51 protein-coding genes and 1 pseudogene (2 of these 52 only partly in view) are annotated in these 57285 nt (G+C 61.7%); 34 read left to right on the forward strand and 18 right to left on the reverse strand.

Annotated features, from left to right (window positions below; translation table 11 throughout):
- The 4 genes from tcyN to fumA form a co-directional block, all read left to right on the forward strand.
- Positions 1–111, forward strand: partial view of an L-cystine ABC transporter ATP-binding protein TcyN gene (tcyN, locus tag QY76_RS09645; protein ID WP_045424556.1) — the 3' end only. The gene continues 666 nt to the left of window position 1, outside the view; 111 of the gene's 777 nt are visible here — the last part of the coding sequence; the start codon falls outside the window, past its left edge; its stop codon occupies positions 109–111.
- Positions 112–576: 465 nt separating this feature from the next.
- Positions 577–753: a hypothetical protein gene (locus tag QY76_RS19060; RefSeq protein WP_181937493.1), complete on the forward strand. Its 177-nt coding sequence runs from the start codon at positions 577–579 to the stop codon at positions 751–753.
- A gap of 176 nt (positions 754–929) precedes the next feature.
- Positions 930–1259, forward strand: a complete 330-nt coding sequence (locus QY76_RS19270; RefSeq protein WP_034172579.1) for a hypothetical protein — start codon at positions 930–932, stop codon at positions 1257–1259.
- 697 nt (positions 1260–1956) lie between these two features.
- A complete protein-coding gene (fumA, locus tag QY76_RS09655) occupies positions 1957–3603 on the forward strand; it encodes a class I fumarate hydratase FumA (protein ID WP_034165978.1) in 1647 nt (548 codons plus the stop codon).
- Positions 3604–3681: 78 nt separating this feature from the next.
- On the opposite strand, the gene fetB is transcribed toward fumA, so the two are convergent.
- The 3 genes from fetB to pyrC form a co-directional block, all read right to left on the reverse strand.
- The gene (gene fetB / locus QY76_RS09660) at positions 3682–4440 is read right to left on the reverse strand and encodes an iron export ABC transporter permease subunit FetB (RefSeq protein WP_034165979.1); all 759 of its coding nucleotides are present in this window, start codon (positions 4438–4440) and stop codon (positions 3682–3684) included.
- The gene (fetA, locus tag QY76_RS09665; RefSeq protein WP_045424561.1) at positions 4433–5131 is read right to left on the reverse strand and encodes an iron ABC transporter ATP-binding protein FetA; all 699 of its coding nucleotides are present in this window, start codon (positions 5129–5131) and stop codon (positions 4433–4435) included. Before fetA ends, fetB begins: the two co-directional genes overlap by 8 nt.
- A 70-nt stretch (positions 5132–5201) precedes the next feature.
- Entirely contained in the window at positions 5202–6248 is a 1047-nt protein-coding gene (gene pyrC, locus QY76_RS09670; RefSeq protein WP_034165983.1) for a dihydroorotase, read from the reverse strand.
- Positions 6249–6599: 351 nt separating this feature from the next.
- Between pyrC and QY76_RS09675 the strand changes: the two genes are divergently transcribed.
- Positions 6600–6890, forward strand: a complete 291-nt coding sequence (locus QY76_RS09675) for a putative quinol monooxygenase (RefSeq protein WP_034172578.1) — start codon at positions 6600–6602, stop codon at positions 6888–6890.
- 52 nt (positions 6891–6942) lie between these two features.
- Here the strand turns inward: QY76_RS09675 and rne are convergent, their stop codons facing one another.
- Positions 6943–10122: a ribonuclease E gene (gene rne, locus QY76_RS09680; protein ID WP_049648792.1), complete on the reverse strand. Its 3180-nt coding sequence runs from the start codon at positions 10120–10122 to the stop codon at positions 6943–6945.
- Between the two features lie 577 nt (positions 10123–10699).
- On the opposite strand from rne, the gene rluC reads away from it, so the two are divergent.
- Complete coding sequence (rluC, locus tag QY76_RS09690; protein WP_034165760.1) at positions 10700–11662, forward strand: 23S rRNA pseudouridine(955/2504/2580) synthase RluC; 963 nt, start codon at positions 10700–10702, stop codon at positions 11660–11662.
- A 67-nt stretch (positions 11663–11729) separates the two neighbouring features.
- On the opposite strand, the pseudogene QY76_RS19700 reads toward rluC, so the two are convergent.
- The 3 genes and pseudogenes from QY76_RS19700 to QY76_RS09700 all read right to left on the reverse strand — a co-directional run.
- Positions 11730–11810 (reverse strand): annotated as a pseudogene (locus QY76_RS19700) (hypothetical protein); the annotation flags it as partial.
- Between the two features lie 962 nt (positions 11811–12772).
- Positions 12773–12985 (reverse strand): hypothetical protein, encoded by a 213-nt coding sequence (locus tag QY76_RS19705; protein ID WP_238552369.1) that lies wholly within the window; start codon positions 12983–12985, stop codon positions 12773–12775.
- A gap of 522 nt (positions 12986–13507) precedes the next feature.
- The gene (locus QY76_RS09700) at positions 13508–14098 is read right to left on the reverse strand and encodes a nucleoside triphosphate pyrophosphatase (protein WP_034165761.1); all 591 of its coding nucleotides are present in this window, start codon (positions 14096–14098) and stop codon (positions 13508–13510) included.
- 141 nt (positions 14099–14239) lie between these two features.
- Here QY76_RS09700 and yceD point away from each other — a divergent pair, with 141 nt between their 5' ends.
- The 15 genes from yceD to QY76_RS18480 all read left to right on the forward strand — a co-directional run bounded on the left by yceD (position 14240) and on the right by QY76_RS18480 (position 34625).
- Positions 14240–14761: a 23S rRNA accumulation protein YceD gene (gene yceD, locus QY76_RS09705; RefSeq protein WP_015461778.1), complete on the forward strand. Its 522-nt coding sequence runs from the start codon at positions 14240–14242 to the stop codon at positions 14759–14761.
- A gap of 16 nt (positions 14762–14777) precedes the next feature.
- A complete protein-coding gene (rpmF, locus tag QY76_RS09710; protein ID WP_005287307.1) occupies positions 14778–14948 on the forward strand; it encodes a 50S ribosomal protein L32 in 171 nt (56 codons plus the stop codon).
- Positions 14949–14976: 28 nt separating this feature from the next.
- Complete coding sequence (plsX, locus tag QY76_RS09715) at positions 14977–16011, forward strand: phosphate acyltransferase PlsX (RefSeq protein WP_071844154.1); 1035 nt, start codon at positions 14977–14979, stop codon at positions 16009–16011.
- Between the two features lie 6 nt (positions 16012–16017).
- Complete coding sequence (locus tag QY76_RS09720) at positions 16018–16971, forward strand: beta-ketoacyl-ACP synthase III (protein WP_034165763.1); 954 nt, start codon at positions 16018–16020, stop codon at positions 16969–16971.
- Positions 16972–16995: 24 nt separating this feature from the next.
- On the forward strand, positions 16996–17925 hold the full coding sequence (fabD, locus tag QY76_RS09725; RefSeq protein WP_034165764.1) for an ACP S-malonyltransferase: 930 nt from the start codon (positions 16996–16998) through the stop codon (positions 17923–17925).
- Positions 17926–17937: 12 nt separating this feature from the next.
- Positions 17938–18672, forward strand: a complete 735-nt coding sequence (fabG, locus tag QY76_RS09730; RefSeq protein ID WP_034165765.1) for a 3-oxoacyl-ACP reductase FabG — start codon at positions 17938–17940, stop codon at positions 18670–18672.
- Positions 18673–18826: 154 nt separating this feature from the next.
- Complete coding sequence (gene acpP / locus QY76_RS09735) at positions 18827–19063, forward strand: acyl carrier protein (RefSeq protein ID WP_005293837.1); 237 nt, start codon at positions 18827–18829, stop codon at positions 19061–19063.
- 82 nt (positions 19064–19145) lie between these two features.
- A complete protein-coding gene (fabF, locus tag QY76_RS09740; protein WP_034165766.1) occupies positions 19146–20387 on the forward strand; it encodes a beta-ketoacyl-ACP synthase II in 1242 nt (413 codons plus the stop codon).
- Positions 20388–20480: 93 nt separating this feature from the next.
- On the forward strand, positions 20481–21293 hold the full coding sequence (gene pabC / locus QY76_RS09745) for an aminodeoxychorismate lyase (RefSeq protein ID WP_045424572.1): 813 nt from the start codon (positions 20481–20483) through the stop codon (positions 21291–21293).
- An 18-nt stretch (positions 21294–21311) separates the two neighbouring features.
- Entirely contained in the window at positions 21312–22340 is a 1029-nt protein-coding gene (gene mltG / locus QY76_RS09750) for an endolytic transglycosylase MltG (protein WP_045424575.1), read from the forward strand.
- Entirely contained in the window at positions 22330–22971 is a 642-nt protein-coding gene (tmk, locus tag QY76_RS09755; protein WP_045424578.1) for a dTMP kinase, read from the forward strand. The genes mltG and tmk overlap by 11 nt, the downstream gene beginning before the upstream one ends.
- A complete protein-coding gene (gene holB, locus QY76_RS09760; RefSeq protein ID WP_045424581.1) occupies positions 22968–23954 on the forward strand; it encodes a DNA polymerase III subunit delta' in 987 nt (328 codons plus the stop codon). Before tmk ends, holB begins: the two co-directional genes overlap by 4 nt.
- A gap of 29 nt (positions 23955–23983) precedes the next feature.
- Positions 23984–24772, forward strand: coding sequence for a metal-dependent hydrolase (locus QY76_RS09765; protein WP_045424584.1), 789 nt, complete (start codon positions 23984–23986; stop codon positions 24770–24772).
- Positions 24773–25079: 307 nt separating this feature from the next.
- Positions 25080–26513: a PTS glucose transporter subunit IIBC gene (ptsG, locus tag QY76_RS09770; RefSeq protein WP_034165772.1), complete on the forward strand. Its 1434-nt coding sequence runs from the start codon at positions 25080–25082 to the stop codon at positions 26511–26513.
- 723 nt (positions 26514–27236) lie between these two features.
- Positions 27237–34625, forward strand: a complete 7389-nt coding sequence (locus QY76_RS18480) for a S6 family peptidase (protein WP_053111563.1) — start codon at positions 27237–27239, stop codon at positions 34623–34625.
- 81 nt (positions 34626–34706) lie between these two features.
- Here the strand turns inward: QY76_RS18480 and ribA are convergent, their stop codons facing one another.
- Positions 34707–35297 carry a GTP cyclohydrolase II gene (gene ribA / locus QY76_RS09785; RefSeq protein WP_034165506.1) on the reverse strand — a complete coding sequence of 197 codons (591 nt, stop codon included), beginning with the start codon at positions 35295–35297 and terminating at the stop codon, positions 34707–34709.
- 304 nt (positions 35298–35601) lie between these two features.
- Between ribA and QY76_RS09790 the strand changes: the two genes are divergently transcribed.
- From QY76_RS09790 to yciH, 5 genes are all read left to right on the forward strand, one after another.
- Positions 35602–36321 carry a phosphatase PAP2 family protein gene (locus QY76_RS09790; protein ID WP_049648793.1) on the forward strand — a complete coding sequence of 240 codons (720 nt, stop codon included), beginning with the start codon at positions 35602–35604 and terminating at the stop codon, positions 36319–36321.
- A gap of 166 nt (positions 36322–36487) precedes the next feature.
- Positions 36488–36796 (forward strand): LapA family protein, encoded by a 309-nt coding sequence (locus QY76_RS09795; protein ID WP_034165504.1) that lies wholly within the window; start codon positions 36488–36490, stop codon positions 36794–36796.
- 5 nt (positions 36797–36801) lie between these two features.
- Positions 36802–37971 (forward strand): lipopolysaccharide assembly protein LapB, encoded by a 1170-nt coding sequence (gene lapB, locus QY76_RS09800; RefSeq protein WP_034165503.1) that lies wholly within the window; start codon positions 36802–36804, stop codon positions 37969–37971.
- A 113-nt stretch (positions 37972–38084) separates the two neighbouring features.
- Positions 38085–38807, forward strand: coding sequence for an orotidine-5'-phosphate decarboxylase (gene pyrF / locus QY76_RS09805; RefSeq protein WP_045428068.1), 723 nt, complete (start codon positions 38085–38087; stop codon positions 38805–38807).
- A 22-nt stretch (positions 38808–38829) separates the two neighbouring features.
- On the forward strand, positions 38830–39156 hold the full coding sequence (gene yciH / locus QY76_RS09810; protein WP_034165500.1) for a stress response translation initiation inhibitor YciH: 327 nt from the start codon (positions 38830–38832) through the stop codon (positions 39154–39156).
- Between the two features lie 64 nt (positions 39157–39220).
- On the opposite strand, the gene osmB is transcribed toward yciH, so the two are convergent.
- Together osmB and QY76_RS09820 are read right to left on the reverse strand one after the other, a co-directional pair.
- Positions 39221–39439 carry an osmotically-inducible lipoprotein OsmB gene (gene osmB / locus QY76_RS09815; RefSeq protein ID WP_045428065.1) on the reverse strand — a complete coding sequence of 73 codons (219 nt, stop codon included), beginning with the start codon at positions 39437–39439 and terminating at the stop codon, positions 39221–39223.
- 174 nt (positions 39440–39613) lie between these two features.
- Positions 39614–40276, reverse strand: coding sequence for a DedA family protein (locus QY76_RS09820; protein ID WP_034165498.1), 663 nt, complete (start codon positions 40274–40276; stop codon positions 39614–39616).
- 426 nt (positions 40277–40702) lie between these two features.
- Between QY76_RS09820 and QY76_RS09825 the strand changes: the two genes are divergently transcribed.
- A complete protein-coding gene (locus tag QY76_RS09825; RefSeq protein WP_034165495.1) occupies positions 40703–41215 on the forward strand; it encodes a hypothetical protein in 513 nt (170 codons plus the stop codon).
- An 8-nt stretch (positions 41216–41223) separates the two neighbouring features.
- Here the strand turns inward: QY76_RS09825 and QY76_RS09830 are convergent, their stop codons facing one another.
- From QY76_RS09830 to QY76_RS09855, 7 genes are all read right to left on the reverse strand, one after another.
- Entirely contained in the window at positions 41224–42681 is a 1458-nt protein-coding gene (locus QY76_RS09830) for a PLP-dependent aminotransferase family protein (RefSeq protein ID WP_034165493.1), read from the reverse strand.
- A gap of 132 nt (positions 42682–42813) precedes the next feature.
- The gene (locus tag QY76_RS17940; RefSeq protein WP_071844155.1) at positions 42814–42930 is read right to left on the reverse strand and encodes a YceO family protein; all 117 of its coding nucleotides are present in this window, start codon (positions 42928–42930) and stop codon (positions 42814–42816) included.
- A 105-nt stretch (positions 42931–43035) separates the two neighbouring features.
- The gene (locus QY76_RS09835; RefSeq protein ID WP_034165492.1) at positions 43036–43635 is read right to left on the reverse strand and encodes a helix-turn-helix transcriptional regulator; all 600 of its coding nucleotides are present in this window, start codon (positions 43633–43635) and stop codon (positions 43036–43038) included.
- A gap of 290 nt (positions 43636–43925) precedes the next feature.
- A complete protein-coding gene (solA, locus tag QY76_RS09840) occupies positions 43926–45053 on the reverse strand; it encodes an N-methyl-L-tryptophan oxidase (RefSeq protein WP_034165491.1) in 1128 nt (375 codons plus the stop codon).
- A 222-nt stretch (positions 45054–45275) separates the two neighbouring features.
- Positions 45276–45530, reverse strand: a complete 255-nt coding sequence (bssS, locus tag QY76_RS09845; RefSeq protein WP_012848908.1) for a biofilm formation regulator BssS — start codon at positions 45528–45530, stop codon at positions 45276–45278.
- A 129-nt stretch (positions 45531–45659) separates the two neighbouring features.
- The gene (gene dinI, locus QY76_RS09850) at positions 45660–45908 is read right to left on the reverse strand and encodes a DNA damage-inducible protein I (RefSeq protein WP_034165490.1); all 249 of its coding nucleotides are present in this window, start codon (positions 45906–45908) and stop codon (positions 45660–45662) included.
- A 91-nt stretch (positions 45909–45999) separates the two neighbouring features.
- On the reverse strand, positions 46000–46758 hold the full coding sequence (locus tag QY76_RS09855) for a DNA-binding transcriptional regulator YciT (protein ID WP_045428061.1): 759 nt from the start codon (positions 46756–46758) through the stop codon (positions 46000–46002).
- Positions 46759–47148: 390 nt separating this feature from the next.
- Between QY76_RS09855 and QY76_RS09860 the strand changes: the two genes are divergently transcribed.
- The 3 genes from QY76_RS09860 (at position 47149) to QY76_RS09870 (ending at position 50181) form a co-directional block, all read left to right on the forward strand.
- A complete protein-coding gene (locus QY76_RS09860) occupies positions 47149–48453 on the forward strand; it encodes an NAD(P)/FAD-dependent oxidoreductase (protein WP_045428059.1) in 1305 nt (434 codons plus the stop codon).
- 115 nt (positions 48454–48568) lie between these two features.
- A complete protein-coding gene (locus QY76_RS09865) occupies positions 48569–49477 on the forward strand; it encodes a DMT family transporter (RefSeq protein ID WP_034165486.1) in 909 nt (302 codons plus the stop codon).
- Between the two features lie 155 nt (positions 49478–49632).
- Complete coding sequence (locus QY76_RS09870) at positions 49633–50181, forward strand: glycine zipper 2TM domain-containing protein (RefSeq protein WP_049648794.1); 549 nt, start codon at positions 49633–49635, stop codon at positions 50179–50181.
- Positions 50182–50241: 60 nt separating this feature from the next.
- Here the strand turns inward: QY76_RS09870 and mfd are convergent, their stop codons facing one another.
- Positions 50242–53703: a transcription-repair coupling factor gene (gene mfd, locus QY76_RS09875; protein WP_034165485.1), complete on the reverse strand. Its 3462-nt coding sequence runs from the start codon at positions 53701–53703 to the stop codon at positions 50242–50244.
- Between the two features lie 219 nt (positions 53704–53922).
- Here mfd and lolC point away from each other — a divergent pair, with 219 nt between their 5' ends.
- The 4 genes in view from lolC to nagK are tightly spaced (at most 11 nt apart) and all read left to right on the forward strand, a layout consistent with a single transcriptional unit that may run on beyond the window.
- Positions 53923–55125: a lipoprotein-releasing ABC transporter permease subunit LolC gene (gene lolC, locus QY76_RS09880; RefSeq protein WP_034165484.1), complete on the forward strand. Its 1203-nt coding sequence runs from the start codon at positions 53923–53925 to the stop codon at positions 55123–55125.
- Complete coding sequence (gene lolD, locus QY76_RS09885) at positions 55118–55837, forward strand: lipoprotein-releasing ABC transporter ATP-binding protein LolD (protein WP_034165483.1); 720 nt, start codon at positions 55118–55120, stop codon at positions 55835–55837. The genes lolC and lolD overlap by 8 nt, the downstream gene beginning before the upstream one ends.
- On the forward strand, positions 55837–57084 hold the full coding sequence (gene lolE / locus QY76_RS09890; protein WP_034165481.1) for a lipoprotein-releasing ABC transporter permease subunit LolE: 1248 nt from the start codon (positions 55837–55839) through the stop codon (positions 57082–57084). Before lolD ends, lolE begins: the two co-directional genes overlap by 1 nt.
- Before the next feature lie 11 nt (positions 57085–57095).
- Positions 57096–57285: the 5' end (the start) of an N-acetylglucosamine kinase gene (gene nagK / locus QY76_RS09895; protein ID WP_034165480.1), read on the forward strand. 767 nt of this gene lie beyond the right edge of the window; the window shows 190 of its 957 coding nt (coding positions 1–190); it begins with the start codon at positions 57096–57098; the stop codon falls past the right edge of the window.

A 57285-nucleotide genomic window follows, 5' to 3' on the forward strand; every position in this document is an offset into this window, starting at 1 on the left:
GTCGAGCAGGGGCCGGCCGAGACCCTGTTCAGCCGTCCCCGTCACCCGCGCACTCGCCAGTTTCTCGCCCAGTATCTGGAGGAGATAATGGCGCCCGAGTTTGAAATCTAGAGCGTACGCCGCTGCGGGGCTGCACTCTGCCTGCTCAGCACAAGGGGTGGTTTCCTTTCCGCGCCGCGGTCGGCATTGCGCGCGTCTCAGAGTCGCGTGAGGCGCCATCCCGTCCCCCATCAGCCTGCTTCCCAAGGGCGACTCCCTACCTTTCCCGCACAGAAAGTACCGTCCGCGTATCGGCAGCGTATTGATGATCCCTCTTAATTAACAGCGGGTTGTCCGGGTCGGTGGCTTGCATCTTTACCTAAGGCTGGCTAGGCTTGAGGTGTGAGTGTTAACAGAGAAACGCGTTCGGCACCTCCATGTAGCGCGTGTCTTTTCTGTGTCGGGGGCGTTTCATCTGTTGGCATTTGGTCTCTTTTCCCGCGCGCGGCGGGTGGTAATCGGTAGCTGTAGAGCCGTAGTTTAGCCTGGTGGGTATACACTGGTGCCATCAGAGATAGGTGACACGGAATGGACCGAATGAAAATCAAACGATGGATGTTACTGGCTAGCCTGTTAGGCGGGGCGCTGTTTGCCTATGCGGTGCTGTACAGCGCAGATAAAGTATGTGAGCATCAGGCGCTGTTTTCTGACTTTTGCCGTCGGGTTGATATTTCCCCCCCTACATACCTAAATAAGCATTTTATTTCTAATTAGTAATCGGACATGTCTTGATTCTATTTTTATTAAGGCAGTCCTTTCGTTTTGCTAGAAAAATCCCATCTATTTTTTCTTGTGCCGCTTTCGGTTTATGTAGAATATTACCCCGTAGTTTAACGAAGTATTGATATTTTGTGTTACATATGTCGCATAAGATAGTGCGTCTGTTTTAAATGATGCATGAAAAAAGCGCCCACTTCGCCGCCTTTCTGCAGGCGATAGAAGGGCGGTGCGCCAGCGTTGAGATCAAACGGCTGCGGCAGATAGCCTATTTACCTGTTTTTGCCTGCATTGCTTCGGGCAAGGCGTCTTATTCTTTTTTCGGTAACCCACCTGGTTTTCAGCGCATCGCGCGGGGCGTCGGGCATACCGCTGGCGCGGATCATTCATTATTTCTGCTGCGGTGGTTGATGTTTAATAAATTGGCGGCGGAGTTTTGGGGTTCCTTCTGGCTGGTCTTCGGCGGCGGCATTTCCCCAGCTGAGCATCGACTTTCTGGGTGATGCCTCTGGTCGGCGGCGCGCTGGGCGGCCTGATATACCCCTAGCTGCTGGCGGCGAGTAACCGTCTTGATGAGTCCCGTAGCGGCCCGCGCAGGGGCACGTATCGTCCGTTACGGGGCCGATTCTGGCCCCGCCGCGTGGGGCGTCCCCCTGAGGCTCAGTTAAGTCGCTCGACAATCATGGCCATCCCCTGGCTGCCGCCGCGCCCGTCAGCAGGCCATGGCGGATACGCTTTGTGAGTATGCTCAGGCGGGGGAGGGAGACCTGAGGTAATGAGGGGTGGGCAATATGATCCGGTTTGGGTACACCGATTTTAGCCATTTTGTTCATTTTCTTTTTAAATCAAGGTGATTAACCTCTCCTTTCCCCAAACATACGACAATTAATCCCCGATAGTTTGATTTTGATCCTGTTACCTCGCTTGGGTTATTTGGCAGGATGGATTCACCTGATGATTAGGACGTGTCCCGTAACTGTGCGCGCCAGCGATGCTCATGGCCAGTTACGGGACACGCCCTAGGCGAAGTCCCGTTACATGCCGATACTGAGCGCGGTCGCACAACGCTTATTGTAAATAACATGTTAACATCGGGCGGTAAAGTTAACAGGCCGCGCGGTTTTTCTTATCGGGCATCACGCCGATGGCGCTGCGCGGCTCGGTAAATTTATACAAGCTGACGTTGTAAGCGAGAGAAAAATGTCAAATAAACCCTTCCATTATCAAGATCCGTTTCCGCTGCAAGGCGATGATACCGACTATTATCTGCTGAGTAAGGAGCATGTCTCCGTAGTCAGCTTTGAAGGCCAGGACATGCTGAAGGTCGAGCCGCAGGCGCTGACGCTGTTGGCCCAGCAGGCGTTCCACGATGCTTCGTTTATGCTGCGTCCGGCTCACCAGCGTCAGGTCGCCGCGATCCTTGACGACCCGCAGGCTAGCGAAAACGATAAATACGTCGCGCTGCAGTTCCTGCGCAACTCCGAGATCGCCGCCAAGGGGGTACTGCCGACCTGTCAAGACACCGGGACGGCGATTATCGTGGGTAAAAAAGGCCAGCGCGTGTGGACCGGCGGCGGCGATGCCGAGGCGCTGTCGCGCGGGGTTTATAACACCTATATTGAAGATAACCTGCGCTACTCCCAGAACGCCGCGCTGGATATGTACAATGAGGTCAATACCGGAACCAACCTGCCGGCGCAGATCGATCTGTACGCTACCGAGGGCGAGGAGTACAAATTCCTGTGCGTCGCCAAAGGCGGCGGTTCAGCCAATAAAACCTACCTGTATCAGGAGACCAAGGCGCTGCTGACGCCGGAGAAGCTGAAGGCTTTCCTGATCGAGAAGATGCGTACCCTGGGCACCGCGGCTTGCCCGCCGTACCACGTGGCCTTCGTTATCGGCGGCACGTCGGCGGAGTCTACCCTGAAGACGGTGAAGCTGGCATCGACCAAGTACTATGATGCGCTGCCGACCGAGGGCAACGAGCACGGTCAGGCGTTCCGTGACGTGGCGCTGGAGCAGGAGCTGCTGCTGGCAGCCCAGGAGCTGGGGCTAGGCGCGCAGTTCGGCGGCAAATACTTTGCCCACGATGTGCGGGTGATTCGCCTGCCGCGTCACGGCGCCTCCTGTCCGGTCGGCATGGGGGTTTCCTGCTCGGCGGATCGTAATATCAAGGCCAAGATTAACCGCGAGGGGATCTGGATCGAGAAGCTGGAGCATAACCCAGGCAAATATATTCCTGAGCATCTGCGCCAGGCCGGCGAGGGAGAGGCCATCAAAGTGGATCTCAACCGCCCGATGAAGGAGATTCTGGCACAGCTCTCCCAGTATCCGGTCTCCACCCGCCTGTCGCTCTCCGGCACCATTATCGTCGGGCGCGATATCGCCCACGCCAAGCTGAAGGCGCTGCTGGATGAAGGCAAGCCGCTGCCGCAGTATGTGAAGGATCACCCGATCTACTACGCCGGCCCGGCCAAGACACCGGCGGGCCATGCCTCTGGCTCACTGGGGCCAACCACGGCAGGCCGTATGGACTCCTATGTTGACCTACTGCAGGCCAACGGCGGCAGCATGATCATGCTGGCCAAAGGGAACCGCAGCCAGCAGGTCACCGACGCCTGCCATAAACACGGTGGCTTCTATCTGGGCAGCATCGGCGGCCCGGCGGCGGTACTGGCGCAGCAGAGCATTAAGAGCCTGACCTGCGTGGCCTATCCTGAGCTGGGAATGGAGGCTATCTGGAAGATTGAGGTAGAGGACTTCCCGGCCTTCATCCTGGTGGATGACAAGGGGAATGACTTCTTCCAGCAGATTTTGAGCAGCCGCTGTAGTGGCTGCATGAAGTAAGCGGCTAATCCCGGCAGCGATAGCGGCCGGGTTATCCCGTTGATCCCCACGCCATGGCGTGGGGATTTTTGTATGGGCTTAGCGCAGCTGATCGCGGGCCGTGTAGAACCTGACATAGGCGAGGTAGCCCGCGATGATGGTGGAGAGGCTGGCGGTGGAGATCAGCATAAAGGTCACCATAATCTGATAGCGGATGGCCTTGACCGGATCGATACCGGCGAAGATCAGGCCCGACATCATGCCCGGCAGGCTGACCAGTCCGACGGTTTTGGCGGAGTCGACGGTGGGGATCATCGCCGCCTTGATGCTGGCGCGGATGATCCTTGCCGATGCCTGCTTCGGAGTCGCGCCCAGGCTGAGCATCTCCTGCACCCGCTGGCGTTCGTCGTGGAAGCGCTGACGCAGGTTGTTATAGCACAGGCCGACGGCCACCATGGCGTTACCGGCGATCATCCCGGCGATGGGGATCACCTGCATCGGGGTGAATTCGATGGAGCCGCTGACGATCAGGATCGCCAGGGTCAGCGCGGTGCCGGTGACGATGGCGATCAGCGACATGGCGAAGGCATTGCTGAGGTTCTTACTGCGCTTCTTCGCGTTCCAGGCCGCGTTGACGCAGATAAACAGCACCATCAATAGGGTCAGCAGGGCGCTGTCCAGATGAAAGATATACTTTAAGACGTAGCCCACCAGGATCAGCTGGACGATGGCGCGGCTGACGCTCCACAGAATGTCCTTGCCGAGTCCCAGCTTTTCCCGCCCGCTGATGACCAGCGCAATGGCGACCAGCGCCAGGGCCATGACCAGAGACTGATCGGTAATGTTGTGGCTATTCATGGCGCGGCTCTCCGTTTGGCTGGGTCTCGTCTTCCTCTGCGTCGTCGCTGTCGGCCAGGCGCGGCAGGGTTATCACATTGTCGCATTGGGTAATCTCATCGCTGCTGTGAGTGACCCAGATAATGGCGATCCCCTGCTGCTGATTGAGGTGCGTGATGACCTCATGCACGATGGTTCGATTGTGCTCATCCAGCGCGCTGGTGATTTCGTCCAGCAGCAACACCTGCGGCATATATTGAATGTTACGCAGCAGCGCCACGCGCTGACGCTCGCCGCCGGAGAGATCTTCGATGCGCTGATCTAGCGTGTGCAGCGGCAGGCCAAACTGCATCAGACCGCGGCGGATGCGATCCATATCCGGCGCGTCACTGCGGATCTGATAGGGAAACAGTAGGTTGTCGCGCACCGTATCGCTGAACAGCACCGGCGTTTGGAAGCTGTAGGAGACCTGTTTGCGATACGCCTCCGGAGGATAGGCGCTCAGGGGTTTCCCCTGCAGCAGGATCTCGCCGCGCTGGGGATCCAGCAGCGAGGCCGCAATTTTGAGCAGGGTGCTCTTGCCGCAGCCCGAAGGGCCCGTGATTACTTTGAATTCGCCGGGCTGTAGCGTCAGCGAGACGTCGTGCAGAATGGGGCGTCCATTAGCGCTGAAGTCGATGTGATTGAGCGCCAGTAGCGGTGTTGCGGTCATATTCTCCCTCACGGGTGCCAACAAAAAGGCCTGTCCTAAGGGACAGGCCGGAGTAAATAACGTCCTGAGCCTACGCGCGTACCGACCATCGCAGCGTTTCCCCTGCCAGGAAGGGGATCAGGGTTTCATCGCCGCTGGCGATGCTGTCGACGACAGACGTAGGCTCCTGTACCAGCTCAATATACGCCTCATTGGCCGGGAGTCCATAAAAAGCCGGTCCGTTCAGCGAACAGAAGGCCTCCAGATGCTGCAGCGCCTGCTCCTCTTCAAAGACCGTTGCGTAGGCCTGTAGCGCCGTCGGCGCGTTGAATACCCCGGCGCAGCCGCAGGCCGACTCTTTGCGCCCGCGCAGGTGCGGCGCAGAGTCGGTGCCGAGGAAGAAGCAGGCTTTCCCGCTGGTGGCCGCCTTGCGTAGCGCCTGCTGGTGCACGCTGCGCTTGAGGATCGGCAGGCAGTACAGGTGCGGGCGAATCCCGCCGACCAGCATGTGGTTGCGGTTGAACATCAGGTGCTGCGGGGTAATGGTCGCCGCCAGATAGCGATCGCCTTCGGCGACAAACTGGGCCGCCTCGCGGGTGGTGATGTGTTCAAAGACGATGCGCAGCTCGGGGAAGTCGCGGCGCAGCGGCAGCATCACCTGCTCGATAAAGCGCGCTTCGCGATCGAAGATGTCGATATCCGCCTGGGTGACCTCACCGTGGATCAACAGCGGCATCCCGCTCTGCTGCATCGCCTCAAACAGCGGGTATAGTCCGGGAATGGAGGTGACGCCGCAGGCAGAGTTGGTGGTGGCGTTGGCAGGATACAGTTTGGCGGCGGTGAACACGCCTTCCCGCTGGCCGTGCATCAGCGTATCGACCGAGAGGGCGTCGGTCAGATAGCAGGTCATCAGCGGGGTGAACGCATGTCCCTGCGGCACGGCGTCGATAATGCGCTGGCGATAGGCGATGCACTGCTCTACGGAGGTGATCGGCGGAGCCAGATTGGGCATCACCACGGCCCGGGAAAAGTGGCGGCTGGTGTAGGGTAACACGCTGTGCAGCATCTCATCATCGCGCAGATGGAGGTGCCAATCGTCAGGGCGGCGGATCTTCAGGGTGTGCTGCATTACGGTCATTACGGGCTCCGGCTGGTGGATATGTCTGATGGACTGCGCAGGTTTCTGGCCGCTGCAAGAGCAGGACGCCAGAACGCAGTGAACATTTCTGTGCCGGGCGATAAGGATAACGGGAAATGGGCCTGGATGCATCCGATTGTTGTATGGCGTCATCAATTTGTGCGCTTGAGCAAGAGGATGGGAGGACAGGGGGCTAATGACTCATGCCGCGGGCGGCAAAAACGGGTAAGGTGATCGCGTAGGCATCCGTCGCGTATCACGACGGATGTATTCCAGGCGGTGTCCGTCGCGGTTCGATACGTTAGCGCCGTACCGCAGGGCGAGACGCCCCGGCCTAAAGAGGAGTGTACTATGAGTGAAGTTCGCATTGTCGCGACGCTGGTCGCATCCGCGGGGCAGCAAGAGGCGGTACGCCATGCCGCGCTGCAGCTGGTTGAGCCCAGTCGCGCCGAGGCGGGGAACGTGCGTTATGACCTCCATCAGGAAGAGGGTCAGGCTGCAACGCTGGTGTTCTTTGAGATCTGGCAATCGCCGCAGGCGCTGGCGCAGCATGAAAAAAGCGCCCACTTCGCCGCCTTTCTGCAGGCGATAGAAGGGCGGTGCGCCAGCGTTGAGATCAAACGGCTGCGGCAGATAGCCTAGCGTCGATATAAAAAAACCCGCCTTTCGGCGGGTTTTTTGGGCTGATCGCCTCTTACTCCTGCGGCATAACCGGTTTCGTGGCTGGCGCTGCGGCCTGATTGGACGCAGCGTCTGCACCGGCGGCACCGCGGCCGTGGAAGTCATACTCCGGGCGAACCCAGGTGCTGACTACCGCTGCCGGTGCGACATAGGCCGGCGCCGGTGCCGTGGTCATCGGCGCGCTGGCGCGACCGTGTTCGTGCGTATCGCTCGGGGCCATTGCCGACGGCGGTACCAGGGGGGCGGCTACGCTGGCTTCGGCTTCGGCTTCGGCTTCGGCTTCGGCTTTGAGTTCCGCTTCAGCAGCCTGCGCTTCGGCCTGGGCCAATGCAGGCAGTGCCTCTTCCTGCGTCGGTGCGGCGGCGGCACAGACGGCGTGAGTGGCGCTCTCGTCAGTGACTACCGGCGACGGCTGCTGCGCGATCGCGTCGCAGGCCTGCGTCTCAACGGCAGCGGCCGGGGCGAGGATCGCCGGCGCCTGCACCACCGGTTCGTCGGCCGCGGCGTCGTTGACGACGGCCTCGGCGATGACCTCCGGACGCGCGGTTTCAGCCGGTACGGCGGCGGGCATCTCTATCGCTAGCGCGGCGGTGCTCTCCTCCATGACGTGCGGCGTTTCGAGCGCGCTGGTCTCGGCGGCCGCCGGGGCGGCGACAGGATAGCTGATCCATACCTTGCCAGAGGCCATCTCCGGAGAGTATACCGCCAGCGTCAGCGGCATCGGTGACTGCTGCGGATAACGCTCGTCGCGATAGCGGCGACGGCGCTGCCCGCTGACGCGCAGGTGACGCGGTGACCGACGGGAGCGGCGCGGCATGCCATTCTCATGGCGCGGCGCGTTATCCTCTTCCGCTGCGGCGCTCTCCTGAGGCTGTGCGTTGACCGCAGGCAGAGCCGGAACGCTCGCGTCGGCAATCGGCGCCACGGCGGCTTCTGGGTCGGCGCTGACGACCGCCGGCGTGCTATCGCCGATGCGGATCTTCTGGCTCAGCTGACGGCGTTGACGGCGCTGGGCCGGTACGCTCTCCTCTGCGATCTCCTCATCAGGCTGTGCGGCGGCGTCCAGCGCCTTGACCTCTTGCTGGGCCTGGCGCTTATCTTCCTGACGACGACGCTGACGCTCGTTGCGCTGTTCGCGGCGCTGCTGCTGCTCTTCGCGCTGCTGGGCATTCTCATCTGCGCCGCCCTCTGTCGCCGGCGTCGGCTGAGCCTGACGGCGGCCACGGCGCTGTTCGTCGCGGTTTTCACGGCCGTCGCGGTTCGCACGCTCTGGGCGCTCGCCGCGCTCCGGACGCTCACTGCGCTCCGGACGATCGCCGCGCTCACCGCGTTCACGGCGCGGGTTCTGGCGACGACCGCGGCGCTCCTGCGAGGAACGGCTCTCTTCACGCGGGCGCTCAGCGCTGACGGCAGGCGTCTCTTCCTGCACCGGCGCCGGTGCGGCGTCGTCGGCGAAGATCCCTTTCAGGGAGGCGACCAGGCGACCAAACAGTCCCGGACGGGCGTCGGCTACCGGCTGCGGGCGCTCGGTCGGCGCGACGTCGGCAGCGACAGGCTTATCCTGTGCGGCGTCGATCGGCGGTGCGGCGACATCCAGGCTAAAGGCGGCCAGCGCCGGCTGCTCCGGACGCTTGCGCTCTGCCGGTACTTCTTCCTCACCGCAGGCTTCCGCTTCGTGCAACTGCGGCAGCTTGTAGCTCAGGGTATGGGTCTCTTCGCCTTTACGCACCCGCATAACGGCGTAGTGCGGGGTCTGCATTTGCTCGTTAGGCACCACGATGACGCGCACGTCCGGCTGGCGTTTCTCAATGGCGCTTACGGCGTCACGCTTCTCGTTCAGCAGATAGGAGGCGACCGGTACCGGCACGATGGCGTGCACTTCACGGGTGTTCTCTTTCAGCGCCTCCTCTTCGATCAGGCGCAGGATGGACAGCGCCAGCGATTCGTTGTCACGCACGGTACCGGTGCCATTACAGCGCGGGCAGACATGGTGGCTGGATTCGCCCAGAGAGGGGCTGAGACGCTGGCGGGACATCTCCAGCAGGCCAAAGCGGGAGATTCGACCGATCTGAATACGGGCGCGATCCTGACGCACGGCGTCGCGCAGGCGGTTTTCGACCTCGCGCTGGTGGCGCACCGGGGTCATATCGATAAAGTCGATCACGATCAGACCGCCCAGGTCGCGCAGACGCAGCTGGCGGGCGATTTCATCGGCGGCTTCCAGGTTGGTGTTGAACGCGGTCTCTTCGATATCGCCGCCGCGGGTAGCGCGGGCGGAGTTGATATCGATGGCGGTCAGCGCCTCGGTGCTGTCGATAACGATAGAGCCGCCGGAGGGCAGGCGGACTTCACGCTGGAAGGCAGACTCGATCTGTGACTCGATCTGATAGTGGCTGAACAGCGGGATCTCCCCGGTGTACAGCTTGATTTTGCTGCTGAAGTCCGGACGACCCAGGGCGGCGATATGCTGCTTGGCCAGGTCGAGGATCTTCGGATTGTCGATCAGGATTTCGCCGATGTCCGGGCGCAGATAGTCACGGAAGGCGCGGACGATGACGTTGCTTTCCTGATGGATCAGGAACGGGGCAGGGCGGCCTTCGGCGGCTTTCTTGATGGCATCCCAGTGCTTCAGGCGGAAGGAGAGATCCCACTGCAGGGCTTCGGCGGATTTGCCGACGCCGGCGGTGCGGACGATCAGCCCCATGCCGTCGGGGATCTGCAGAGAGGAGAGCGCTTCCTTCAGCTCGGTGCGGTCATCACCCTCGATACGGCGGGAGATACCGCCGGCGCGCGGGTTGTTGGGCATCAGCACCAGATAGCTGCCCGCCAGGCTGATAAAGGTGGTCAGCGCAGCCCCTTTGTTGCCGCGCTCTTCCTTATCGACCTGAACAATGACCTCCTGCCCTTCACGCAGCACGTCCTTAATGTTGGGACGACCGTGGGCGGAGTAGTTGCTGGGAAAATATTCGCGGGCGATCTCTTTAAGGGGCAGGAAACCGTGTCGTTCGGCGCCGTAGTCAACAAAGGCGGCTTCCAGACTGGGTTCAATTCGGGTGATTTTACCCTTGTAAATGTTTGCTTTCTTCTGTTCGTGACCCGGGCTTTCAATATCCAGATCGTACAGTCGCTGGCCATCCACAAGGGCGACACGCAACTCCTCCTGCTGAGTTGCGTTGATTAACATTCTTTTCATCGTTAACGTACTCGTTTTTTTTGCATTGGCAACTTAAGCTGCGGGCGAAAAGACCTTTCTGACCGGGAGGAAGACCGATGACCCCGAGTCTTATCGCAAAGTCGTCAACCTCACGGTTGTCGCCTGCATAGGGGCGCAATATTCGGTAAGCCTGCATTTCTTTGTGAAAGGCAGCGCTGTTTATCAGGATGACGCCGCAGAAAAAGGATGCGGCCAACTGACTCCATGTTGTTGGTCAGACTGCGACCCGCAGCCCGCTAATTACTTGATTTCGCACTACGTCTTACGCCATTGCTGCATTTCTGCGCTATCAGGTAAACGTTGAATCCCGCCTCTTTTTTCACTTTGATGGAAAAAAGCGCGGAAAACTACTCCATTATTTCACTGCAATGACAAATATAGCAAGACGCCATTGCGGGTTGTTCGCAGAAAATTGCCCTATGACGACATGTCACACCATAAACTCTGCTGATAGGTATGTCCGTGCGCCGTCGTGGTGCACGCCATCGCTGAATTATTGCACAGCGGCTGAAAATAGCAGTAGCGCGGCGCCGCGGCGCTCTTTAAAATCGCGCCCATGAATACACAAAACATCTCCGTCAAGTTAGTCACGATCGCCGCCGATGAGGCGGGGCAGCGAATCGATAATTTTTTGCGCAACCAGCTAAAGGGTGTGCCGAAGAGTATGATTTATCGCATCGTGCGTAAGGGTGAGGTGCGGGTCAATAAGAAACGTATCAAGCCGGAATATAAGCTGGAGGCCGGGGATCAGGTCCGCATCCCGCCGGTGCGGGTGGCCGAGCGCGATGAGGCGCCGGTGTCAGCCCGTCTGGATAAGGTCGCCGCGCTCAATGACTGTATCCTGTATGAGGATGACTACCTGCTGGTGCTGAACAAGCCCTCTGGCACCGCGGTACACGGCGGCAGCGGTCTCAGCTTTGGCGTGATTGAAGGGCTGCGCGCTCTGCGTCCGGAGGCCCGTTTCCTGGAGCTGGTGCACCGGTTGGATCGCGAGACCTCCGGGGTGCTCCTGGTGGCGAAGAAGCGCTCGGCGCTGCGCTCGCTGCATGAGCAGCTGCGCGAGAAGGGAATGCAGAAGGATTATCTGGCGCTGGTGCGCGGTCACTGGCAGTCGCACTGTAAAGTGGTGCAGGCGCCGCTGCTGAAAAATACCCTGCAAAGCGGTGAACGCGTCGTACGGGTGAGCGCCGAGGGCAAGCCGTCGGAAACCCGCTTTAAGGTGGAGGAGCGCTTTGCCAACGCCACGCTGGTTAAGGCCAGTCCGGTGACCGGGCGAACCCATCAGATCCGCGTCCATACCCTGCACGCCGGCCACCCGATCGCCTTTGACGATCGCTACGGCGATCGCGACTTCGATCGCGAGCTGGCGGATACTGGCTTAAACCGCCTGTTCCTGCACGCGGCGGCGCTGCGCTTTGTGCATCCGCACAGCGGCGAGACCCTGCGCGTCGAGGCGCCGTTGGACGCCGCGCTGCGCCACTGCCTGAGCGTGCTGCGTGCGCGCAGCGCGCTGAGCTGAGGCGGCGCGGGCGCGACAAAAAAGTAGGCCCCGCGTTAGCGGGGCCTACTACGTTGGGCGCTATGGCTTAAAACTCCAGATTGACCCCGGCGTTGTAAGCGGCAGAGCCGCTGCCAAAGGCGATACCCGCCTTGGCGGCGAAGGTTTCGTTGACTCGGTAGCCGACGCCGACGGCGGCGGCCTGCTCATCCTTATATCCCCCATGGCCGCCGTCACGTTGACGTTCCCGACCCCATAGGGTTGGATCAGGCCGGAGAGCGCCGCAGTTTTCGCGGCGGTCTGGCGTAGCTCTTTACGGTTATTGTCTACCTCGCGGTAGAGATCGTTGATCTGTCGCTGGGCGGCGTCCTGCCAGGCCTGGGTCAGCCCCTGGCGGAAGTCGGTATAGCCAACCGCCGCATTGAGCGCCCGCTCGGCCTGCGCGTTGGCGATTGCACCGGTATAGCTTTTTAGCCCCTCGCTCAGCCCGCTCTCCAGTGCCGTAATGCGCTGATCTAGCGGGGCCGCCTCCGTGGGGGCAATCGTATCAAGCCGCGCATTTATCGCGTCGGCCAGCGTCTGTAGCTTCCTATCGTTCATCGCCTGCGTTACCTGTAGCTTGGCATCGGTTGCCTCCTGCCCGGCGTCGTGTACACCCTGTAGGACGCGGGATAGGCCAGAGTCTGTCGGCGCGCCCTCTTCGGACGACGCCAGGGTGAAGTCGCGCTGCAGCTGGGTGATCAGCCGCTGCAGATTGGCGGCATTCCCCTCATCGATGGCCTGCCTCAGATCGGCGATATAGGTGGTGAATGACGAGGGGGTTACCGCGCTGTCATCCGCTGCGCTATCGATAAATGCGGCCTGCAGCGCCGTTTTTAGCGCGCCGATCTCAGCCTTGGTCTCAATGTCGCTGCGGTATCTGCGCTGGCGATCTGCGCGTTTAATTCCGGCGCCCGCATAACCCGCATAACATAGCTCTCCATCTCGGTTGGGGAGATAGTACCGTCATCGTTGAAGGTGTGGAGGTGGAAGGCATCGTAGAGGTTGATAAAGATCCTGCCCACCGTGGTCCGCATCGCGAGGATCGTGTCCGCATTCGCCGTGGCTTTAGTATCCGCTTCGCTGGCCTTATTATATGCATCCGTTATTTTCGGGATAACGTGCTGCTCCAGCGTGCGTATTCAGCGACTCTGAAATAGTGATGGGATCACTCCAGTCTTTACCATCTATACCCTCAACGCCCTCAATGACGATGGGGCCAGTCTCCGGCGCTGCCGCAAAAGCCGGGCTTATCATGATAAATAGGCTGGCGCTAATAGCAGAGGTAATAATATTTCTCTTCATATTATCAATCCTTGCTTATGTATCCTATTGCTGAATTAATAAATAATTGGCGTTATGGTGCGCCGCGTTTTCCCTTCGGTGTTTATTGATTTAAATGGTTTAAAATCAATTTGTTGTATATTTATCTCCGCGTGTTTTAATCTGTGCTGGACTGTGATGTATCTCGTTGTTTTCCATCGGCCTAGCTTGTCATGCTATGCCGCTGGCGTTAGGCTGGATCTCTGCGTTTTCCGCGCATTTGGACAAGGACTATTTATTCTGCGCTGTAAACGTTACTCCGAAAAACATACCGATTTTAATATGTGTCTTTTATTGTCTTTCGCGCGAATGAAATATTGGGAAATATATTTATTAAGAATGTATTAGCATGGGTGAATATGGCACGTAGGTATTATTCCACGCATCCGGGAGGGAGAGAATAAAGGCGGTAATCAAGGGGGCGAGGCGGTCACGGCTGATGGATGTATGAGGGCAAGGGCGCCTTAGCGGATTCGCAGCAGGCGCTCTCCCGTCGTGGCTCGACTATCTGGCGACCAGCAGCGGATTCACGCCGTGGCGCAGCAGCAACGTATTCAGCGCGATCAGCGGCAGTCCGATCAGGGCATTGGGGTCCCGCCCCTCCAAACGCTCGAACAGCAGAATGCCGGCGCCTTCGCACATAAAGCTGCCGGCGCAGTGGAGTGGCTGCTCCAGCGTCACATAGGCGTCGATCTCGGCATCGCTCAGTTGCCGAAAGTGAACATGAAACGGTTCACACAGAGTATGGCAGGCGCCGCTGGCGCTGTTGAGCACGCTCAGGCCGCTATAAAACGTGATGCGTTGTCCGCTGGCGGCGCGCAACTGGGCGCAGGCGCGCTCATGGCTCAGGGGTTTCCCGGTGATCTGTCCGTTGAGTACGCAGACCTGATCGCTGCCGATGATCAGGTGCGCCGGATAGTCGGCGACCAGCGCGCGCGCCTTGGCCTCTGCCAGGCGACAGACCAGCGCCTGGGCGCTTTCATTGGGCAGCGGCGTTTCGTCCGTGTGTGGCGCTGCGCAGATAAAAGGCAGCGCCAGCTTCTCCAGCAGTGCGCGGCGGTAGGGCGAGGTCGAGGCGAGCAGCAGGGGTAACATATTTTTTCCCGAAAGCATGGCGTTAATGATGGCATCATTCTAAACTGTCCGCCGCTCAGGAAGCGAATATTGGGGGAAAGGGGTGCGAGAGTGGCCTTTTCCTTTGACTCTATGGCTTTACAAAGTTAATATGCGCGCCCTATGCAAAAGGTAAAATTACCCTTGACCCTTGATCCGGTACGCGCTGCGCAGAAGCGTTTAGACTATGTTGGTGTCTATGCTTCCGAGCAGTTAACGCGCTTAGCTGAATCTGTGGTCAGCGTGGACAGCGATGTCTCCGCTGAAATGTCCTTTTCAATCGACAATCAGCGGTTGGCTGTGATCCGCGGGCATGCCGACGTTAGCGTAACGTTGCAGTGCCAGCGCTGTAATCAGCCATTCCAGCATCACCTCCACGTAACGTATTGTTTCAGTCCGGTCGCCAATGACGAGCAGGCTGAAGCATTGCCGGAAATTTACGAGCCGATCGACGTCAATGAATACGGCGAAGTCGATCTGCTGGCGATGGTCGAAGATGAAATCATCCTCGCCTTGCCGGTGGTTCCGGTGCATGAATCTGAACACTGTGAAGTGTCCGACGCGGACATGGTGTTCGGTAAGCTGCCTCCCGAGGCGGAAAAACCGAATCCATTTGCCGCACTAGCCAGTTTAAAGCGAAAGTAATCAAGGAGTAAGGTCCATGGCCGTACAGCAGAACAAAAAAACCCGCTCTTGCCGTGGTATGCGTCGTTCCCACGATGCGCTGACCACTGCAACCGTCTCTGTTGACAAGGTTTCCGGTGAAACTCACCTGCGTCACCACGTCACTGCGGACGGTTTCTACCGCGGTCGCAAGGTCATCGCTAAGTAATACAGCTCTGTATTAACAAGGCGATACCTTGACTCGTCTAACCCTTGCGTTAGATGCGATGAGCGGGGACTTTGGTCCCTGCATCACAGTGCCTGCCGCGCTGCAGGCACTGACTTCAATTTCGTCACTGTCCCTTTTGTTGGTCGGCCAGCCCGACGCCATCGCGCCTTACCTTTCCGCCGCAGACGCTTCACTGCGCTCCCGGCTACGGGTGGTGGCAGCCGAAACCGTGATCCCTAACGACGCCAAGCCGTCACACGCCATCCGCAACAGTCGCGGCAGCTCAATGCGCATTGCGCTGGAGCTGGTGAAGCGCGGCGAAGCCCAGGCGGTGGTCAGTGCGGGAAACACCGGCGCACTGATGGGGCTGGCGACGCTGTTGCTAAAACCGCTGGAGGGCATCGACCGTCCGGCGCTGGTGACGGTGCTGCCCAATCAGCGCAAGAGTAAGACCGTGGTGCTGGATCTCGGGGCCAACGTGGCTTGCAGCAGTGCCATGCTGGTACAGTTCGCCGTGATGGGTGCCGTGCTGGCAGAAGAGATTGTCGGTATCCCGGCGCCGCGCGTCGCGTTACTGAATATCGGGGAAGAAGAGTGTAAAGGACTGGACAATATCCGCGAAGCCGCCGCTGTGCTGAAGACGACGCCGGCCATCGACTATATTGGTTATCTGGAAGGCAATGACTTGCTGAGCGGAAAAACCGATGTATTGGTCTGTGACGGCTTCGTGGGTAATGTTACGCTGAAAACCATGGAGGGAGTGGTGCGCATGTTCCTCTCCCTACTGAAGCCGGCGGGCGATAAACCGCGCAGCGCCTGGTGGCTGCGCTGGCTGGGTCGCTGGATACAAAAAAGAGTGGCAAAGCGTTTCGGGCATTTGAACCCCGACCAGTATAATGGCGCTTGTCTGTTAGGATTACGTGGCACCGTAATCAAGAGCCATGGGGCGGCAAACCAACGGGCGTTCGCCGTCGCCATACAACAGGCTGTGCAGGCGGTGCAACGGCAGATCCCCGAGCGGATCGCGCTGCGCCTTAAGGCTGTATTACCCAAGAGTGACTAATCGTACATGCATACAAGAATTCTCGGTACGGGGAGCTACCTGCCCGTACAAGTACGCACCAATGCTGATTTAGAGAAAATGGTGGAGACCTCTGACGAGTGGATCGTCAGCCGTACCGGCATCCGTGAGCGGCGCATTGCCGCGGCGGACGAGTCCGTCGCCAGCATGGCATTTGAAGCTGCCAAACACGCTCTGGAAATGGCACAGATCGACAAGGATGACATCGGCCTGATCATCGTGGCGACCACCTCGGCCAATAACGCGTTTCCCAGCGCGGCCTGCGAAGTCCAGAACATGCTGGAGATCCGTAACGGCTCTCCGGCCTTCGACGTCGGTGCAGCCTGTGCCGGGTTCACCTACGCGCTGAGTATCGCCGATCAGTACATTAAGGGCGGCGCGGTACGCTACGCGCTGGTGATCGGTTCGGATGTACTGGCACGCACCGTGGATCAGCGGGATCGCGGCACGGTGATCCTGTTTGGCGATGGCGCCGGCGCCGTGGTGCTGGGCGCCGCCGAGCAGCCGGGCATCCTGTCGACCCATATTCATGCCGATGGCCGCTACGGCGAGCTGCTGACGCTGCCTAACCGCCCGCGTCATACCGAGGATCAGGCGTACCTGACCATGGCAGGGAACGAGGTATTTAAAGTGGCTGTGACCGAGCTGGCGCATATCGTGGATGAGACGCTGCAGGCTAACCAGCTGTCCCGCGACGATCTGGACTGGCTGGTGCCGCATCAGGCCAACCTGCGCATCATCAGCGCGACCGCGAAGAAGCTGGGCATGAGCCTGGACAGCGTGGTGGTGACGCTGGATCGCCACGGTAATACCTCCGCGGCCTCGGTGCCGGCGGCGCTGGACGAGGCGGTACGCGACGGCCGTATCCAGCGTGGCCAGCTGATTTTGCTGGAGGCCTTCGGTGGCGGTTTCACCTGGGGCTCCGCGCTGGTTCGTTTTTGATTTTTTTTGTTCAGGAAAACACTCATGTCTACATTTGCAATGGTATTCCCCGGGCAGGGGTCACAGACCGTGGGTATGCTGGCCGATTTAGCCGCACAGTATCCGGTGGTCGAGCAGACCTTCGCCGAGGCCTCCGAGGCGCTGGGTTATGATTTGTGGAGCCTGGTGCAACAAGGGCCGGCCGAAGAGCTGAACAAGACCTGGCAGACCCAGCCGGCGCTGCTGACGGCCTCCGTCGCGATTTACCGCGTCTGGCAGCAGAACCATGGCAAACAGCCGGCGATGATGGCGGGACACAGCCTGGGTGAATACTCTGCGCTGGTCTGCGCCGGCGTACTCGACTTTACGCAGGCGGTACGCCTGGTCGAACTGCGCGGTAAGCTGATGCAGCAGGCGGTGCCGGCAGGTACCGGTGCGATGTACGCCATCATCGGTCTGGACAACGACGCCATCGCCGCCGCCTGCGCCGAGGCGGCGCAGGGGCAGGTGGTCGCGCCGGTCAACTTTAACTCGCCGGGGCAGGTCGTAATCGCCGGTGAAAAAGAGGCCGTTGAGCGCGCCGGGGCTGCCTGTAAGGCCGCCGGTGCCAAGCGTGCGCTGCCGCTGCCGGTCAGCGTGCCGTCGCACTGTGCGCTGATGAAGCCGGCGGCTGACCAGCTGGCCGAGGCGCTGAAGGCGATCGCCTTCCATGCGCCGTCCTGCCCGGTGATCAATAACGTCGATGTGACGGCGGCGACCGACGCCGATGCGATCCGCGATGCGCTGGTGCGCCAGCTCTACAGCCCGGTTCGCTGGACGGAGACCGTGCAGCTGATGGCCGCCGAAGGCGTTGATCATCTGCTGGAGATGGGCCCGGGCAAAGTGCTGACCGGCCTGACCAAGCGTATCGTCGATACCATGACCGCCGCGGCGGTGAATGACTGCGCATCCCTGACCGCCGCTCTCGAACAGTAAGACGAGGAAAACATGAGCTTAGAAGGTAAAATTGCACTGGTAACCGGCGCGAGCCGTGGCATTGGCCGCGCCATCGCCGAGACACTGGTCGCCCGCGGCGCTCGCGTCATCGGTACGGCCACCAGCGACAAGGGCGCAGAGGCGATTAGCGCTTATCTGGGCGATAACGGTATGGGAATGGCGCTGAATGTGACCGACTCTGCCTCTATCGACAGCATGCTGGAGCGCGTGCGCGCTGAGTTTGGCGAGATCGACATTCTGGTCAATAACGCCGGGATCACCCGCGATAATCTGCTGATGCGGATGAAAGATGATGAGTGGCAGGATATCCTGGACACCAACCTGACGTCGGTGTTCCGCCTGTCAAAAGCCGTCATGCGCGCTATGATGAAGAAGCGCTGTGGGCGTATTATTACTATCGGCTCCGTGGTGGGCACCATGGGGAACGCGGGGCAGGCGAACTATGCCGCGGCCAAAGCGGGCCTGATCGGCTTCAGCAAGTCGCTGGCGCGTGAAGTCGCCTCCCGCGGCATCACCGTTAACGTGGTGGCGCCTGGGTTTATCGAGACCGATATGACGCGAGCGCTCTCCGATGAGCAGCGCAGCGGTATTCTGGCCGCGGTGCCGGCCGGCCGTCTGGGGGATGCCAAAGAGATCGCCTATGCCGCTGCCTTTTTGGCCTCTGATGAGGCGGCCTACATCACCGGCGAGACGCTACATGTCAACGGCGGCATGTACATGATCTAAAAATCACGAAAACTATTTGCCTTTATTGAGCAAAACACCGCAAAATAGAGCAAAATCGTGGTTTGACCAGCCGGGATTTGGTTGCATCTTTTTCAACTTTCAATACACTACGAAAACCATCGCGCAAGCGAGTTTTGATAGGAAATTTAAGAGTATGAGCACTATCGAAGAACGCGTTAAGAAAATCATTGTTGAACAGCTGGGTGTTAAAGAAGACGAAGTTGTGAATTCAGCTTCTTTCGTTGACGATCTGGGTGCTGATTCTCTTGACACCGTTGAACTGGTTATGGCTCTGGAAGAAGAGTTTGATACTGAGATTCCGGACGAAGAAGCAGAGAAGATCACCACTGTTCAGGCCGCTATCGACTACATCGAAGCTGCAAACAAGTAAGTGAACTCATCTAGGCGGTCATTCGACCGCCTACGTTTTTCCTGCATTCATCAAGTATCACTTCCCTCCCTGGAGGACAAACGTGTCTAAGCGTCGAGTTGTTGTGACCGGACTGGGCATGTTGTCTCCTGTCGGCAATACCGTAGATTCCACATGGAATGCGATTCTTGCCGGTCAGAGTGGCATCAGCCTGATCGACCATTTCGATACTAGCGCCTATGCAACGCGTTTTGCGGGCTTAGTAAAGGATTTTAATTGCGAAGAGCATATTTCGCGCAAAGACGCGCGTAAGATGGATCTCTTCATTCAGTACGGGATCATGGCCGGGATTCAGGCCTTTCAGGACTCTGGACTGGAAATTACGGAAGAAAATGCCCCGCGTATTGGCGCCGCTATCGGCTCCGGGATCGGCGGCCTCGGCCTGATCGAAGAAAACCACGGTGCGCTGATGCACGGTGGCCCGCGCAAGATCAGCCCGTTTTTCGTTCCGTCAACCATCGTCAACATGGTGGCTGGGCATCTGTCCATCATGCTGGGGCTGCGTGGACCGAGCATCTCCATTGCGACGGCCTGCACCTCTGGCGTGCATAACATTGGCCACGCGGCGCGAATGATCGCGTATGGCGACGCCGATGCCATGCTGGCCGGCGGCGCAGAGAAGGCGAGTACGCAGCTGGGCGTCGGCGGATTTGGCGCCGCACGCGCGCTCTCGACCCGCAATGATAACCCGCAGGCGGCGAGCCGTCCGTGGGACAAAGATCGCGACGGCTTCGTGCTGGGCGACGGCGCCGGTATTCTGGTGCTGGAAGAGTATGAACACGCCAAGGCGCGCGGTGCCAAGATCTATGCCGAGCTGGTTGGCTTTGGCATGAGCAGCGACGCCTACCATATGACGTCACCACCGGCCGATGGCGCCGGTGCCGCGTTGGCGATGGAAAATGCGCTGCGCGATGCGGGGCTTACCCCGGGGCAGGTCGGCTATATCAACGCCCACGGCACCTCTACGGCGGCCGGCGATAAGGCGGAGACCCAGGCGGTCAAGAATGTCTACGGCGCCGATGCGGCCCGTGTGATGGTCAGCTCGACCAAGTCGATGACCGGCCACCTGCTGGGCGCCGCCGGCGCGGTAGAGTCCATCTTTACCATTCTGGCGCTGCGCGATCAGGTGATCCCGCCGACCATTAACCTGGACAACCCGGATGAGGGTTGCGATCTGGACTTCGTGCCGCACGAAGCCCGTCAGGTCAGCGGTCTGGAGTATGCGCTGTGCAACTCCTTTGGCTTCGGCGGTACCAATGGCTCCATTATTTTCCGCAAGGTGTAATGGCGTATCGCTGGGAAATGGCTCCTTCGGGGGCCATTTTTTTTGTCCCGGCGGTTAGAATAGGGCGATGCGCTGGGATGAAGGGAGATGCGAATGTATTGGCTTGACGGAGAGGCGCGCCAGCAGATCGACCTGTGCGATCGCGGGCTGCAGTATGGCGACGGCTGTTTCAGCACGGCCCGCATCGCCAACGGCCGGATCGACGGGCTACGGGCGCACCTGGCCCGGATGCAGCACGCCTGCGAACGCCTGATGATCCACGGCGTGGACTGGTCGCGCTGGCAGGCCGAGGCCGAGCAGTATGCGGCGACTCGCGATGAGGGGGTCCTGAAGGCGATCGTCACCCGCGGCTGCGGTGGACGAGGCTATGATCCCGCCGGGAGCTATGCTCCGCGGCGGATCTTTAGCACGGCGCCGTTCCCTGCGCACTATTCGGCGCTGCGCGAGCGTGGGATAAGCCTGGTCGTGAGCCCGGTCAGGCTGGCACACCAGCCGCTGTTGGCGGGGATCAAGCACCTGAATCGATTAGAGCAGGTGCTGATCCGGGCCAGCCTGGCGCAGACGCAGGCGGATGAGGCGCTGGTGCTTGACACCCGGGATAACCTGGTGGAATGCTGTGCGGCCAATTTGTTCTGGCGCAGCGGCCAGCGGGTGTTTACCCCGCGCCTGACCCGCTGCGGCGTGGATGGGCTGATGCGCCAGCGCATCTGCCGGGTGCTGGCGCACAGCGAGTATCGCCTGGCCGAGGTCGATGCCGGCCTGCCGGCGCTGCTGGCGGCCGATGAAGTCGTGGTGTGCAATGCGCTGATGCCGCTGCTGCCGGTGCGCCGGGCAGCGACGCAGGTGTTTAGCGATCGCACGCTGTATCAATTTTTATTGCCGCACTGCCTGCGGGTTGAGGCATAGCGGTGTAACGGCGGTTGAATGAAGAGAAAACGGATAGCCTTGATTGCAGCGTTGGCGCTGCTGTTGCTGGGCGGTTTAGGCGTGATGGGGTATCACCAGGTGGAGCGCTTCGCCCGCACCCCTTTGCCCTTGAGTCAGCCGACCCTGTTTAAGCTGCCCGCCGGCAGCGGACGGGAGATGCTACAGGCGCTGTTGGTGCGCGATCGCCTGATCCGCTCCGGACGCTACCTTCCCTGGTTGCTGCAGTTGGACCCGGCGTTGGCCAAGTTTAAGGCGGGGACCTACCGGCTGACGCCCGGGATGACGGTGCGCGACATGCTGGCGCTGTTCAGCAGTGGGCGCGAGGCACAGTTTGATCTGCGCTTTATCGAGGGAACCCGGTTCAGCGACTGGTTGAAGGTGCTGGCCGAGGCGCCGCAGCTGAAGCATACCCTACAGCGTGAGAGTGAGGCGCAGATCGCCCAGCGGCTGGGAATCGCGCCGGGGCAGTCGCTGGAGGGGTGGCTCTATCCCGATACCTATCGTTATACCGCCGGTACCACGGATCTGATGCTGCTGAAGCGCGCACATGCCCGGATGGAGCAAGAGGTGGCGCAGCAGTGGGCGCAGCGTGACGTTGCGCTGCCCTATAAGAGTCCACAGCAGATGGTCACCATGGCCTCGATCGTAGAGAAAGAGACCGGGCTGAGCGAGGAGCGCCCCAAGGTGGCCTCGGTATTCATCAATCGTCTGCGCATCGGGATGCGCCTGCAAACCGATCCGACGGTGATCTATGGCCTGGGAAATGCCTATAATGGCAACTTGACGCGGCGCGATCTTCAGCAGCCGACCCCTTATAACACCTATGTCATCGCCGGTCTGCCGCCGACGCCCATCGCCATGCCGAGCAAGGCCTCGTTGGTCGCCGCGGCGCACCCGGCCAAGACGCCCTATCTCTACTTCGTGGCGGATGGGCAGGGGGGGCATGTATTTAGCACTAATCTGCAAAGCCACAATCAGGCGGTGCGCGCCTATCTGCAGGTATTAAGGGATAAGAATGAAAAGTAAGTTCATCGTGATCGAGGGGCTGGAGGGCGCCGGCAAGACGACGGCGCGCGACGTGGTGGTAGATGAGCTGCGCCGCCACGGCATTCAGGAGGTGGTCTTCACCCGTGAGCCGGGCGGAACGCCGCTGGCCGAGCATCTGCGTACCCTGGTGAAAGAGGGAGTCGATGGCGAAACGCTGACCGACCGCGCCGAGGTGCTGATGCTGTATGCCGCCCGGGTTCAGCTGGTTGAAAATGTGATCAAACCGGCGCTGGCGCGCGGCGCCTGGGTGGTGGGCGATCGCCACGATCTGTCGTCCCAAGCCTATCAGGGCGGGGGGCGCGGCATCGATACCCACCTGATGCAGACCCTGCGCGATACGGTACTGGGCGACTTTAAACCCGATTTGACGCTGTATTTGGATATCCCGCCGCAGCAGGGGCTGGCGCGGGCGCGCAGCCGCGGTGAGCTGGATCGCATTGAGCGGGAGTCTCTGGCCTTCTTTGAGCGCACCCGTGCCCGTTATCTGGCGCTGGCCGCCGCGGATGAGACGATCGTGACCCTGGATGCCGCGCAGCCGCTGGCGCAGGTCAGTGCGGCGATCCGTCGTGCGCTGCGGGCCTGGCTGGCGTCTCAGGAGGCGCAGGCGTGAACTGGTATCCCTGGCTCAACGGGCCGTATCGCCAGCTGCTGGTGCAGCATCAGGAGGGGCGCGGTCACCATGCGCTGCTGCTGCATGCCATCGACGGCATGGGCGAGGCGTCGCTGGTGTACGCTCTGGCCCGCTGGCTGCTCTGTCAGCGCCCGCAGGGGGAGAAGAGCTGTGGCGAATGCCATGCCTGCCGCCTGATGATGGCGGGCACCCATCCCGACTGGCACGTGCTGCAGCCGGAGAAGGGCAAGTCGACGCTGGGCATTGAACCGGTGCGTCAGGTCATTGAGCAGCTGCAGAGCCATGCCCAGCAGGGGGGCGCCAAGCTGGTGTGGATCGCCCGCTGCGAGCAGCTCAGCGAAGCCGCGGCCAACGCCCTGCTGAAGACGCTGGAAGAGCCACCCGCGCAGACCTATTTCCTGCTGGGAACCCGCGAGCCGGCGCAGCTGCTGCCGACGCTACGCAGCCGCTGTTTTTATCTCTATCTCGCTCCGCCGGCCGAGGACGCCAGCCTGCGCTGGCTGGCACAGCAGATGCAGGGGGATGCGCAGGCCCAGCGCAGCGCCCTGCGCCTGAGCGCGGGGGCGCCGGTGGCGGCGCTGGCGCTGCTGCAGCCGCCGCGCTGGGCCCAGCGCGAGTCGCTGTGTCTGGCGCTGTGTCTGGCGCTGGAGAGCCGCCAGTGGCTGACGCTGCTAGGCGCGTTGAACCATGAGGACGGCACCGAGCGGCTGGGTTGGCTGTGCGCCCTGCTGCTGGATGCCTTGAAGCTGTGCCACGGTGCCGCGGCCAGCGTGGCGAACTGCGACCGCCTCCCGTTAATCCAGCGGCTGGCGGTCGGCTTCGGCGAGGCCGATCTGCGGCGCCTGCTGCAGGCGTGGATCGCTTGCCGCCACCAGCTGCTGGCGACGCCGGGCGTAAACCGTGAATTGATGCTTATGCGCCAGCTTTGCGCATGGGACGCACCCGCACCGGCCCACCCGTGAGCCGGTCATAGACAGACTGTAGGTTTCTTATGTATCTAGTGGATTCGCATTGCCATCTTGATGGCTTGAACTATGAGACGCTGCACGACGGCGTCGACAGCGTGCTGGCCGATGCCCGTGCGTGCGGCGTAGGTTTTGTGCTAGCGGTCGCGACGACGCTACCGGGCTACCGCAGCATGCGTGAGCGGATCGGCGAGCGACGCGATGTGGCATTCTCCTGCGGAGTTCATCCGCTGAATTTGGACGGTGGCTATGACTACGAGGCGCTGCGCAGCCTGGCGGCGCAGCCGGGCGTAGTGGCGCTGGGGGAGACCGGACTCGACTACTACTATCAGCAGGATAATATCGCCCTGCAGCAGGATTCGTTTCGCCAGCATATCCGCATCGGCCGCGCGCTGGGCAAACCGGTGATCGTGCATACCCGCGATGCGCGGGACGACACGCTGGCTATTCTGCGCGAGGAGGGGGCGGAGGCGTGCGGCGGTGTGCTGCACTGCTTCACCGAAGATCGCGCGACGGCGGCGGCGCTGCTGGATCTCGGGTTTTACATCTCCTTCTCCGGCATCGTGACGTTCCGCACCGCGGACGCCCTGCGTGAGGTGGCCCGCTATGTGCCGCTGGATCGCCTGCTGGTGGAGACCGACTCGCCTTATCTGGCGCCGGTGCCGCACCGCGGAAAGGAGAACCAGCCGGCCTATGTGCGCGATGTCGCTGAGTACCTGGCTGTGCTGAAGGGCGTCGATCCACGACAGCTGGCCGCACAGACCAGCGCGAATTTTAGTCGTTTGTTTGGTGTGACCCTGCCTGAGGCGGATTAATATATTTTATGCTGTGTAAAAATGCCCGCTGTTGGGTATTTTTTATGCTGCGCGCCGCGCCTCCAAGGGGATAATAATTCAGCAAAACCGCCTATAAAGGCGCTTTTTTTTTCTGCAAATGTTAAATAGATCGCTGTAATGTGTGAAACGTGACAGCCATCAAACACAATACAGCCTATTTATTTTACTCTGCGTAAAAAATACGAGGGTGCATAGACACCCGACGTCCGGGGCTCTCTTCCCTGCGGCGGCGCGCTGTTTCCGGCGCGGATGAAAAGAGCATTTTTACTCAGGAGCACACTCAACTATGTTTAAAAACGCATTTGCCAACCTGCAAAAGGTCGGTAAGTCACTGATGCTGCCGGTATCCGTCTTACCTATTGCCGGTATCCTTCTCGGCGTCGGCTCGGCAAACTTTAGCTGGCTGCCCGCGGTGGTTTCCCATGTAATGGCGGAGGCAGGTGGTTCGGTATTTGCCAATATGCCGCTGATCTTCGCTATCGGCGTGGCGCTGGGGTTTACCAATAATGACGGGGTATCAGCCCTGGCCGCCGTGGTCGCCTATGGCATCATGGTGAAAACCATGGCCGTGGTGGCGCCGTTAGTGCTGCATTTACCGGCGGAAGAGATTGCCGCGAAGCATCTGGCGGATACCGGGGTGCTCGGCGGGATCATCGCCGGCGCTATCGCTGCCTATATGTTTAATCGCTTTTATCGCATCAAGCTGCCGGAGTATCTGGGCTTTTTTGCCGGTAAACGCTTTGTGCCGATCATCTCCGGCCTGGCCGCCATCGCCCTGGGCGTGGCGCTCTCCTTCATTTGGCCGCCGATTGGCACCGCGATTCAGCACTTTTCCCAGTGGGCCGCCTATCAGAACCCGGTGGTCGCCTTCGGTATCTATGGTCTGGTCGAGCGCGCGCTGGTGCCGTTTGGCCTGCACCATATCTGGAACGTACCGTTCCAGATGCAGATCGGTGAGTATGTGAATGCGGCGGGTCAGGTATTCCACGGCGATATTCCGCGCTATATGGCCGGCGATCCGACGGCGGGTAAACTCTCCGGCGGCTTCCTGTTCAAAATGTACGGCCTGCCGGCGGCGGCGATCGCCATCTGGCATTCGGCGAAGCCGGAAAACCGCGCTAAGGTGGCCGGTATCATGATCTCCGCGGCGCTGACCTCATTCCTGACCGGGATCACCGAGCCGATCGAGTTTGCCTTTATGTTCGTGGCGCCGATCCTGTATGTGATCCATGCGATTCTGGCCGGTCTGGCGTTCCCGATCTGTATCCTGCTGGGGATGCGCGACGGAACCAGCTTCTCACATGGCCTGATCGACTTTATCGTTCTGAGCGGCAACGGCAGCAAGCTGTGGCTGTTCCCGATCGTCGGCCTGTGCTACGCGCTGCTGTACTACGTGATCTTCCGCGTGCTGATCGTCAAGCTGAACTTGAAGACGCCGGGCCGTGAGGAGAGCAGCAGCGAGCAGAGCGCGCAGAGCGGCAACGACATGGCTGCGTCGCTGGTACAGGCATTTGGCGGTAAAGAGAACATTACAAACCTGGACGCCTGTATTACCCGTTTGCGCGTCAGCGTCGCCGACGTCGCTAAGGTGGATCAGGCCGGGCTGAAGAAGTTGGGGGCTGCCGGTGTGGTGGTGGCGGGCTCTGGGGTTCAGGCCATCTTCGGTACCAAGTCCGATAACCTGAAGACCGAAATGGACGACTATATTCGTAGCCATTGATGCAAGTACGTGATGCGCCTTTGACAGGGTGATTACGTTCGTTCGCCCCCGCTGTGACGGGGGCTTTTTTTTGCCCGTCCCACCGTGATAGACTCCCTCCCGTTTTTGCTACGCGATCTTCTCTTTCACACCTGCAGCGGATTGGTAAATAAATTCAGTTAATCAATTAAGTCGAACACAATTTAATATTGAATTCGTGTGGCATTGACTCTGATTTTAATATCAAAAAATTATTCTAATGTTATTCTTTGACTGGATTTATCCTTTTCGCCTTCCTATCGCGCGGGACTGAGCCAGAATAGTCGCTTTTTTGCCATGGGGCTGCGAATTGAATATTTATTAAAAGAAATACATTAGGTTTTATTTATTATATATGGAGTATATATCGGCCCGGGCCGACAGTACGACAGCGTTAACGTAGGCGCCCCCCTATTTTCACACCATGGTCGCTAGGCGGAGTATCGAACTGGGCGTGAGGGTGCGCTCCCTATTCATTCTGTTGTATGGATAAATAAAGCAAAGAGGATTTTTCAAGGGAGTGCGCCGGAGATAGCACGTGGCACTTTGGAGAGGACCGTCGGGTCCGACAAGGAACCCGGTAGGTGGCAGATCGTCTTGGTGAATACCCTGTGGGTGTTAACATTAAATTCTCCGCGCTTATTTCATTATCTCTGAATCGTTTTGTTATCAATGGCGACGCTGTGTTCATCATAAGGATTTGATATGAACAAAATTTATTCATTAAAATACAGTAATATTTCTGGTGGTTATATCGCGGTGGCCGAATACTGTCGCGGTGCGAAAAAAACAGGGCGCCAAAAAATCAATCCGGGGATATCGCCACTGCTGTTTTTTGGCGCCTTGCTGAGTGCGTCGCCGGGCATTGCCAGCGTGGTCAGCGACGAGATCCCTTATTCGGTGTTTCGCGACTTCGCGGAAAATAAGGGTGTATTTCAGCCCGGCGCTGAAAACATAGAAATTTATAATAAAGCGGGCGAGCTGGTTGGCGTCCTTGATAAGGCGCCGTTTCCCGATTTCAGCTCGGCCTCCGCCTCCTCTGGCATCGCAGCGCTGGTGGCACCGCAGTACATTGCCGGCGTCGCCCATAACGGCGGCTACTCTTCGGTCTCCTTCGGCGATAGCAGCAATAACTATCGTCTGGTAGATCGCAATGAGTATGGCGTGCAGGATTTCCATCTTCCCCGATTAAATAAAATCGTTACCGAGGTGGTGCCCATCCCGATGACGACGGCGGGCATCGCTCGGGATACCTATAAAAACACCGCCCGTTTCCCGATCTTTTACCGCGTAGGCAGTGGTAATCAGTACACGAAGACGCGAGATGGGAGATTACGGCACCTGCAGGGTGCCTACGGCTATTTGACCGGGGGCACCATCGGGGTGCCGGGGATTTCAGATCACACCATTGTCGCCAACCCAGGCAATACCTTTGATCCGATCAATGGGCCGCTGGCCAGCTACGGCGCACCGGGAGACAGCGGTTCGCCGCTGTATACCTATGATGCCCAGGAGGGGCGCTGGGTGCTGGTGGCGGTGCTGCGGAGCTACAACGGCGACTCCGGCCGTACCAACTGGTGGGTGGTGCTGCCGACCGATTTTATCCATGCGGAGATGGCGAAGGACAGCGATCCGGCGGTCACCTTCACAGCGGGTCAGGGCGCGCTGCAGTGGACCTACGATAGCCGCTCGAACAGTGGCTCCCTGTCCCAGCCGCGGAGCACCGTTCAGTTTACCATGCATGGGCAGGCGGGGAATGACCTGAATGCCGGTAAAAACCTTCTCTTTCAGACTGATGGCTCAGGTGCGGGCGGCGAGATCCTGCTGCAGAATACGATTAACCAGGGGGCCGGGGTGCTGACCTTTGAGGACAGCTACCGCGTTACGCCGCAGAATAATCAGACCTGGGTTGGCGGTGGCATCATCGTGAATCCGGAGGCTACCCTCGATTGGCAGGTCAACGGCGTGGCGGGCGATAACCTGCACCGCCTGGGGAGTGGAACCCTCTATGTTCGTGGCGTGGGGATCAACGAAGGCGGACTGAAGGTGGGCGATGGCCTGACCCTGCTGGATCAGCGTCCCGATGCGGCAGGCAATGTGCGTGCCTTTAGCTCTCTGAATATCGCCAGCGGACGCCCGACGGTAAAATTAATGGCGGACGGTCAGCTTGATCCGGACACCGTGACCTGGGGCTTTCGCGGCGGGGTGCTGGATCTCAATGGCCATGATATGGCCTTTCATACGCTGCGTATGGCCGACTATGGCGCTAAGGTGACCAATTCTGCCGATGCCCGTGCACAGCTGAGCCTGAACTACCAGCCGCTGAATTACCTGTCGGCAGTGGCCTATCCGTTACGGGGCTGGACCGATGCCCGGGTCGGGACGCCGGGCGATCTGTATCGGTATGAGAATCGGCATACCAATACGGTGGATTACTTTTTACTGAATACCAGCGGCAACTATGGCTATTTTCCCACCAACCAGACCAGCAACGGCCCCTGGACATACTTGGGACATGACGAGGCGAGTGCGCGGCAGACGTTGATGCTGAATGAACAGCGGCGCAGCCAAATCATACACGGCCAGTTCAGCGACAATCTGGATATTGTCAATCTTGCAGAGCCTGGGATGATCGGGACGACGGTGTTCGATGGCCGCGTGGCAATAACCGGCGACTTTAGCCAACGCGGCGGCAGTTTGCAGTTTCAGGGGCATCCGGTGACCCATGCGCGCGATTTCTCCACCGGACGGCCGCCGGTCTCTGCTGACCAGCCCGATTGGGAGGCGCGCAGCTTTGCACTCAATACGCTGACGCTGACACAGGCGGACTTTAGTCTGGCGCGTAATGCGGTGTTGCTGGGTGATATTCAAGCCGATGCCAGCCGCGTTATCTTGAACAGTAATCGCGTCTTTGTAGATAGCCGGGACGGTGAGGGAGTGACCTCGGCCGATACCGATGTTAGCGAGGGGCAGCTGTCCGCAGAGGTTGTGGCACGCAGTGAGCATCAGGGCAATATCCTCCTGGAGAATCGTTCGATACTGGTTGCTGGCGGCTTGCTTAACGGTGCTGTTACGGCGGCCAATAGCCTCGTGGCGCTGATGGCGGACAGTGAGCATACCGGCGATATCGCAGCGAGGGATAGTCTGCTGTGGTTGGTGTCCGGCGCGGAGCAGCTGGGGGATCTCCAGCTGAGCGGCGTCGCGCAGCTGACCTCGTTGGGGGGGATCGTGGGCAACCTGAGCGCGGCTGCCGGTGCCGCCCTGCTGGAGCAGGGCAGCCAGCTGCAGGGCGATGTGACCCTGACGGACGGCGCGACGCTGATCTCCCGGGGGCAGACCCGGGGGAACCTGAGCGCCGATGCCAGCGCGCTCACGCTGGAGAGCGGTGCGGTCCAGCAGGGGGATCTCCAGCTGAGCGGCGGCGCGCAGCTGACCTCGCAGGGTGAGATCGAAGGCCGCCTGCGCGCGGAGGGCAGTACCGTCCTGCTGGAGCAGGGCAGCCAGCTGCAGGGCGATGTGACCCTGACGGACAGCGTGGCGCTGACCTCCCGGGGAGAGACCCGGGGCAGCCTGATCTCCCATACCGGCACGATCACGCTGGAAAACGGTGCGGTCCAGCAGGGGGATCTCCAACTGAGCGGCGGTGCGCGGCTGACCTCGTTGGGTGAGATCGAAGGCCGCCTGCGCGCGGAGGGCAGTACCGTCCTGCTGGAGCAGGGCAGCCAGCTGCAGGGCGATGTGACCCTGACGGACGGCGCGGGGCTGACCTCCCGGGGAGAGACCCGGGGCAGCCTGAGCACCGATGCCAGCGCGATCACGCTGGAGAGCGGTGCGGTCCAGCAGGGGGATCTCCAGCTGAGCGGCGGCGCGCGGCTGACCTCGTTGGGTGAGATCGAAGGCCGCCTGCGCGCGGAGGGCAGTACCGTCCTGCTGGAGCAGGGCAGCCAGCTACAGGGCGATGTGACCCTGATGGACGGCGCGGCGCTGACCTCCCGGGGGCTGACCCGGGGCAGCCTGATCTCCCATACCGGCACGATCACGCTGGAAAACGGTGCGGTCCAGCAGGGGGATCTCCAGCTGAGCGGCGGCGCGCAGCTGACCTCGCTGGGTGAGATCGAAGGCCGCCTGAGCGCGGAGGGTAGCACCGCCCTGCTGGAGCAGGGCGGCCAGCTGCAGGGCGATGTGACCCTGACGGACGGCGCGGCGCTGACCTCCCGGGGAGAGACCCGGGGGAATCTGAGCGCCGATGCCAGCACGATCACGCTGGAAAGTGGCGCTTTACAGCAGGGAGAGGTCCGCCTGGACAGAGGTACCACGCTTACCTCTCAGGGTGGGATCGTGGGTAATCTGCATGCCGATGCCAGCACCATTACACTGGAAAGCGGTGCGGTACAGCAGGGGGATCTCCAACTGGGCGGTGCCTCTGATCTGACCTCGCTGGGTGAGATCGTGGGCAGCCTGAGTGTGGATGCCAGTAGCGTCCTACTGGAACGGGGCAGCCAGTTGCAGGGCGATGTGATCCTGATGGACAGCGCGGCGCTGACCTCCCGGGGGCAGACCCGGGGGAACCTGAGCGCCGATGCCAGCACCATTACACTGGAACGCAGTGCAGTACAGCAGGGGGATCTCCAGCTGGGTGGCGCCTCTGATCTGACCTCGTTGGGTAAGATCGTGGGCAGCCTGAGTGCGGATGCCAGTACCGTCCTGCTGGAGTGGGGTAGCCGGCTGCAGGGCGATATAACCCTGACGGACAGCGCGATGCTGACCTCGCAGGGTGAGATCGAAGGCCGCCTGCGCGCGGATGCCAGTTTAGCCCTGCTCGCGCAGAGGAGCCTGCATCGGGACGGCGATATTGGGTTAAGCAATGGCGCGACGCTAGCGTTGGTGGGGCGTAATCAGAGCGCTATCGGCGCCGAGGCGAGTCTGCTGGCGCTGGGGTACGACGCCATACAGCGGGGCGATATTGCGCTTAGCCAGTCGCTCCTGGTCAGCTGGGGCCTCAACTATGGAGCGCTCAGCCTGAGCGACAGCGGGGCCTACTTTGGACCGGCGAGTCAGCACAAGGGCGATCTCTCCCTGCTGGGCGATGACGCCTGGCTGGTGCTGCTGCAGGGGGGGCTGCTGTGGGGCGATGTGACCCTGACGGACGGCGCGATGCTGACCTCCCGGGGGCAGACCATGGGCAGCCTGAGTGCCGATGCCAGCACAATCACGCTGGAAAACGGCTCGTTCCAGCTGGGGGATCTCCAGTTGAGCGGTGCCTCTGATCTGACCTCGCTGGGTGAGTTCAAGGGCAGCCTGAGTGTGGATGCCAGTAATGCTCTGCTTGAGCAGGGCAGCCAGCTGCTGGGCGATATAACCCTGGCGGGCAATGCGGCGCTGACCTCCCGGGGACAAACCCGGGGGATCCTGAGCGTCGCTGCCAGTGCTATCACGCTGGAAAATGGTGCGGAACAGCAGGGTGATATTCGCTTAGACAACGGTGCCAGCCTTACTTCACAGGGTTTGACGGAGGGGCTGCTAAGCGCCGATGCCAGCACGATCACACTGGAAAGCGGTGCGGTCCAGCAGGGGGATCTTCAGCTGGGCGGCGCCTCTGATCTGACCTCGCTGGGTGAGATCGAGGGCAGCCTGAGTGTGGATGCCAGTAGCGTCCTGCTGGAGCAGGGCAGCCAGCTGCTGGGCGATATAACCCTGGCGGGCAATGCGGCGCTGACCTCCCGGGGACAAACCCGGGGGATCCTGAGCGCCGATGCCAGCGCGATTGCGCTGGAAAGCGGTGCTTTACAGCAGGGAGAGGTCCGCCTGGACAAAGGTACCACGCTTACCTCTCAGGGTGGGATCGTGGGCAACCTGAGTATGGATGCCAGTAATGCTCTGCTTGAGCGGGGCAGCCAGCTGCAGGGCGATGTGACGCTGGCGGGTAACGCGGCGCTGACCTCCCGGGGACAGACCCGGGGGCTTCTGAGCGCCGATGCCAGCATCATTGCGCTGGAAAGCGGTGCGGTACAGCGGGGGGATCTCCAACTGAGCGGCGGCGCGCAGCTGACCTCGCAGGGTGAGATCGAAGGCCGCCTGCGCGCGGAGGGCAGTACCGTCCTGCTGGAGCAGGGCAGCCAGCTGCAGGGCGATGTGACGCTGGCGGGTAACGCGGCGCTGACCTCCCGGGGACAGACCCGGGGGCTGCTGAGCGCCGATGCCAGCATCATTACGCTGGAAAGCGGTGCGGTCCAGCGGGGGGATCTCCAGCTGAGCGGTGGCGCGCAGCTGACCTCGCAGGGTGAGATCGAAGGCCGCCTGCGCGCGGAGGGCAGTTCAGCCCTGCTCGCGCAGGGGAGCCTGCACCGGGGCGGCGATATCGGGTTAAGTGATGGCGCGACGCTAGCGTTGGCGGGGCGTAATCAGAGCGCTATCGGCGCCGAGGCGAGTCTGCTGGCGCTGGGGCGCAGCGCCGAGCAGCGAGGCGATGTTGCGCTTAGCCAGTCGCTCCTGGTCAGCGGGGGCCGCAGCCTGGGAACGCTCAGCCTGAGCGACAGCGGGGCCTACTTTGGGCAGGCGAGTCAGCACCGGGGCGATCTCTCCCTGCAGGGCGATGACGCCTGGTTGGCGGTGCTGCCGGGGGCGGCGCTGCGGGGCGATCTGACTGTCGACGGCGCGGGCCTGCTGCGCTTTGGCACCTCGCCGGCGCCGGAGATCGCCATTGCCGCCACGCCGCCCGCCGCCGGGCCGGCGGGCTACCGCGGCCGCATTGCGGCGCCGGAGGCCCGGGTTGAGATGCGCGATACCCTGTGGCGCATGAGCGGCACCTCCACGCTCGGCTCGCTGCGGGTCGAGGAGTCCCTGATCACCGCGACCGACGGCGCCTTTATGACCCTGAGCGTAGACCGTCTGCACGCCGACGGCGCTGCGCTGGTGCTGCGCGCCGACGCTGGGATCAGCGATCGGCTGGTGATCAACGAGCGCCTGAGCGGCGGTAACAATACCGTGTTGGTGAACTATCTGGAGCCGACGCTGCCGGAGGGGCAGCTGGATGTGAGCCTGATCAGCGCCCCGGTGGGCAGCGACCGGGAGACCTTTACCGCCCACCGGCAGCATATGGGCTTCAGCGAGGTGATGCCGGCGCTGATCACCCGGGAGGCGGACAGTCAGCTGGAGTGGGTGCTGAGCGGTTTTGATGTGACGCCGGATAGCGAGCGTGAAGAGGACGCCGCCAGCCTGCTCTCTCTGAACTACCGCAGCTTTATGGCCGAGGTGCAGTATCTGGATAAACGCCAGCTGGATCTGCGCAACGGTCCGGCGGGCACCGGCGCCTGGGCTAGGGTTCTGCACGGGGCGGGCAGCGCGGCGGAAAACTACCGCGACCGCTATCTGCACCTGCAGCTGGGGGCCGATCGCCGCTATGGACTGGGGGAGGAGAGTGACCTGCTTGCCGGCGTCACCTTCACCTTTACCGACGGCCGGGCCAGCGGCGACGCCTTTAGCAGTAGGAGTCGAGCGCTGGGGGCCGGGCTGTATGCCACCGCGCTGTTCCCCTCCGGACTATTTGTCGATCTGAACGGTAAATATGTCCACCACAGCACCGAGTACCAGGTCAACCTAGCGGGGCTGGGGGAGCGCAAGGCGAGCAACCACGCCTGGTACGCGCGCGCTGACGTGGGCTACCGCTACGAGCTGGGCGAGAGCGCCTTTGTCGAGCCGCACCTGGAGCTGGTGTACGGTACGTACTCATCCACCCGCTTCGACTGGCAGGATCAGGGGATGGCGGTGTCACTGGCTCAGCCGCGCTTTACGCCGCTGCTGGCGACGGCGGGCGTTGCGCTGGGCAAACGCGTCGATATCGGGGAGTGGCAGACCACGCTGCGCGCGGGGCTGGATTACCAGAGCGCGCTGAGGCCGGCGGGGGATACGCGGCTGCGTGACGCCAGCGGCGAGAGGACGATCCGCGGCGAGCGCGACGGCCGGCTGCGCTATAGCCTGGGGGCCGAGAGCCGGATAGGCGACGCACTGCAGCTGGGACTGGAGGTGGAGCGCAGCAGCCTGGGGGATTACAACCTGGACTACAGCGTGCAGGCAACCCTGCGCTATCGCTTCTAAAAGGAGGCGCCCGCGGGAGAGGCGGGCGCGAAGCCGGAGCGTGAATGTACTGAGGGGAGCGGCAGAACCGCCCGAACGCGCTCAGCCGTTCAGCAGGTGGCCCATTTTGGCGGCCTTGGTCGCCAGGTAGCGTTCATTCTGCGGGTTGCGGCCGACGATCAGCGGGACGCGCTCGACGATATTGATCCCCGCCTGGGTAAGAATATCGACTTTGTTCGGGTTGTTGGTCAGCAGCCGGACCTGGCTGACGCCCAGCAGTTTGAACATGTCAGCACACAGGGTAAAGTCGCGCTCGTCGGCGGCAAAACCCAGCTGATGATTGGCCTCGACGGTATCGGCGCCCTGATCCTGCAGGGCATAGGCGCGAATTTTATTCAGCAGGCCAATGTTACGCCCCTCTTGGCGGTGGTACAGCAGAATGCCGCGCCCCTCTTCGGCGATATGCTCCAGCGCGGCCTCGAGCTGAAAGCCACAGTCACAGCGCAGGCTGAACAGCGCATCGCCCGTCAGGCACTCGGAGTGAACACGCGCCAGCACCGGTTTCTCGCCGCTGATGTCTCCATAAACCAGAGCCAGATGATCGTGACCGGTGGCAATCTCTTCAAAGCCGACCATTAAAAAATCGCCCCATGGCGTCGGCAGCTTTGCCTCTGCCACTCGTTTAAGCTGCATGTTTGTCTCCACAACCGTATCATTTTTGTCATCGTGACAGCGTCACCTTTTGCGGCGCTCACTGTGGATGCTGATGACACAGTGATGCTATCGGAGTACGTGACGCCTTCCTAACTTTGTCCTAAAAGCCTGACGCTATTTTGCCACAAAACGGACGGCGATCCCGGCCTGGAAAGCACATTTATTGCCACCTAGTATTGCCACCTAGGTTGAAAAAAACGGAATAAAAATACTGCATAAATGGCAGAAGTATTATTGGATATAGAGATCTGCAGGAAAAGGTTAGCGGCTCAGGAGCGAACGAATGATGATGGTGGTCAAAAAGAGCGCGCCCGCGCTGCTGGTGCTGCTGCTGCTTCCCCTGGCGCTGTTGATGGGAGGCGGGCGCTGGTCCCCGGGCCCGCCGGGGGGCGACGGCCCATACTGGTTTGCCGTCACACAGAGCGTCAGCCAGCCGTGGGGAATACTCAGCGCCGCGCTGTTGGGTGGGGTGATGGTTCGCCTGTTGGCGCTGCGCGGGCGGGCCGCGCTGCGCCTGTTTCTGTTGCTGATGCTGTGCGTCGGCAGCGCGCAGAGCATCAATGCGGGGATCAAGCGCGCCATCCAGGCGCCGCGCCCCTATGTCCTTCATCTGACGGCGGCGGCGGGCGTGGCGCCCGCTGATTTTTACGCCCGCAGCGCGGCGGAGCGGCGCGAGTGGGTGCGGCGCCACGTCGCGTCGCAGCCGGGCTGGTTGGGCGACCACTGGGCGCGGGAGACGGGGTTTGCCTTTCCCTCTGGCCATGGGCTGTTTGTCGCAACCTGGGTAACGCTGGCCGCGATGGTGCTGCCTCGGCGACGCTACGCTGTGATGGTGCCGCTGTTGGCATGGGCGGCGGCGGTGATGTACAGCCGTTTTGCGCTGGGGATGCATTGGCCGCGCGATCTGCTGGCCGCCGCGCTGCTGGGCTGGCTATGGGCACTACCGTTCGGCTGGTATATTCGCCGCCGGGGGCTGGACGGGGAGGCGGATTGGGTAAAATGACGCCGCTTACCGCTGCGCAACTGTACCGCAGCACAGCGCGGATATAAGAATCCCGTGCCTTTCTGGCGGGCGGGGTTTCCATGCCCTATGAGTAAATGTTAATTTAGGGGTGGTTTCGATTTTTTAAGCATTATTCATTTGCTTAACCTGAACAACAGGAAGAAATGTGAAATATTTGCTGATTTTTCTGATCGTCCTGGCCATTTTTGTACTGTCTGTCACCCTTGGGGCGCAAAATGATCAGGTAGTGGCCTTCAACTATCTGTTGGCTAAGGGCGAGTATCGCCTGTCGACGCTGCTGGCGACGCTGTTTGCCGCCGGTTTTATCCTTGGCTGGGTGATCTGCGGCCTGTTCTATCTGCGCGTACGCCTGGGACTGGCGCGGGCGCAGCGTAAAATTCGCCGCCTGGAGCAGCAGCTGGCGCCGGCGGCGCCGCAGGGCAGCGGCGCCATGGCCTCGGCTGCGAAGGAATAACCGCTATGCTTGAGCTGCTGTTTCTGCTTCTCCCGGTAGCGGCTGCCTACGGCTGGTATATGGGGCGCAGGAGCGCACAGCAGGATAAACAGCAGGAGGCTAACCGCCTGTCGCGCGAGTATGTGACCGGGGTAAACTTCCTGCTGTCTAACCAGCAGGATAAAGCGGTTGAGCTGTTTTTGGACATGCTCAAGGAGGATAGCAACACCGTTGAGGCCCACCTGACGCTCGGCAACCTGTTCCGTTCCCGCGGCGAGGTCGATCGCGCCATCCGCATTCACCAATCTCTGATGGAAAGCGCCTCGCTCTCCTTTGAGCAGCGCCTGCTGGCCGTACAGCAGCTGGGGCGCGACTACATGGCGGCGGGGCTGTATGACCGGGCTGAGGAGATGTTCAGCCAGCTGGTGGATGAGGCGGACTTCAGGGTGTCCGCCCTGCAGCAGCTGCTGTTGATCCATCAGGCGACCAGCGACTGGCATAAGGCCATCGACGCGGCCGAAAAGCTGGTGCGGCTGGGTAAAGATCAGCAGCGTAGCGAAATCGCACACTTCTACTGTGAGCTGGCGTTACAGGCGATGGGCAGCGACGATCTCGATAGGGCACAGAGCCTGCTGAAGAAAGCCGCGGCGGCGGACAAGGGCTGTGCCCGCGTCTCGATAATGCGCGGACGGGTGTTTCAGGCGCTGGGCGAACCGGCCAAGGCGGTTGCCGCCTTTTCCCAGGTGCTGGAGCAGGATAAGGCATTTGTCAGCGAAGTGCTGCCGCTGATGGAGACGTGCTACCAGGCGCTGGAGCAGCCTGAGCCTTGGCATGACTTTTTGCGCCGCTGCGTCGATGAGGACGCCGGTGCTAGCGCAGAGCTGATGCTGGGACAGGTTATCGAGGCGCAGGAGGGGCTGGAGGCGGCGCAGGTGTATGTCAGCCGTCAGCTGCAGCGCCACCCGACGATGCGCGTATTCCACCGTCTGATCGACTACCATCTGGCCGAGGCGGAGGACGGGCGCGCCCGCGAAAGCCTGCAGCTGCTGCGTGATATGGTTGGCGAGCAGATCCGTACCAAACCGCGCTATCGCTGTCTCAAGTGCGGGTTTACGCCGCACAGCCTGTACTGGCACTGCCCCTCCTGTCGGGCTTGGGCGACCATCAAACCGATCCGCGGCCTGGACGGCCAATAGACACGATTTTACTGCGCGCCGCACGTACGCCCTAGGCAGAACGGGGCGTGCTGTGTACAATGCCGCTCCTGAAAAAGGTATTTCTCCGCTAACGCCAGATTCAGGAACCCACCATGTCACTATCTATTCCGATGCGCGCCCATAGCCACTCTCCGATCGTTGTCGCCCTCGATTATGCCGATCGCAACGCCGCCCTTGCGCTGGTGGATGCGCTCGATCCGCGCGACTGTCGCCTGAAGGTCGGCAAGGAAATGTTCACTCTGTTCGGTCCCGAGTGGGTACGTACCCTGCAGCAGCGCGGATTCGATGTTTTTCTGGATCTTAAGTTTCACGATATCCCCAATACCGTCGCTCGCGCCGTGGCGGCGGCGGCGGATCTGGGGGTGTGGATGGTCAACGTGCACGCCAGCGGCAGCGCACGCATGATGAGTGCGGCCCGGGAGGCGCTGCTGCCCTACGGCAAGGAGGCGCCGCTGCTGATCGCCGTGACGGTGTTGACCAGCATGGAGCAGGCTGATCTGCAGGCGCTCGGGATCGACTTGGCGCCGGCTGACTACGCCGAGCGCCTGGCGCGCCTGACGCAGCAGTGCGGGCTGGATGGCGTGGTCTGTTCGGCCCAGGAGGCGGTACGCATCAAAGCCGCCTGTGGATCCGAATTTAAGCTGGTGACGCCGGGGATCCGGCCCGCGGGCAGTGAGGCTGGCGATCAGCGTCGGATTATGACGCCGCAGCAGGCCGTCGCCGCCGGGGTCGACTATATGGTGATCGGGCGTCCGATCACCCAGGCGGCGCAGCCGGCCGAGGCGCTGCGTGCCATTCTGGCGACGCTGGCCTAAATCGAGACGGGAGCGGGTAAAAATGCAAGAGAGTAACAGTCGCCTGGTGTATACCACCGACGCGGGGCGCATCCATGAAACGGCGGCGCCGGCGCCGCGTCCAAAGGGCGATGGCACGGTGCGTATTCAGCGTCAGACCAGCGGACGGAAAGGCAAAGGGGTATGCGTGATCACCGGTCTGGATCTGGACGATGCGGCGACGCTGGCGCTGGCGGCCGAGCTGAAGAAGCGCTGCGGCTGCGGCGGCAGCGCGCGCGACGGCGTCATCGAGATCCAGGGGGATAAGCGCGATTTGATTAAGCAGCTGCTGGAGGCGAAAGGGATGCGGGTCAAGCTCTCCGGGGGGTGAACGTGCTCCGATCCTGACAAGAAAAGCCGGCGCAAGCCGGCTTTTTTATCGGCGAACGGGGGAGTTACTTGCCAACCTGATGGCCGATAAGACCGCCGATGGCGGCGCCGCCCACGGTGCCGAGCGCGCTGCCGTCGGTCAGGATTGCGCCGCCCAGGGCACCGGCACCGGCGCCGATGGCGGTATTGCGATCGCGTTTAGACATGTTGGAACAGGCGCTGAGAGAGGCGACAAGCGTCAGCGCGAGGGCGACCGTAGCGACGCGTTTCAGGGTACGATTCATATTGGGCTCCTTACTGCGTTCCGACACGTTTTGAGTATAGTCCATGCGCTGGCGGAACAGGGGATGACGGTGAGAGCAGTATAGGCGCGGGAAAAAGGGCGAACAGGTAAATAGTCCGATTTGCAGCGCCGCCCTGCGCCGGACGGCGCAGCGGCGCCCGCCGTCCGTGGGAGATCAGCCGTGCGGCTGGCGGCGTCGACGCAGCAGCAGCATCAGGGTACCCAGCAGTCCGCTGACCAGCAGAACCACAGGCAGGATGAGCAGGATGGACATCACCTGATCCTGGTGCTGTTTAACGAAGGGGATGTTGCTGATGGCCAGCCCCAGCCCCATGACCACGCCGACCCACAGCAGGGCGCTGATCCAGTTGAAGAGCTGAAAGCGGGCGTTATGCAGCCCGGACAGCCCGGCCAGCACCGGCAGAATGGTGCGGACAAAGGCCAAAAAGCGCCCGATCAGCAGCGCCATCAGGCCGTGGCGGTGAAACAGATTATAGGCGCGCTGGTGGTACTGGGGCGGTAGCCGCAGCAGCCAGCCCTGAACCAGGCGGGTATCGCCCAGCCAGCGTCCCTGCAGGTAGCTGAGCCAGCAGCCCAGGCTGGAGGCCACGACCAGCAGGCACAGGGTGGGGAAAAAGGGCAGTACGGAGCGGGCGATCAGGGCCCCAGAGAGCAGCAGCAGGCTGTCGCCGGGCAGGAAGGCGGCGGGCAACAGACCATTTTCCAGCACCAGCGTGGTGAACAGAATGGCATAAATGACCCAGACGATATGCGGATCGCTCAGCACGGCGAAATCTTGTGCCCACAGTGCATGCAGGATCTCTTTAATGACTTCCATTACTTTACCTTAATTAACTGCGGACAGGCTCCTGGGGAAAAATCGGATCGGATGCCCCTGACCCAGAGAGCGCAACAGACGCTGCGTCAGCCAGATAGCCAGCGTAATTACCTGCCAAATATAGCACAAGACCGCCGAAAAACGGACGCGCTGCGATGTTACCACAAATAAAATCATACAATTGTAAATCAATCTGAAATAGCGTGCAGTAATGTGACAGCGTCGGTAACGGGCTGAAAAACGGAGAGGATACCGGATTGACAGCAGACGTTTCCGTAAGCCGCTTTGACTCTAGTCGTGCGGGCGTGGCGGCGCTTGTGAGGGAAACAGACTGATACAGAATGGTTGCCGCCACAACAGATTGACGCTTTCATTGTATCATTGACGGATTAGGATAGTAGCAGGCCGTTTTTAGGGGAAAGCATAATGAGTAAAGCCGTTCTATGGCTGGGTGTCAGCCTGATGGCACTGTTCGTCGGCAGCGCGGCCGCGGAGCCCGATACCTCCGTGGCGATCGATGCGCCGCAGCCCGTCATCGCCGCCCACGCCGCCGCGCCCACGCCGCCGTCCGGCGCGGCGCAGGCGCAGATTAAGGTTCCCGCCGCCAGCCTGCGCTATGCACAGGCGCTGCAGCTGGCGTTTTATCATGAGGTCTACCGGCGCTGCAATCAGCAAAACAGCCTGTCACCGCTGTATAGCGCCACGGTAGACGCGCTGCGCACGGTGACCTCGCTGGGGGAGAAGAATCGCCTGACGGATCTGCTGTATAACGAGATGGCGGGCAACGCGCTGGGAATGGCGATGGCCAGCGATCCGGATCGCCAGCGCTGCGCCGTGGCCGGCGATATTTATCAGCAGCTGCTGAACAGCGCCGCGCCCGGCGCTCTGCAGCAGGATTTCCGCCTGCAGCTGCCGGCCGATGAGCCGCCCCACGCCTAGCGCTGCGTTTAGGCCAGCCCCAGCTCTTTGGCGGCGTTGGCGATGATCGCCAGCGCCCGCCGGATCTTCACTTCAGACAGGGCGCTAAACCCAAACAGCATCAGCGGCGCGCCGTTGTGCTCCATATAGGCGCATTCCGAACCGTTGCACATGCTCTGCAGCGTATCGAAGCGCACGCCGTCGCGTAGGCAGCGTTCGCGCAGCTGATTAACCCGCTGCGCCGGGAGATCGGTCTTCAGGGTCAGGTGCAGTCCCGATGAGGTGCCCAGCAGGCGCGCGCGCGGGAATAGGGCGCTAAGCCCTTCGCGCAGCAGCTTCTGCCGCGCGGCATACTCCAGCTCCAGCTTGCGCAGGTGGCGGTGGTAGCCCTGATCCTGCATAAAATCGGCCAGAAACTGTTGATACAGCCAGCTGGCGCCGTGGTTCCACAGCGCCTTCAGATTCAGGATCGGCTCCACCAGCCGATCCGGGCAGACCATAAAGCCGAGCCGCATGCCCGGCCCCAGGGTTTTGGAGAAGCTGCTCAGATAGATCACATTGTTGGCATCCTCCAGCGACTTTAGCGCCGGCAGCGGCTGCGTCCCATAGAGGAAGGTGGTGTCGTAGTCATCTTCGATCACGTAGGCGTTGGAGCGGCGCGACCAGTCGAGCAGGGCCAGGCGGCGCGTCAGCGGCAGGGTGCTGCCCACCGGATATTGGTGCGACGGGGTCACATAGGCCAGCGCGCACTGCTGCTCAGGCAGCAGATCGGTACGCAGCCCGCCGTCATCGACCGGTATGGCGTGAATATGGGGGGCGAAGCTGTTGAACAGGTTCCAGGCGCCGGAGTAGCACGGCGATTCGACGGCGATGTGCTCCTGCGGCGTCAGCAGGGTGCGGGCCAGCAGCGCCAGCCCCTCCTGCACGCCGTTGGTGACGATGATGTGCTGCGGATCGGTGTGGATACCGCGGGCGCTCGCCAGGTATTTCACCAGCTCCTGACGCAGCGACAGCAGTCCGGCCGGAGGATGATAGCGGGTCATCAGTAGGTGCTTGCTGCGCGATGCCTTGTTGTTCCAGCTGCGCCAGCGCTGCCAGGGAAAGGCCGACTCATCGGGATTGCCCAGGCTGAAGAACAGCGGGCTGTTGACATCGACGTAGGTTTCCGGCGCCTGGGTACACAGCACGCTGGGCGGATGATCCAGCTCCTGCTGCGCCGCAGGGGTCTCCGGCAGATCAATGTGGCTGGCCAGCACGACGTTATAGCCGACGCCGGGGCGGCTGGCGATGAACCCCTCCTGCAGCAGCTTCTCATAGACGGCGGTAATGGTATTGCGTGAGACCTGCAGCTTGCTGCCCAGCTCGCGGATCGAGGGCAGGCGTTCGCCGCACTGCAGCGAGCCATCGTGCAGTGCGGTATGAAACTGTTGGTAGATTTGCTTTTGCAGCGAAAGTGGGCTGTTACGGTCCAAAGTAAACGACAGCATGCCTGTTCCAAACGGGATCAATGACCTAATGGCTCCACTATTATCACAGTGGATGACGATGTGCACGCGGCATGCGCGGCTGTCCACATAAATCGTACGGCGCTGTCAGCGGCGCTCACCCATCCCAGCGGCTTAGGCACACCACAGATAGTAGAGATCAAAGGCCAACAGCAGCAGTGAGATGGCCAGATAGAACAGCAGGTGGTGACGGACGTTATCGATGAAGCGGTGAATCAGGCGATTGAACATGGGTTTTCACGGCGCAGGAGACGGAGCCTGAGTATAGGTAAAATGGCGCGCCCCCTCAACCCGGGGCGCAGACCCCTGCATTAGGCCGCCCGGGCGGACGCGGCGTCAGTAAATATGGCGGATCAGGTTATACAGATAGCACAGTTCGATGCGGTTCCTTACCCGCATCTTTTCGACCAGACGGCGCTTATAGGCATAGACGGTGCGCGGGCTGAGGCGCAGGCGCTGTGCGATACGGTGGTTGGGCGTCTGCTGCATCCAGTCGTGCATCACCATAATTTCACGCGGAGTCAGCAGCGGCCAGGCGCCGTAGCGCTGCGTCAGCAGAGGCACCGGCGACGTCTGGCGCGGGACGTGGCTGCAAAGCAGGCGTAGCAGGGCTGGCGTCATTTTTTTATTGATGAGATAAATCTCGCGCTGGAGATAGAGCGGCAGCTGAGTATAGGGGTAGTGAGCCTGGGTATAAATAAAGCAGGTCGCCCGCTGCGGATAGCGGAAAAATGTCTGCAGTGGTAGATCGCGGGGAGCGTGCTTACAATACGGCGTCAGGTTGGCCAGAATAATATCTGGGTTTTTCTCCACTCCGCCGTCGATGAGTGCATCTAAGGTTGAAATATAATTAACATTTATATTTTTTTCATTTTTAATAAAAAGATTGATTCCCAGCCGGGTATAGCGGCAGGGTTCAAGAACCAGTAGTTCCATCGGTTATCCTTAACGCTGGCATCGCCCGAGTTTGTCGTTATCGCCGCTGCGTCGGGCGCAGGCGGGAATAAGCGTGGCGGCGCGGAGAGAAAACGGCGGATAATACACAGGAGCACAGCCTAGGGTTTTATTGCCGGCGCTGTCAATGAAAAATATATTATTACCTCTGATAATACATTATTTTTATCTTTAAAAAATAAAATATATAAATCGATAATTTATTATCGACGCCATTTCCGTTTTTATCGAAAATAATCCGGATAGTGTCGCTATCCCGACCTTTAGGCTGCTTATCCCGCGCACGGCGCAAAACGGCTCAGGCGAAAAGGGGTTAAATCATAGCCGGGCTCGGCACCCGTCGCCATGCGAACCACCAGCTCTCCCAGCGCGGTGGCAAACTTAAAGCCGTTGGCGCCCAGTCCGCTGACGATGCTGATGGCCGGGGCAGAGGGCAGAGTATCGATGATAAAGTGGCCATCGGGCGTCATGGCCACGCTGGCAATATCACCGTAGAGGCAGTCGCCGGTCTGGGGTAGAAAGGCGCGCAGGTAGTCGTGGATTTCTATATCTTCGCTGACGTCCCGCGCGCTGGGGCAACGGGCGCTTGGCGAGAGGCTGACGAGGCCGCCGTCGTAGCGCCCGGCCTTTAGGGCGCCGTCGACGGCGGGAAAACTGTAGAAGCGGGCACCCTGGGGCATCATCGCATGCAGGGCCGGGAAATGGCGCCGCTCGCTGAAGCGTGCGTCGGCCTGATACCAGGCAAAGGGTTTACACCGGGTTTGCAGCGGCAGCGTGGGCAACAGCGCGCGTACCCAGGCGCCGGCGCAGAGGGCGACGCGGCGCGCCCGCCATTCGCCGCGCGGGCCGAGCAGACGCACGCCATCGCGTTCGGCCTGCACGGCGTGCAGCGGGCAGTCAAAATAGGGGTGAGCGCCCAGTTCAGCGGCCTTTTCAAGCAGCGTGGCGATAGCCAGATGGCACTTCAGATAACCGGCGTCGGGCTCCAGCAGGGCGGCGTAGTTCTCCGGCGCGTTAATCGTCGGCCAGCGTTCACGCAGCGCGGCGCGATCCAGAGGGCGGATGGCGATCCCGTGGGCGTGGGCGCTGGCGTGGATCTCGCGGAGAAAGGCGGTATCCCGCGGCGCCAGGTTGAGCACGCCGCAGCGGTGAAACAGAGGCAGGGCGCTGATCTCCTCCAGCGCCTGCCACAGCAGCTGGGCGCGCAGGGCCAGCGGCGTATAGATCTCACCACCGGCGTCGGCGTGGCGGATAATCCGGGTGTCGCCGTGGTGACCGCCCAGGCGGTGCGGCGGGCTGTGGCTGTCAAACAGCGCGACGCGCAGACCGGCCAGCGCCGCGTAGTAACCCGCTGCCGCGCCGACGGAGCCACTGCCAACGATAGCCAGATCATAATCCATATCCGCCTCCGGGAGATGGGGCCAGGCCCCGTGGCCCGCGCATCGCCGCGGGATAGGGATAAGTATATATCGGGATAGCGGGCGCTGCATGGCGCCCCGCTATCCCGCGCGGCGGATGGGGAAAGAGAAACACCGCCGCGGCGGTGTGGGTGTGGAGCGCCGGCCAGCGCCGTAGGCGATGGGGCGGGCGCGGACGGGGGCTCGGTGCTAATCCCTTCGCCCCTAGTGTCTGATGTAGTCACTCTGCAGGCAGTCGCCGGACTCGATTTTGGCAATGCCGGCTTCCAGTATGGTGATCAGTTGCCGGGCAACGTCGGTGGTTAACCACAGGGTACGGTCAACCCGGGCATCTTCCGGTGGCTGATTCTGTGATGAAAGATAGTGAAGGCGGATCATGAGAGCGTCGTAGCTGTCTACGGTACTGATATCCCAACCGATAACGGGATGCGTCTGGATAACTTCATCCTTGCCGTTCATAAGACCCCCTTAAGCGTAGTGACTGACATGAGTTACTCACCAGGATCAATAAACGCATACCATGCGCTTTTTCAGTATATGCATCTCTGGCCCGCTCGGCCTATTTTTTCTGCACGCTGGGCGGCGTCGCTACTCGGGGTAGTCGGGAGAGAACCAGTCGTCGGCGCTTTCCCAGGTCTCCTGCAGGATGGTTTCGACGATCTCCCGATCGCTCTTGATGCCGCCCAGTACGCTCAGTCCGTTGGCGCCGGCCTGGCGCACCTGTACGGCGCAGTCGGGGTAGCGGCGCTGGATGCGGCGGGAAAACTCCTGGTGAAAGGCGTCAAGCGCACCCGGAGGCAGAGGGTTGCGCTTGTCCAACGTCAGTTCGATGCGCATGGGTAGCTCCCTATGAGTAATTTACTGTAAATATATACAGCTATTGCCCCAGGGTTGCAAGGGGCGTCGGGGATTTTTCTGCGCGGCAGGTTCAGCGGATACCGTTTTCAGAGACTTTATCGACCGCGATGCCTAGCACCTCCAGTGAGCCACGCTGCGCGTCGCTTAGGCGGTAGTCGGTGATCACCCGGCTGATGGCACCGAGGGGTTGCAGCGGGTTGGGGTGGATCTGGCCGAACTTTGACGCGTCGGTCAGGATGATGTTCTCAATGCCCTTGGCCAGCACGGCGTTGACCACGTCGGCGCGCATCATGTCGCGCCCGGTAAAGCCGGCCTCGGGATGAAAGCCGTCGATGCCGATGAAGGCCTTACTGAAGTAGACTTGCTGGATGCACTGCCGGGTCAGTGGGCCGACCACGGTTTCACTGCGCTTCTGATGCAGACCGCCCATCAGGATCACATCGCAGTCGGTCTCCTTCAGCAGATGGGCGATATAGGTGCTGACGGTGACCAGCGTGACCTGTTTGCGCTCGGCTAGGTAGCGCGCCAGCAGGGCGTTGGTGCTGCCGCTTTCGATGAAGATGGTCTCCCCGTCGCTGACCAGGGACGCCGCATAGGCGGCCAGCTGCTGCTTCAGGGTGAAGTTAATCATCATGCGGGCATCGACGTCCTCGCTCTCCAGGGCGACGGCAAAGCCGTGCACCCGCCGGAGGTAGCTGCGTTTTTCCAGCTGCGTCAGATCCTGACGGATGGTGACCTCGGAAACCTGGCAGGTGCGGGCCAGGTCGGCGACGCTGATGCGACGCTGGTCGTTGACCAATTGCAGAATGCGTTGTTGTCTGGCGTTCATAGTGTCCTGTGCGGGCAGACGGCGGATGCCGGTGTGTTTCCGTGCCGTCGTTTTTCGCCATGATAACACCGCTGCCCGGCGGGATGAATACGCCGCGGGGCGTTCGCGCCACAGAGGCGCGCGCTGGCGAGGGGCCGTGGAGTGTAAGGCGTCTGTTGCGCTTATGCTGCCCAAGGTCAAAAAATCGGCGCTAGCGCACAAAAAATAGGCGAACAATCTCCACTTTATTTGATTTGAATCAATTTTGGTATGACCAAATTACCCTTTGTGATATCGTGGCCACCGTGAACGAACGACAGTAACCTTCGTCAGCCAAGCCGCCACTCTGGGTCATGCGGAAGTCATCTTTGGTTAACGAATGGTTTGCATTTTTTACCAAGGGAGAAAGCTTTGAGCGCAGCAAAGAAAAAAATCGTGATTGTTGGCGGTGGTGCCGGCGGACTCGAACTGGCAACCAGCCTGGGGCATTCGCTGGGGCGCAAGGGGAAGGCGGAGATCGTGCTTATCGATCGCAACCACAGCCACCTGTGGAAGCCGCTGCTGCATGAAGTGGCGACGGGATCGCTGGACGACGGCGTCGATGCGCTGAGCTATCTGGCCCATGCGCGTAACCACCACTTCACCTTTCAACTGGGCAGCATGACGGCGCTCGACCGTCAGTCCCGCCGGGTCACGCTGGCGGAGATCCGCGATGAGCAGGATACGCTGCTGGTCGCCGAGCGTCAGCTGGACTACGACATTCTGGTGATGGCCCTGGGCAGCACCTCAAACGATTTCGGCACGCCGGGCGTGAGTCAGAACTGCATCTTCCTGGACAGCCCGCAGCAGGCACACCGTTTCCATAACGAAATGCTTAACCTGTTCCTGAAGTACTCGGCGGCGGGAAAAACGGACGAGCAGGTGAATATCGCCATCGTCGGCGGCGGGGCCACCGGCGTCGAACTGTCCGCAGAGCTGCACAACGCGGTGAAGCAGCTGCAGAGCTACGGCTATGAGAATCTGAGCAGCGCCGCGCTGAACGTGACGCTGGTGGAGGCGGGCGAGCGCATTTTGCCGGCGTTGCCGCCGCGTATCTCCGGCGCGGCCCACCAGGAGCTGACCAATCTGGGGGTACGAGTCCTGACCAACACCATGGTGACCCGCGCCGAGGCCAACGGCCTGCAGACCAAAGAGGGCGAGTTTATCCCGGCCGATCTGATGGTGTGGGCGGCAGGGATCAAGGCGCCTGACTTCCTGCGCGATATCGGCGGCCTGGAGACCAACCGAATCAACCAGTTGGTGGTGAAGCCGACGCTGCAGACCACCCTGGATAGCCATATCTTCACCATCGGCGACTGCGCCGCCTGCGCGCAGCCGGACGGGCGCAATGTGCCGCCGCGCGGTCAGGCGGCCCACCAGATGGCGATGCTGTGCGCTGCCAATATTCGGGCGCTGCTGAAGGCGGCGCCGCTGAAGGATTATCTCTATCACGATCGCGGGTCGCTGGTCTCCCTGTCGGAGTTCAGCACCGTAGGCAGCCTGATGGGGAATCTGACGCGGGGCTCCATGATGATCGAAGGGCGCATCGCGCGCATCATGTATGTCTCGCTGTACCGCATGCACCAGATTGCGCTGCACGGGTATATGAAGACCGGTCTGATGATGCTGGTCGATAGCATCAACCGGGTGATCCGTCCGCATCTGAAGCTGCACTGATCGCCTGGCGTGACGACGGGTGCCGCCGCGGGGCCCGTCGCTTTTCCTCCTCTTGACCCTGCCCGGCGCGGCGCGCACACTGGACAGCCCATGAATATCGCAGTGGTTGTCCAGAATGCCTCGTCTATCCGCCGTCCGTTTTTCCCTGACGCCGCAGGAGCTGATCCTGATCTTCATCACCATGCTGTGGGGTGGCACCTTTCTGATCGTGCACCGCGCCATGACGGTGAGCGGTCCATTTTTCTTTGTCGGCCTACGCTTTGCCGCCGCCACGCTGGTGCTGGGGCTGATCTCCTGGCGCCATCTGCGCGGCTTTACCTGCCGGGAGCTGCTGTGGGGGATCTGCATCGGGGCGGCGATCGCCGCCGGCTACGGCCTGCAAACCTATGGGCTGCAGACCATCAGCAGTAGTAAGTCCGCCTTTATGACCGCGCTGTATGTGCCGCTGGTGCCGCTGCTGCAGTGGCTGTTTCTGGGGCGCCGACCGCGCCTGATGGCGTGGCTGGGCATCGGACTGGCGTTTGTGGGGCTGCTGCTGCTGGCCGGGCCGCAGGATGGCGCGCTGACGCCGGGGGCCGGAGAGACGGCGACGCTGCTCAGCACCTTGGCCATTGCGGCGGAGATCATCCTGATCAGCGGCTGCGCCGGACGGGTGGACGTGCGGCGGGTCACGGTGATCCAGCTGGCGACGGCCTCGCTGCTCGGCTTTACGCTGATGGTGCCAAACGGCGAATCGGTGCCGCCCTGTTCAAGCTACCTGCTGCTCAGCGCGCTGGGATTGGGGGTGGCCAGCGGGATCATTCAGGTGACCATGAACTGGGCGCAGCGCAGCGTTTCGCCGACCCGGGCCACGGTGATCTACGCCGGTGAGCCGGTGTGGGCCGGTGTGGTGGGGCGTATCGCCGGCGAGCGTCTGCCTGGGGTGGCGCTGCTGGGTGCGGCGCTGATCGTGGCGGGGGTGCTGATCAGCGAGCTGAAGCTGCGTCGCCGCGGCCGCCATCGCCCGGCATCAGAATTGTCCTGAATCTGCTCCATGCCGCCGCCGCGCGGTGATTTTCTCCCTTATTCCGATTGTTGCCCGGGCGCAGGCTGCGCACACTGGCGGCGATTATTGCGAAATCACCGGTCGCGTCCGTGCCCACTTCCGCGCACGGCGGGCCATTAAGGGAGAAGATCGGGATGAATAAATCCATGCTGGCCGGTATCGGTATTGGGGTGGCGGCGGCGCTGAGCGTGGCCGCTGTGGCCGGGCTGAAGGTGTTCGATGCGCCGCCGCAGTATGCGCAGGTGCTGTCGGCGGTGCCGATCCATGACACCATCAAGACGCCGCGCAGGGTGTGCCGCGACGTGGCGGTGACCCACCGCAGGGCGGTGCAGGACGAAAACCGCCTGGCGGGCTCGCTGCTGGGCGCCGTGGCCGGCGGGGTGCTGGGCCATCAGGTCGGCGGCGGCCGGGGGCGCGATGTGGCGACCGTGCTGGGCGCGCTGGGCGGCGGCTATGCCGGGAATCAGATCCAGGGGACGATGCAGCAGAATGACACCTATACCACCCGTGAGCAGCGCTGCACCACGGAGTATGATAAATCCCGTCGCCTGCTGGGCTACGATGTGACCTACCGCATCGGCGATCGGCGCGGCCGGGTGCGTATGGAGAGCGATCCTGGCCAGCAGATCCCGTTGGACGGCAACGGCCAGCTGATCATCGGGCAGGGCGATCGCCGGGCCTGAGGGAAAGAGACGCGACGCGGCCAGAGGCCGGCGCCGCTCTCCTGGGCGGGCGCGCCGCCGCTAGATCCGATGTTCGGCGAAGTCGGCCAGCAGACGCTCGACGAAGGCGAGGCGCGCCTGACGTTCGCTGAGATCGCAGATGAACTTCAGCTTGCTGGGGCCGTCCAGCCGGAAGACCCCCGGCTGCTGCTGCAGTAGGCCGATCAGATACAGCGGATCAACGTGGTTCTTTTCGCTGAACTCGATGAATCCCCCCTTATCGTGCCCCTCGATCCGACGGATCCCCAGCGCCGCGGCCTGCTGGCGCAGCGCGGCGCACTGCAGCAGGTTACGCGCCGCATCGGGCAGCGTCCCGAAGCGATCGATCAGCTCCGCGCGCAGGTCGGCGAGGGTATCCCCGTCGCCGGCGCTGGCGATACGCTTGTAGAAGGAGAGACGGGTGCCGACGTCGGGGATCATCTCCTCCGGCAGCAGGGTAGGCATACGTAGCTCCACCTCGGTCTGCTGGCTGGTGAGATCCTCCAGCGAGGGTTCGCGCCCCTCTTTCAGCGCCGTGACGGCGCTTTCCAGCAGCTCCATGTACAGCGAGAAGCCGACGCTGGCCATCTGACCGCTCTGATCGTCGCCCAGTAGCTCGCCGGCGCCGCGGATCTCCAGATCGTGCGTCGCCAGGGCAAAGCCGGCGCCGAGATCCTCCAGCGAGGCAATCGCCTCCAGCCGCTTCTGCGCATCGACGGTCATCGCCTTGGGCGGCGGGGTGAGCAGGTAGGCATAGGCCTGATGGTAGGAGCGTCCGACGCGCCCGCGCAGCTGGTGCAGCTGCGCCAGGCCAAAGTGGTCTGCCCGCTCAATGATGATGGTATTGGCGCTGGGAATATCGATCCCGGTTTCGATAATGGTGGTGCAGACCAATACGTTAAAGCGCTGGTGGTGGAAGTCGTTCATCACCCGCTCCAGCTCGCGCTCGCGCATCTGGCCGTGGCCGATAGCGATGCGCGCTTCCGGCACCAGGGTCGCCAGGCGATCGGCGGCTTTCTGGATGGTGTCGACGTCGTTGTACAGGTAGTACACCTGACCGCCGCGCAGGGTTTCACGCAGAATGGCCTCGCGCACCACCAGGCTGTCATATTCGCGGACGAAGGTCTTTACCGCCATGCGCCGCGCCGGAGGGGTGGCGATGATGGAGAGATCGCGCATGCCGCTCATCGCCATGTTCAGGGTACGCGGGATCGGCGTCGCCGTGAGCGTCAGAATATCCACATCGGCGCGCATCGCCTTGATGCGCTCCTTCTGACGCACGCCGAAGCGGTGCTCTTCGTCGACGATCAGCAGCCCCAGATCGCGCCATTGTACGTCGCCCTGCAGTAGCTTGTGGGTGCCGATCAGAATATCGACCTTGCCATCGGCGGTGTCCGCCAGCACCTGCGCCTGCTCTTTGGCGCTGCGGAAACGGGAGATCAGCTCAATGCGCACCGGCCAGTTGGCGAAGCGGTCGCGGAAGTTATCGTAGTGCTGCTGGGCCAGCAGGGTGGTCGGCACCAGCACCGCCACCTGCTTGCCGCTGTGCACTGCCAGGAAGGCGGCGCGCATAGCCACTTCGGTTTTCCCGAAGCCGACGTCGCCGCACACCAGGCGATCCATGGCCAGCGGCTGGCACATGTCGCTGAGCACCGCGTTGATGGCGATCTCCTGATCCGCGGTGGTTTCAAACGGGAAGCCCTGACAGAACAGCTGGTAGGCCTCGCGGTCGTGGCGGAAGGCGAACCCCGCCTTGGCGGCGCGCATCGCATAGATATCCAGCAGTTCGGCCGCCACGTCGCGCACTTTTTCCGCGGCCTTCTGCCGGGCGCGGCTCCAGGCGTCGCCGCCCAGGCGGTGCAGCGGCGCGCTGTCATCGGCGCCGCCGGCGTAGCGGCTGAGCAGGTGCAGCGAGGAGACCGGCACGTACAGCTTGGCGTCGCCGGCGTAGCTGAGGATCAGGTACTCGCCCTTGATCCCGCCCGCCTCCAGGGTGGTCATCCCGCCGTAGCGGCCCACGCCGTGCTCCAGGTGTACGACCGGCTGTCCAGGCGTCAGCTCTGCCAGGTTGCGGATCAGCGTGTCGGTGTTGATGGTGCGGCGGCTATCCTGGCGACGGCGGCTGACGCGTTCGCCGAGCAGATCGCTTTCGCAGATTAGCGCCAGCGCCAGCGGGGCGTTGATAAAGCCGTGCTCACTGGCGCCGACCATGATGTAGCGGCCGCCGGGCTCGGCCTCCTCAAGCCGGGCGATCAGCCGCGGCGCCACCTGAATGCGCGCCAGCAGCTCCAGCAGAGTTTCGCGACGGCCTTCGCTTTCCGCGCTGAACACCACGCTACCGCTAAACTCCGCCAGGAAGCGCTGCAGGTTAGCCAGGGGCTTCTTGCTCTGCGCCTCTACCGCCAGGGTCGGCAGCGGCTGGTAGTGCAGGTTGGTGTGTCCGGCATGGTCGTCGAGCGCGTCGCGGGTCAGCTGAATGCGCGGCCACTGCTTGAGGGCGGCAAACAGTTCATCCACGCGCATCCACAGGCTTTCCGGCGGCAGCAGCGGGCGCATCGGATCGATGCCGCGGCTGGCCCGGCGTTGCTCAATGTCCTGCCAGAAGCGCTCGGCGGCCTGGTGCAGATCGCCCAGCCCCAGCAGCAGCGTCCCCGCCGGCAGGTAGCTGAACAGCGTCGGCAGCGGCTGGTTAAAGAACAGCGGCTGCCAGTATTCGATCCCGGCGGGCCAGATCCTTTTACTGACCTGCTGGTAGATGTGCTCGGCGTCGCGGCGCACCTCAAAGTGCTCGCGCCACTGGCTGCGGAACAGCTCGATGGCCGTCTGATCGGTGGGAAACTCGTGGGCCGGCAGCAGATCGATGCGCTCAACCTCGTTCAGGGTGCGCTGGCTGTCGACGTCGAACAGGCGCAGGCTGTCGATCTCATCGTCGAAAAAGTCGATGCGATAGGGTTCGTCGCTGCCCATCGGGAACAGGTCGAGCAGGGCGCCGCGGGTGGCGAACTCGCCGTGCTCCATCACCTGATCCACGCTGCGGTAGCCCGCCTGCTCCAGCTGAGCGCGCAGGACATCGCGCGCCAGGCGCTGGCCCTTTTTCATCACCAGCGCGTGGCCGTGCAGGAAGCTGTGCGGGCAGACGCGCTGCATCAGCGTATTGATCGGCAGTATGATGATCCCGCGCTCCATCCCTGGCAGATGGTAGAGGCAGGAGAGGCGGGCGGAGATGATATCCTGGTGCGGCGAGAAGCTGTCGTAGGGCAGCGTCTCCCAGTCGGCCAGGGTGGTGACCCACTGGCGGCTGAACTGGGGAATTTCGTCGCGCAGACGCAGGGCGGTCTGCATGTCGGGCACCACCAGCATCACGGGGCCGGCGTGCCGCTCAGCGATTTCGGCGCACTCCAGCGCGCAGGCGGAGCCGCTCAGCTGGCCCAGTTGGCGGACGTCGCCCGCGCGCGCGGGCAACGGGTAACGTTCTGGCAGGGTAAGACGGTATTGTTCAGACATAGGGCGTTTGCGGATCTCGTGTACGTCGTCTCCCAATACGGGGAACTCAACGGATGTCAGCGTAGATAATATCACTATAAACCCGCACGGAGACAAGCGTGGGTTTCACGCGTGCGCTGCGCGGGTTTCTGCGGCGGCGGGCGTGGAGATGACCATTGTGATAACCTGTTCACAGACATATACTTGCCAATCACTTTGCGCATTGCAAGAAAGAGAGCCATGCATCAACCTGTCGCCCTATTTATTGGCCTGCGCTATATGCGCGGGCGCGCCTCGGACCGCTTCGGGCGGTTTGTGTCCTGGCTGTCCACCATCGGCATTACGCTGGGAGTGATGGCGCTGGTCACCGTGCTGTCGGTGATGAACGGATTTGAGCGCGATCTGGAGCAGAGCATTTTAAACCTGATGCCGCAGGCGGTGGCGACTACGCCGCAGGGGCAGCTGGATCCTGCCCGCTATCCGGCGTCGCTGCTGCAGGGGCTGCCCGGCGTACACCGGGTGGCGCCGCTGACCACCGGCGATGTGGTGCTGCAGAGCCCGCACAGCGTGGGCGTCGGCGTGATGATCGGCGTCAATCCCGACGAGGCCGATCCCCTGGACCGCTATCTGAACGGCGTCCGTCAAAGCGCGCTGCAGCCGGGCCAGTACCGCGCCATCCTCGGCAGCCAGCTGGCCGCCGAACTCGGCGTCAAGGTCGGTGACCGGGTGCGCCTGATGGTGCCGAGCGCCAGCCAGTTTACCCCGATGGGGCGGATTCCCAGCCAGCGTATCTTTACCGTGATCGGTACCTTTAACGCCGACAGCGAGGTGGATCAGACGCAGCTGCTGGTTAACCAGCAGGATGCCTCGCGGCTGATGCGCTACCCGCTGGGGCACATCAGCGGCTGGCGCCTGTTTATGGATCGCCCGCTGGATATCGAGGCGCTGGTGGCGCATGCGCTGCCCGACGGATTGGTATGGCAGGACTGGCGCGCTCGCAAAGGTGAGCTGTTCCAGGCGGTGAAGATGGAGAAAAATATGATGGGGCTGCTGCTCAGCCTGATCATCGCCGTGGCCGCCTTCAATATCATTACGTCGCTGGGGCTGCTGGTGATGGAGAAGCAGGGCGAAGTGGCCATTCTGCAGACCCAGGGGCTGACCCGGCGCCAGATCATGAGCATCTTTATGGTGCAGGGCGCCAGCGCCGGGATCATCGGCTCGCTGCTGGGGGCCCTGCTGGGGGCCCTGCTGGCCAGCCAGCTGAATACCCTGCTGCCGGGGCTGGGCGATATGCTCGGCGGCGGCACGCTGCCGGTCGATATTCACGCCGGCCAGGTGGTGACCATCGCGCTAGTGGCCATGTTGCTCTCCCTGCTATCAACGATTTATCCTTCATGGCGCGCCGCCGCCGTTCATCCTGCCGAGGCACTACGTTATGAATAACCCTTCATCCCGGGCCCCCGCACTGCTGCAGTGCAAGGGGCTGAGCAAAAGCTACCAGGAGGGCAAACTGAGCACCGACGTCCTGCGTCAGGTCTCGTTTGATATCCATCCGGGAGAAATGATGGCGATCGTCGGCAGCTCCGGCTCCGGCAAGAGTACCCTGCTGCACCTGCTGGGAGGGCTGGATACCCCGACTAGCGGTGAGGTGATCTTCAAGGGGAGTTCGCTCAACGCCATGTCGGCGTCGGCCAAGGCGGCGCTGCGCAACCGTGAGCTGGGATTCATTTATCAGTTTCACCATCTGCTGCCGGACTTTAATGCGCTGGAGAACGTGATGATGCCGCTGCTGATCGGCGGAATGAAGCCTAAGCAGGCGCAGCCGCAGGCGCTGGCGATGCTGAAGGCCGTCGGGCTAGCGCACCGCGCCCACCATCGGCCATCGGAGCTGTCGGGCGGTGAGCGGCAGCGCGTCGCCATTGCGAGGGCGCTGGTGCATAACCCGTCGCTGGTGCTGGCCGATGAGCCGACCGGCAACCTGGATATGCGCACCGCCGATACCATCTTTGATCTGCTGGGCGAGCTGAACGTGCGTCAGGGGACGGCCTTTTTAGTGGTGACGCACGATCTGGCCCTGGCGGGCCGTCTGCGCCGCCAGCTGGAAATGCGTGACGGTCAGCTGACCCAGGAGCTGACGCTGATGGAGACTCGCTGATGGATCTGGCGCTCGCATTACACATCGCGCGCCGCTTCAGCCGCGGGCGGCGCAGGGGCGGCATGGTGTCGCTGATCTCGGTGATTTCCACGGTCGGTATTGCGCTTGGGGTGGCGGTGCTGATCGTCGGCCTCAGCGCGATGAACGGGTTTGAGCGCGAGCTGGATCAGCGCATCCTGTCGGTGGTGCCGCACGGCGAGATCTACCCGGTGGAGCAGCCCTTTAACGACTGGCCGTCGGTGCTGGCGCGCGTCGATCGGGTGAAGGACGTGGTCGGCGCGGCGCCCTACGTTAACTTTACCGGGCTGATGGAGCACGGCAGCCAGCTGCGCGCGGTACAGGTGCGCGGGGTGGATCCCGCCCAGGAGAGCCGGGTCAGCTCCCTGCCGCGCTATGTTCTGGATAACGCCTGGGCGGACTTTCACGCCGGCGGACAGCAGGTGATCCTGGGCAAGGGGGTCGCCGATGCGCTGGGTGTCCGGCGCGGAGACTGGGTGACGGTAATGGTGCCCAACAGCGATCCGCAGATGAAGCTGCTGCAGCCCAAGCGTATTCGACTGCAGGTGGGGGGCATTCTGCAACTGAGCGGCATGCTGGACCATACCCTGGCGCTGGTTCCCCTGGCCGATGCCCAGCAGTATCAGGATCTGGGCGACAGCGTGACCGGGATAGCCATCAGGGTCGCCGATCCGTTCCAGGCCGATAAAGTGGTGCGTGCGGCGGGGGAGGTGACCAACGACTACGTTTACATCCGCAGCTGGAAAGGCACCTACGGCTATATGTTCCGTGATATTCAAATGATCCGCGTAATCATGTATCTGGCCATGGTGCTGGTGATCGGCGTCGCCTGTTTCAATATCGTCTCGACCCTGGTGATGGCGGTGAAGGACAAGAGCGGCGATATTGCCGTGCTGCGTACGCTGGGCGCCCGGGATGGGCTGATCCGCGCCATCTTTATCTGGTATGGACTGCTCTCCGGGCTGGTGGGCAGCCTGTGCGGGGTGGCTATCGGCGTCGTGGCGTCGCTGAAGCTGACGCTGATTGGCCGCCTCATTGAGCGCCTGCTGGGACATCGCCTGCTCTCGGGCGATATCTATCCCATCGACTTTCTGCCCAGCCAGCTGCAGTGGAGCGACGTGCTGGCGGTGCTGCTGACGGCCATCGTGCTGAGTCTGCTGGCCAGCTGGTATCCGGCGCGGCGCGCCAGTCGCATCGACCCTGCGCGGGTGCTGAGCGGCGGTCAGTGACGGAGGCGCCGATGTACTACGGTTTCGATCTCGGCGGCAGTAAGCTGGCGCTGGGAGTGTATGATGAGAGTCTGAATCGGGTCGGCTACCGGCGCGTGACGACGCCGCGCGAGGATTACGCCGCGCTGCTGACGGCGCTGGAGACGCTGATCCACGAGGCCGATCGCCGCTGCGGCACATGCGGCCACATCGGGATCGGCA

The sequence above is a fragment of the Edwardsiella sp. EA181011 genome (genome assembly GCF_000800725.1).
Classification (GTDB): Bacteria; Pseudomonadota; Gammaproteobacteria; order Enterobacterales; family Enterobacteriaceae; genus Edwardsiella; species Edwardsiella anguillarum.

What these genes read in the sequence shown, in the direction of transcription:
- ribA (WP_034165506.1), bottom strand. Translation starts at nt 35,297, where the DNA reads ATGCAGCTTAAACGAGTGGCAGAGGCAAAGCTGCCGACGCCATGGGGC.
- QY76_RS09790 (WP_049648793.1), top strand. Translation starts at nt 35,602, where the DNA reads ATGATGATGGTGGTCAAAAAGAGCGCGCCCGCGCTGCTGGTGCTGCTG.
- solA (WP_034165491.1), bottom strand. Translation starts at nt 45,053, where the DNA reads ATGGATTATGATCTGGCTATCGTTGGCAGTGGCTCCGTCGGCGCGGCA.
- QY76_RS17940 (WP_071844155.1), bottom strand. Translation starts at nt 42,930, where the DNA reads ATGTTCAATCGCCTGATTCACCGCTTCATCGATAACGTCCGTCACCAC.
- lapB (WP_034165503.1), top strand. Translation starts at nt 36,802, where the DNA reads ATGCTTGAGCTGCTGTTTCTGCTTCTCCCGGTAGCGGCTGCCTACGGC.
- rne (WP_049648792.1), bottom strand. Translation starts at nt 10,122, where the DNA reads ATGAAAAGAATGTTAATCAACGCAACTCAGCAGGAGGAGTTGCGTGTC.
- QY76_RS09835 (WP_034165492.1), bottom strand. Translation starts at nt 43,635, where the DNA reads ATGGAACTACTGGTTCTTGAACCCTGCCGCTATACCCGGCTGGGAATC.
- lolE (WP_034165481.1), top strand. Translation starts at nt 55,837, where the DNA reads ATGGATCTGGCGCTCGCATTACACATCGCGCGCCGCTTCAGCCGCGGG.
- pabC (WP_045424572.1), top strand. Translation starts at nt 20,481, where the DNA reads ATGTATTGGCTTGACGGAGAGGCGCGCCAGCAGATCGACCTGTGCGAT.
- tmk (WP_045424578.1), top strand. Translation starts at nt 22,330, where the DNA reads ATGAAAAGTAAGTTCATCGTGATCGAGGGGCTGGAGGGCGCCGGCAAG.
- dinI (WP_034165490.1), bottom strand. Translation starts at nt 45,908, where the DNA reads ATGCGCATCGAACTGACGTTGGACAAGCGCAACCCTCTGCCTCCGGGT.
- ptsG (WP_034165772.1), top strand. Translation starts at nt 25,080, where the DNA reads ATGTTTAAAAACGCATTTGCCAACCTGCAAAAGGTCGGTAAGTCACTG.
- mltG (WP_045424575.1), top strand. Translation starts at nt 21,312, where the DNA reads ATGAAGAGAAAACGGATAGCCTTGATTGCAGCGTTGGCGCTGCTGTTG.
- QY76_RS09675 (WP_034172578.1), top strand. Translation starts at nt 6,600, where the DNA reads ATGAGTGAAGTTCGCATTGTCGCGACGCTGGTCGCATCCGCGGGGCAG.
- lolD (WP_034165483.1), top strand. Translation starts at nt 55,118, where the DNA reads ATGAATAACCCTTCATCCCGGGCCCCCGCACTGCTGCAGTGCAAGGGG.
- QY76_RS09820 (WP_034165498.1), bottom strand. Translation starts at nt 40,276, where the DNA reads ATGGAAGTCATTAAAGAGATCCTGCATGCACTGTGGGCACAAGATTTC.
- mfd (WP_034165485.1), bottom strand. Translation starts at nt 53,703, where the DNA reads ATGTCTGAACAATACCGTCTTACCCTGCCAGAACGTTACCCGTTGCCC.
- QY76_RS19270 (WP_034172579.1), top strand. Translation starts at nt 930, where the DNA reads ATGATGCATGAAAAAAGCGCCCACTTCGCCGCCTTTCTGCAGGCGATA.
- lolC (WP_034165484.1), top strand. Translation starts at nt 53,923, where the DNA reads ATGCATCAACCTGTCGCCCTATTTATTGGCCTGCGCTATATGCGCGGG.
- QY76_RS09865 (WP_034165486.1), top strand. Translation starts at nt 48,569, where the DNA reads ATGCCTCGTCTATCCGCCGTCCGTTTTTCCCTGACGCCGCAGGAGCTG.
- rluC (WP_034165760.1), top strand. Translation starts at nt 10,700, where the DNA reads ATGAATACACAAAACATCTCCGTCAAGTTAGTCACGATCGCCGCCGAT.
- QY76_RS19060 (WP_181937493.1), top strand. Translation starts at nt 577, where the DNA reads ATGAAAATCAAACGATGGATGTTACTGGCTAGCCTGTTAGGCGGGGCG.
- fetA (WP_045424561.1), bottom strand. Translation starts at nt 5,131, where the DNA reads ATGACCGCAACACCGCTACTGGCGCTCAATCACATCGACTTCAGCGCT.
- QY76_RS09855 (WP_045428061.1), bottom strand. Translation starts at nt 46,758, where the DNA reads ATGAACGCCAGACAACAACGCATTCTGCAATTGGTCAACGACCAGCGT.
- QY76_RS09870 (WP_049648794.1), top strand. Translation starts at nt 49,633, where the DNA reads ATGAATAAATCCATGCTGGCCGGTATCGGTATTGGGGTGGCGGCGGCG.
- yciH (WP_034165500.1), top strand. Translation starts at nt 38,830, where the DNA reads ATGCAAGAGAGTAACAGTCGCCTGGTGTATACCACCGACGCGGGGCGC.
- QY76_RS19705 (WP_238552369.1), bottom strand. Translation starts at nt 12,985, where the DNA reads ATGAAGAGAAATATTATTACCTCTGCTATTAGCGCCAGCCTATTTATC.
- pyrC (WP_034165983.1), bottom strand. Translation starts at nt 6,248, where the DNA reads ATGACCGTAATGCAGCACACCCTGAAGATCCGCCGCCCTGACGATTGG.
- QY76_RS09825 (WP_034165495.1), top strand. Translation starts at nt 40,703, where the DNA reads ATGAGTAAAGCCGTTCTATGGCTGGGTGTCAGCCTGATGGCACTGTTC.
- bssS (WP_012848908.1), bottom strand. Translation starts at nt 45,530, where the DNA reads ATGAACGGCAAGGATGAAGTTATCCAGACGCATCCCGTTATCGGTTGG.
- fetB (WP_034165979.1), bottom strand. Translation starts at nt 4,440, where the DNA reads ATGAATAGCCACAACATTACCGATCAGTCTCTGGTCATGGCCCTGGCG.
- QY76_RS09720 (WP_034165763.1), top strand. Translation starts at nt 16,018, where the DNA reads ATGCATACAAGAATTCTCGGTACGGGGAGCTACCTGCCCGTACAAGTA.
- rpmF (WP_005287307.1), top strand. Translation starts at nt 14,778, where the DNA reads ATGGCCGTACAGCAGAACAAAAAAACCCGCTCTTGCCGTGGTATGCGT.
- acpP (WP_005293837.1), top strand. Translation starts at nt 18,827, where the DNA reads ATGAGCACTATCGAAGAACGCGTTAAGAAAATCATTGTTGAACAGCTG.
- fumA (WP_034165978.1), top strand. Translation starts at nt 1,957, where the DNA reads ATGTCAAATAAACCCTTCCATTATCAAGATCCGTTTCCGCTGCAAGGC.
- QY76_RS18480 (WP_053111563.1), top strand. Translation starts at nt 27,237, where the DNA reads ATGAACAAAATTTATTCATTAAAATACAGTAATATTTCTGGTGGTTAT.
- yceD (WP_015461778.1), top strand. Translation starts at nt 14,240, where the DNA reads ATGCAAAAGGTAAAATTACCCTTGACCCTTGATCCGGTACGCGCTGCG.
- osmB (WP_045428065.1), bottom strand. Translation starts at nt 39,439, where the DNA reads ATGAATCGTACCCTGAAACGCGTCGCTACGGTCGCCCTCGCGCTGACG.
- QY76_RS09830 (WP_034165493.1), bottom strand. Translation starts at nt 42,681, where the DNA reads ATGCTGTCGTTTACTTTGGACCGTAACAGCCCACTTTCGCTGCAAAAG.
- QY76_RS09700 (WP_034165761.1), bottom strand. Translation starts at nt 14,098, where the DNA reads ATGTTACCCCTGCTGCTCGCCTCGACCTCGCCCTACCGCCGCGCACTG.
- QY76_RS09765 (WP_045424584.1), top strand. Translation starts at nt 23,984, where the DNA reads ATGTATCTAGTGGATTCGCATTGCCATCTTGATGGCTTGAACTATGAG.
- fabG (WP_034165765.1), top strand. Translation starts at nt 17,938, where the DNA reads ATGAGCTTAGAAGGTAAAATTGCACTGGTAACCGGCGCGAGCCGTGGC.
- fabD (WP_034165764.1), top strand. Translation starts at nt 16,996, where the DNA reads ATGTCTACATTTGCAATGGTATTCCCCGGGCAGGGGTCACAGACCGTG.
- pyrF (WP_045428068.1), top strand. Translation starts at nt 38,085, where the DNA reads ATGTCACTATCTATTCCGATGCGCGCCCATAGCCACTCTCCGATCGTT.